Source organism: Brevibacterium sp. FME37, from assembly GCF_014897485.1.
Lineage (GTDB): Bacteria > Actinomycetota > Actinomycetes > Actinomycetales > Brevibacteriaceae > Brevibacterium.
Map to the genome: position 1 here is coordinate 172844 of NZ_JABUYE010000007.1, position 43800 is coordinate 216643.

40 protein-coding genes are annotated in these 43800 nt (G+C 63.8%); 16 read left to right on the plus strand and 24 right to left on the minus strand.

Annotated features, from left to right (window positions below):
- Window positions 1-148: 148 nt before the first annotated feature.
- The 4 genes from INT29_RS10555 to rpmB form a co-directional block, all read right to left on the minus strand.
- Entirely contained in the window at window positions 149-436 is a 288-nt protein-coding gene (locus tag INT29_RS10555; protein WP_009882243.1) for an HU family DNA-binding protein, read from the minus strand.
- Window positions 437-505: 69 nt separating this feature from the next.
- Window positions 506-811 carry a 30S ribosomal protein S14 gene (gene rpsN / locus INT29_RS10560; protein ID WP_009882241.1) on the minus strand — a complete coding sequence of 102 codons (306 nt, stop codon included), beginning with the start codon at window positions 809-811 and terminating at the stop codon, window positions 506-508.
- Between the two features lie 6 nt (window positions 812-817).
- Window positions 818-985, minus strand: a complete 168-nt coding sequence (gene rpmG / locus INT29_RS10565) for a 50S ribosomal protein L33 (protein WP_101571628.1) — start codon at window positions 983-985, stop codon at window positions 818-820.
- On the minus strand, window positions 985-1221 hold the full coding sequence (gene rpmB / locus INT29_RS10570; RefSeq protein ID WP_101571629.1) for a 50S ribosomal protein L28: 237 nt from the start codon (window positions 1219-1221) through the stop codon (window positions 985-987). The genes rpmG and rpmB overlap by 1 nt, the downstream gene beginning before the upstream one ends.
- 612 nt (window positions 1222-1833) lie before the next feature.
- Here rpmB and INT29_RS10575 point away from each other — a divergent pair.
- Complete coding sequence (locus INT29_RS10575; protein ID WP_193071585.1) at window positions 1834-2808, plus strand: protein kinase; 975 nt, start codon at window positions 1834-1836, stop codon at window positions 2806-2808.
- 192 nt (window positions 2809-3000) lie between these two features.
- Here the strand turns inward: INT29_RS10575 and INT29_RS10580 are convergent, their stop codons facing one another.
- The 6 genes from INT29_RS10580 to INT29_RS10605 form a co-directional block, all read right to left on the minus strand.
- Complete coding sequence (locus INT29_RS10580) at window positions 3001-4416, minus strand: dihydrolipoamide acetyltransferase family protein (RefSeq protein ID WP_193071586.1); 1416 nt, start codon at window positions 4414-4416, stop codon at window positions 3001-3003.
- Between the two features lie 16 nt (window positions 4417-4432).
- Window positions 4433-5410 carry an alpha-ketoacid dehydrogenase subunit beta gene (locus tag INT29_RS10585; protein WP_193071587.1) on the minus strand — a complete coding sequence of 326 codons (978 nt, stop codon included), beginning with the start codon at window positions 5408-5410 and terminating at the stop codon, window positions 4433-4435.
- Window positions 5410-6564 carry a pyruvate dehydrogenase (acetyl-transferring) E1 component subunit alpha gene (gene pdhA, locus INT29_RS10590; RefSeq protein ID WP_193071588.1) on the minus strand — a complete coding sequence of 385 codons (1155 nt, stop codon included), beginning with the start codon at window positions 6562-6564 and terminating at the stop codon, window positions 5410-5412. Before pdhA ends, INT29_RS10585 begins: the two co-directional genes overlap by 1 nt.
- A 337-nt stretch (window positions 6565-6901) precedes the next feature.
- Complete coding sequence (locus INT29_RS10595) at window positions 6902-8419, minus strand: hypothetical protein (RefSeq protein ID WP_193071589.1); 1518 nt, start codon at window positions 8417-8419, stop codon at window positions 6902-6904.
- Window positions 8416-9183, minus strand: a complete 768-nt coding sequence (locus INT29_RS10600; RefSeq protein ID WP_101571642.1) for a hypothetical protein — start codon at window positions 9181-9183, stop codon at window positions 8416-8418. Before INT29_RS10600 ends, INT29_RS10595 begins: the two co-directional genes overlap by 4 nt.
- Window positions 9180-9425, minus strand: a complete 246-nt coding sequence (locus INT29_RS10605) for a hypothetical protein (RefSeq protein WP_101571644.1) — start codon at window positions 9423-9425, stop codon at window positions 9180-9182. The genes INT29_RS10600 and INT29_RS10605 overlap by 4 nt, the downstream gene beginning before the upstream one ends.
- Window positions 9426-9660: 235 nt before the next feature.
- Between INT29_RS10605 and purB the strand changes: the two genes are divergently transcribed.
- Together purB and INT29_RS10615 are read left to right on the plus strand one after the other, a co-directional pair.
- Window positions 9661-11094, plus strand: a complete 1434-nt coding sequence (gene purB / locus INT29_RS10610; RefSeq protein WP_101571646.1) for an adenylosuccinate lyase — start codon at window positions 9661-9663, stop codon at window positions 11092-11094.
- A gap of 69 nt (window positions 11095-11163) precedes the next feature.
- Complete coding sequence (locus INT29_RS10615; RefSeq protein WP_226841849.1) at window positions 11164-12087, plus strand: serine aminopeptidase domain-containing protein; 924 nt, start codon at window positions 11164-11166, stop codon at window positions 12085-12087.
- 44 nt (window positions 12088-12131) lie between these two features.
- Here INT29_RS10615 and INT29_RS10620 read toward each other — a convergent pair whose 3' ends face one another.
- The 3 genes from INT29_RS10620 to INT29_RS10630 form a co-directional block, all read right to left on the minus strand.
- A complete protein-coding gene (locus INT29_RS10620; protein ID WP_101571648.1) occupies window positions 12132-13529 on the minus strand; it encodes an MFS transporter in 1398 nt (465 codons plus the stop codon).
- 196 nt (window positions 13530-13725) lie between these two features.
- On the minus strand, window positions 13726-15096 hold the full coding sequence (locus INT29_RS10625; protein WP_101571650.1) for a D-arabinono-1,4-lactone oxidase: 1371 nt from the start codon (window positions 15094-15096) through the stop codon (window positions 13726-13728).
- Window positions 15084-16331, minus strand: a complete 1248-nt coding sequence (locus tag INT29_RS10630) for an amino acid deaminase/aldolase (RefSeq protein ID WP_101571652.1) — start codon at window positions 16329-16331, stop codon at window positions 15084-15086. The genes INT29_RS10625 and INT29_RS10630 overlap by 13 nt, the downstream gene beginning before the upstream one ends.
- Window positions 16332-16400: 69 nt before the next feature.
- Here INT29_RS10630 and INT29_RS10635 point away from each other — a divergent pair, with 69 nt between their 5' ends.
- Window positions 16401-17993, plus strand: a complete 1593-nt coding sequence (locus INT29_RS10635) for a succinic semialdehyde dehydrogenase (protein WP_180958949.1) — start codon at window positions 16401-16403, stop codon at window positions 17991-17993.
- Window positions 17994-18013: 20 nt separating this feature from the next.
- Here the strand turns inward: INT29_RS10635 and INT29_RS10640 are convergent, their stop codons facing one another.
- The 5 genes from INT29_RS10640 to INT29_RS10660 all read right to left on the minus strand — a co-directional run bounded on the left by INT29_RS10640 (window position 18014) and on the right by INT29_RS10660 (window position 26430).
- Complete coding sequence (locus INT29_RS10640; protein WP_193071590.1) at window positions 18014-19981, minus strand: penicillin-binding transpeptidase domain-containing protein; 1968 nt, start codon at window positions 19979-19981, stop codon at window positions 18014-18016.
- Between the two features lie 142 nt (window positions 19982-20123).
- A complete protein-coding gene (locus INT29_RS10645; protein WP_193071591.1) occupies window positions 20124-20858 on the minus strand; it encodes a response regulator in 735 nt (244 codons plus the stop codon).
- Window positions 20859-21152: 294 nt separating this feature from the next.
- Entirely contained in the window at window positions 21153-22370 is a 1218-nt protein-coding gene (locus INT29_RS10650) for an acetyl-CoA C-acetyltransferase (RefSeq protein WP_193071592.1), read from the minus strand.
- A gap of 153 nt (window positions 22371-22523) precedes the next feature.
- Window positions 22524-24587: a sensor histidine kinase gene (locus INT29_RS10655; RefSeq protein WP_193071593.1), complete on the minus strand. Its 2064-nt coding sequence runs from the start codon at window positions 24585-24587 to the stop codon at window positions 22524-22526.
- 70 nt (window positions 24588-24657) lie between these two features.
- The gene (locus INT29_RS10660; protein ID WP_193071594.1) at window positions 24658-26430 is read right to left on the minus strand and encodes an MOSC domain-containing protein; all 1773 of its coding nucleotides are present in this window, start codon (window positions 26428-26430) and stop codon (window positions 24658-24660) included.
- A gap of 114 nt (window positions 26431-26544) precedes the next feature.
- Here INT29_RS10660 and INT29_RS10665 point away from each other — a divergent pair, with 114 nt between their 5' ends.
- From INT29_RS10665 to INT29_RS10675, 3 genes are read left to right on the plus strand one after another with little or no spacing between them, the layout of a single operon-like run.
- Entirely contained in the window at window positions 26545-26838 is a 294-nt protein-coding gene (locus tag INT29_RS10665; RefSeq protein WP_101571664.1) for a metal-sensitive transcriptional regulator, read from the plus strand.
- 56 nt (window positions 26839-26894) lie between these two features.
- On the plus strand, window positions 26895-27107 hold the full coding sequence (locus tag INT29_RS10670; protein ID WP_319020877.1) for a heavy-metal-associated domain-containing protein: 213 nt from the start codon (window positions 26895-26897) through the stop codon (window positions 27105-27107).
- Window positions 27107-29311, plus strand: a complete 2205-nt coding sequence (locus tag INT29_RS10675; RefSeq protein WP_193071596.1) for a heavy metal translocating P-type ATPase — start codon at window positions 27107-27109, stop codon at window positions 29309-29311. The genes INT29_RS10670 and INT29_RS10675 overlap by 1 nt, the downstream gene beginning before the upstream one ends.
- A 64-nt stretch (window positions 29312-29375) precedes the next feature.
- Here INT29_RS10675 and INT29_RS10680 read toward each other — a convergent pair whose 3' ends face one another.
- Window positions 29376-31022, minus strand: coding sequence for a long-chain-fatty-acid--CoA ligase (locus tag INT29_RS10680; RefSeq protein ID WP_193071597.1), 1647 nt, complete (start codon window positions 31020-31022; stop codon window positions 29376-29378).
- Window positions 31023-31139: 117 nt separating this feature from the next.
- On the minus strand, window positions 31140-31403 hold the full coding sequence (locus INT29_RS10685; protein WP_193071598.1) for a hypothetical protein: 264 nt from the start codon (window positions 31401-31403) through the stop codon (window positions 31140-31142).
- 250 nt (window positions 31404-31653) lie between these two features.
- On the opposite strand from INT29_RS10685, the gene INT29_RS10690 reads away from it, so the two are divergent.
- From INT29_RS10690 to INT29_RS10700, 3 genes are read left to right on the plus strand one after another with little or no spacing between them, the layout of a single operon-like run.
- Window positions 31654-32226: a hypothetical protein gene (locus INT29_RS10690; RefSeq protein ID WP_319020878.1), complete on the plus strand. Its 573-nt coding sequence runs from the start codon at window positions 31654-31656 to the stop codon at window positions 32224-32226.
- Window positions 32226-33242 (plus strand): response regulator transcription factor, encoded by a 1017-nt coding sequence (locus INT29_RS20645; protein ID WP_101571672.1) that lies wholly within the window; start codon window positions 32226-32228, stop codon window positions 33240-33242. Before INT29_RS10690 ends, INT29_RS20645 begins: the two co-directional genes overlap by 1 nt.
- Before the next feature lie 4 nt (window positions 33243-33246).
- Complete coding sequence (locus INT29_RS10700) at window positions 33247-34527, plus strand: sensor histidine kinase (RefSeq protein ID WP_193071599.1); 1281 nt, start codon at window positions 33247-33249, stop codon at window positions 34525-34527.
- Between the two features lie 5 nt (window positions 34528-34532).
- On the opposite strand, the gene INT29_RS10705 is transcribed toward INT29_RS10700, so the two are convergent.
- On the minus strand, window positions 34533-35132 hold the full coding sequence (locus INT29_RS10705) for a DUF1990 family protein (protein ID WP_193071600.1): 600 nt from the start codon (window positions 35130-35132) through the stop codon (window positions 34533-34535).
- 151 nt (window positions 35133-35283) lie between these two features.
- Here INT29_RS10705 and INT29_RS10710 point away from each other — a divergent pair, with 151 nt between their 5' ends.
- Window positions 35284-35736 (plus strand): MaoC family dehydratase, encoded by a 453-nt coding sequence (locus tag INT29_RS10710; RefSeq protein WP_193071601.1) that lies wholly within the window; start codon window positions 35284-35286, stop codon window positions 35734-35736.
- Between the two features lie 121 nt (window positions 35737-35857).
- Here the strand turns inward: INT29_RS10710 and otsB are convergent, their stop codons facing one another.
- Entirely contained in the window at window positions 35858-38503 is a 2646-nt protein-coding gene (gene otsB / locus INT29_RS10715; protein WP_193071602.1) for a trehalose-phosphatase, read from the minus strand.
- Between the two features lie 71 nt (window positions 38504-38574).
- Window positions 38575-39309: an HdeD family acid-resistance protein gene (locus tag INT29_RS10720; protein WP_193071617.1), complete on the minus strand. Its 735-nt coding sequence runs from the start codon at window positions 39307-39309 to the stop codon at window positions 38575-38577.
- Between the two features lie 103 nt (window positions 39310-39412).
- Between INT29_RS10720 and INT29_RS10725 the strand changes: the two genes are divergently transcribed.
- From INT29_RS10725 to INT29_RS10735, 3 genes are read left to right on the plus strand one after another with little or no spacing between them, the layout of a single operon-like run.
- Complete coding sequence (locus INT29_RS10725) at window positions 39413-39961, plus strand: helix-turn-helix domain-containing protein (protein ID WP_226841851.1); 549 nt, start codon at window positions 39413-39415, stop codon at window positions 39959-39961.
- Between the two features lie 32 nt (window positions 39962-39993).
- Window positions 39994-41154 carry a serine hydrolase domain-containing protein gene (locus tag INT29_RS10730; protein WP_193071603.1) on the plus strand — a complete coding sequence of 387 codons (1161 nt, stop codon included), beginning with the start codon at window positions 39994-39996 and terminating at the stop codon, window positions 41152-41154.
- A complete protein-coding gene (locus INT29_RS10735; protein ID WP_193071604.1) occupies window positions 41151-41528 on the plus strand; it encodes a hypothetical protein in 378 nt (125 codons plus the stop codon). Before INT29_RS10730 ends, INT29_RS10735 begins: the two co-directional genes overlap by 4 nt.
- Window positions 41529-41596: 68 nt before the next feature.
- Here INT29_RS10735 and INT29_RS10740 read toward each other — a convergent pair whose 3' ends face one another.
- Complete coding sequence (locus tag INT29_RS10740; protein ID WP_193071605.1) at window positions 41597-41995, minus strand: Rieske (2Fe-2S) protein; 399 nt, start codon at window positions 41993-41995, stop codon at window positions 41597-41599.
- Window positions 41996-42537: 542 nt separating this feature from the next.
- Between INT29_RS10740 and INT29_RS10745 the strand changes: the two genes are divergently transcribed.
- Together INT29_RS10745 and INT29_RS10750 are read left to right on the plus strand one after the other, a co-directional pair.
- On the plus strand, window positions 42538-43173 hold the full coding sequence (locus INT29_RS10745) for a hypothetical protein (protein ID WP_193071606.1): 636 nt from the start codon (window positions 42538-42540) through the stop codon (window positions 43171-43173).
- A gap of 131 nt (window positions 43174-43304) precedes the next feature.
- The gene (locus INT29_RS10750) at window positions 43305-43493 is read left to right on the plus strand and encodes a hypothetical protein (RefSeq protein WP_193071607.1); all 189 of its coding nucleotides are present in this window, start codon (window positions 43305-43307) and stop codon (window positions 43491-43493) included.
- Window positions 43494-43800: the final 307 nt, after the last annotated feature.

The window sequence follows — 43800 nt, forward strand, 5'->3', positions numbered from 1 at the left end:
ACCGCCGCTTCATTCATGGTTCAAGGATATCGCCGGAGTCTGAAGCCGAGCTAACTGCGGGGCCCGGACGTGGTCGAAGTCTCGGCGAGGAGACAAGAAATGACCCGAACCAGACGGTCCGGGTCATTTCACGCTGATGCGCGAAGGCTCAGTTAGGGCTGCCAGCGGCAGCTTTCAGCTTCGAACCAGCGGACAGCTTCACGGAGTAGCCGGCCTTGATCTGGATCTCTTCACCGGTCTGCGGGTTGCGTCCCTTGCGAGCGGCACGCTCGGTGCGCTCAACAGACAGCCATCCTGGGATGGTGAGCTTTTCGCCCTTGCCGACGACGTCGGAGAAGACATCGAAGACACCATCAAGAACGTCCGAAACCTGCTTCTGGGTCAATCCGGAATTCTCTGCAACTTCTGCTACGAGCTCACTGCGGTTCTTAGCCATAAAAGCGTCCTCCTTAGGACAAGTCGGTCGGTTACCGGTCCGTTTTTCCGATAACGAACTTCCTCGAGATTACCAGCTTGACTTCGTGATGCCGGGCAACTCGCCGTTGTGTGCCATTTCGCGGAAACGAACACGGGAGAGGCCGAACTTGCGGAGGTAGCCGCGTGGACGGCCATCAACCTGGTCACGGTTGCGCACACGCACTGGTGAGGCATCGCGAGGAAGCTTCTGCAGTCCGAGGCGTGCTTCTTCACGCTGCTCGTCGGTGCTGTCTGGGTGTGTCAGCTGACGCTTGAGCGTCGCACGACGCTCCGCGTAGCGCTCAACAATGACGCGACGCTGCTTGTCGCGTGCGATCTTTGACTTCTTAGCCATGTGCGCTCAGCGCTCCTCTCGGAAATCGACGTGCTTACGAACAATTGGATCGTACTTCTTGAGAACCATGCGATCCGGGTTGTTGCGGCGGTTCTTGCGGGTCACGTAAGTGAACCCCGAACCTGCTGTCGACTTGAGCTTGATGATGGGACGAATGTCCTGTGCTTTAGCCATCAGAGCTTCACTCCCTTGGCAATGAGTTCGCCGACGACCGCGTCAATTCCGCGCGCGTCGATGACCTTGATGCCCTTGGCGGACAAGGTCAGGGTGACGCTGCGGCGCAGAGACGGAACGAAGTAGCGCTTTTTCTGAATATTCGGGTTGAAACGACGCTTAGTGGTTCGTTTCGAGTGGGACACGTTATGTCCGAAACCAGGGACGGCCCCGGTTACTTGGCAGGTTGCTGCCATGACTCTCCTCCAGTTCACAAGTTACCGACTCTCGAAGCAAGCAGGTCTGCGTGGGATCCACGCTGGCTTGCGCCGATGTCGGAAGACATCAACAAATTTTCACGAATGCTGCTCAGTCGGACAAATGCCCGACCACCTACCAGACAGTCGCCCGGTATGCGGCGTTCGCAATGAAAATTGTGTACGCCAAAACAGGTTTGCCCGTTTGGGCGAGATGTCTCACCAGCGCTGAAGCCGTAGCCTGTGAGAGATTGGCCGAAGCTGGAGTGCAGCGGTGGGTGAGCACCATGTTGGCCTCAGCAGATCAATCGGTGATCGAACTCCTACGACACAACAGATAACAATCTTAGTGAGAGACAGGCCTTCAGAGCAAATTCACTGAATGTCGGTCGCGACACCCCATGGGTAGGGTCGCGCCGGAGCGGCCGAGAACGCGTTGCCTCCGTATTTGCGGGGCGAACACTGTTTCGCGCCTCGCACTCATCGCGCACCCAGGTACGCTCTCATGATCCAGCAGGCAATGCGTCCTGCTCTGGCTCGTGTTGAACACGTGCCGATGTCGTGCCAAGGTAAGAAGATGATTGCCACCACATCTGGCACTCAGGAGGACCGATGAGCGACGTTCCACCGAGGCCGCGAATCCGTCCAGCGACCAGCGATGACTGGCAGAAGGACCAAACGGATCGTGCCAGTCTGACCCTGTCGCCGGGCCAGGAGTCCACCAAGAGTGCTGCTGATTTCGACACCTCGACCTATTACGAATACCTCGAGAGGCACACTGGCGACGTACCCGTATCCAAAAATCGGACTCGCAACGTCTTCGCCCCCGTCGGCGCCTCCCCGTTCCAGGGACAGGCTCAGGCCCCCCAGGGAACGCAACCAACAGAACGCCTAGGCCACACCGCGACTCGCGGGCAGACACAAGGCCACGGACCGAGGGAAAGTCGACCCGGGCACGCAGCGCACGGGCCTGGCGGCCCGGCATCCGGACAGATCCCGCTCCAGCCGACACCCGCCCCGAAGAAGGGCAACGGAGTCAAGATCACGATTGTCATCATCGCCATCATGATGATTCTCGGCCTGCTGGCCTTCTTCGGAATCCGCTCGCTGGCCCCGTCATCGGGAACCGTGCCCGTCGACTTCGGCGGCGACGAGTCTGAATCCGCCTCCCCATCCCCTTCCGAGTCACTGGTGCAGCCGACGGCGAGCCCACAGCAGGAACTGTCCACCTACACGAAGGAAGGCACGGCGAAGGCCGATGATATCGAAGGCCAATGGGTGACGCAGGTCAGCGCGAAAGATATCGGACTCGAGGCCGACGGCAAGACATGGTCAGCACAGGACATCCTCGACGAGTTCGAGACCAACCGCGTCAAATACCCGGGTGCGATCCTCATCCACAGCGGGGACTGGGGTTCCTACAAGGACGACAACTACTGGGTCACCATCATCAATACCCCTTACAGCGATGCCGAGCCTGCGCTGGACCAGTGCCGCTCCTGGGGGCTTGATCGAGATCATTGCATCGCCAAGCGCCTCGTCAAGGACGGCAGCCCTGCCGACAACAGCGCTTACCTCGACAAATAGGTTCCGAGCTGTTCGCGGCGGTGTTCCCTCGCCGCAACATCAATAACGTGCCGAGACAACGGTAGAGCCCCACCACACAGGCGGAGCGTCGAGACACCTACGCACGCATAGATGTCTCGACGCTCCGCCGTGGTGTCGCATTCAGACTGATGATTGCGACGTGGATTTCTACGGGGGAAGTCTGAGCTCGCCTCAGGCCAGCAGCAGTGTCGGATCCTCGAGTCCACGACCGACGTCGGCAAGGAACTTCGAGATGATTTCACCATCGACGACGCGATGGTCAGCACTCACCGACAGCGTCGTGATGTCACGTGGAACGATCTCATCACCGACGACCCAGGGCTTCTTCCGGATCTGCCCGAAGGCCAGGATCGCGGCCTCGCCGGGATTGATGATCGGAGTTCCCGCGTCGACGCCGAAGACACCGACGTTTGTGATGGTGATCGTGCCCCCGGACTGGTCTGCCGGAGGTGTCTTGCCCGAACGAGCCAGTGCGGTCAGATCCTGAATGCCCTGAGCCAAATCGGTCAGGCCCATCGCGTGTGCACCCTTGATGTTAGGCACGATGAGACCACGCGGAGTGGCTGCGGCAATACCGAGGTTGAGGTACTTCTTGATGACGATCTCTTCGCCTTCGAGGCACGAGTTGATCCGCGGGTTGCGGTTAACAGCCCAGGCCACAGCCTTGGCTACGAGCAGCAAGGGAGAGACCTTGATGTCCTCGCCCAGGAACTTCGTGGACTTGAGCTTTCGCACGAAGGCCATCGTCTCGGTCACGTCGACGTCGAGGAACTCAGTGACGTGAGGCATCGTGAACGCGGACTCGACCATGGCCTTGGCCATCATCTTCGCCACGCCCTTGAACGGGATCCGCTCTTCGAGCTCGCCGGTGGAACCGACCCCCGCCGAGGCGGCCGCGGCCCCCGCGCTCGAAACTGCCGCTGCGGTGAGTCCTGCTCCAGAGCCGCTGGCTGCGGCCTTGAGGTCGTCACGAGTGACTTCGCCGCGTGAACCTGTCGCAGCGACCGTTGCCAGGTCGATGCCGAGATCCTTGGCGAGCTTGCGCACGGGAGGCTTGGCCAGCGGCTTGCCTGCCGAGGCGGCTGCCGGTGCAGCGGCTTCGGCTGGTGCAGCGGAAGGTGCCGGTGCTGCCGGAGCCGGAGCTTCCGGTACGGCCGACGCTGAGGTCGGGCTTGCTGGCGCCGGAACGCCAGCACCCTTGCGGGGACGACGTTTAGACGAGACTGCTTTGGCACCGTAGCCGACGAGGGTGGCGCCGCCTTCGGCGTCGTCTCCGCTCTCGACCGAAGCCTGTGCATCTCCTGTCGCAGGTGTCGATGCTCCCGCGGTCGTAGAGCTGCCGGTGGAATCGCCGCCGCCGAAGCGGATGATCGGTGTTCCGACCTCGATGGTCTGGCCCTCTTCGACCAGCAGAGCCTCGATCGGTCCGGCTTGGGGGCTGGGCAGTTCGACCAGAGATTTGGCTGTTTCGATCTCGACGAGGATCTGGTTGACGGTGACGGTGTCGCCGACGGCGACCTTCCACGACACGAGGTCGGCCTCTGTCAGGCCTTCACCGACGTCAGGAAGAGAAAATTCAAAAGACATATCAACTCTCCTTGAGTCAGTAGGCCAGTGCCCGGTCGACACCATCGAAGATGCGGTCCAGGTCAGGCAGGTAGTGCTCTTCCATCCGTGAGCCGGGGTACGGCGTGTGATAGCCGCCGACTCGGATGACTGGAGCCTCAAGATTGAAGAAACAGCGCTCCGACATGCGTGCCGCAATCTCAGAGCCGAGTCCGAGGAAGGTCGGCGCCTCGTGTGCGACAACCAGGCGACCGGTCTTCTGCACCGACTTCTCAATCGTTGTGAAGTCGATCGGGCTGAGACTGCGCAGGTCGATGAGTTCGACGCTCTTACCTTCGTCTGCCCCTGCTGCCACGACGTCCTTGGCCGTGGGCACCAGGGGGCCGTAGGCCACCAGGGTGACGTCGGTGCCCGTGGAGATGACACTGGCATCGTGCATTCCCAGTTCGCCGCGGTTCGCGGTATCCACGTCTCCGCGCAGCCAGTAGCGGCGTTTGGGTTCGAAGAACATCACCGGATCGTCGCTCTTGATCGCTTCCTGCATCATCCAGTAGGCGTCATGGGCATTCGAGGGTGAAACCAGGCGCAGTCCAGCGTGGTGGGCGAAGACCGTCTCCGGACTCTCCGAGTGGTGCTCGGGTGAACCGATTCCGCCGCCATAGGGCACACGGATGACGATCGGCACTCTTTCTTTGCCCAGGGTGCGGTTGTAGAGCTTGGCAACCTGAGTCACGATCTGGTCGTAGGCCGGGAAGATGAAAGCGTCGAACTGGATTTCGATGACCGGACGGTAGCCGCGCAGCGTCATGCCGATCGAGGTTCCCACAATTCCGGATTCGGCCAGTGGAGCATCGATGACCCGCTGCGGACCGAAATCCTTCTGCAGGCCCTCGGTGACACGGAAGACGCCGCCGAGCTTACCGATGTCCTCACCGATGAGGACGACCTTCGGGTCGTCCTCCATGGCTTTGCGCATTCCGGCCGTAATGGCCTTTGACAGGGGAAGTTTCTCCATCAGGCCTCACCTGCATCGGCGAACGAGGCCTGGTACGCGAGGAATTCCGCGCGTTCCTCATCGACGAGGGAGTGAGGTTCGGAGGTGACGTGGGCGAACATCTCGACAGGATCGGGATCTTCCATGGTCATGCAGTTGTGACGGATGCGAGCAGCGAGAGTGTCGGCTTCAGCGTCCACCTCGGCGAAGAACTCGTCAGCGGTCTCGGTGTGGTTGTCGAGGTAGGCCCGAAGCCGCTTCAGCGGATCGCGGTCCTCCCAGATCTCTTCCTCGGCCCGGTCACGGTACTTAGTCGGGTCGTCGGCCGTGGTGTGGGCGCCGCGACGGTAGGTGAAGGCCTCGATGAGCATCGGGCCGTTGCCGGCGCGGACCGAATCCAAGCTGGCCCTGGCCACGGCGTACATCGCGATGATGTCGTTGCCGTCTACACGCAGACCGGGTACGCCGAATCCTTCGCCGCGTTTGCACAACGGTGCCGCGGTCTGGACGTGGGTCGGTTCGGAGATGGCCCACTGGTTGTTCTGGCAGAAGAAGAGCACGGGTGCGTGGAAGGCTCCGGCGAAGGTCAGCGCTTCTGAGACGTCGCCCTGCGAGGTGGCTCCGTCGCCGAAGCAGGCGATAGCCACAGTGTCGCGTTCCAGGTCACCGGTGCCGACGTCGCCGTCCATGGACACGCCCATGGCGTAGCCGGTGGCGTGCAGCGTCTGCGAACCGATGACGATCGTGTACGTGTGGAAGCGGTGTTCCTGAGGGTCCCAGCCGCCGTGGTCCTGGCCACGGAACATCCCGAGAAGGGTTTCGGGTTCGACGCCGCGGGTGTAGGCGAGGCCGTGTTCACGATAGGTGGGGAAGACGAAGTCCTGGGGGCGTGCCGCCCGTCCCATTCCGATCTGGGCCGCTTCCTGACCGAACATCGGCGCCCAGAGGCCGAGCTGTCCTTGGCGCTGCAGGGCCGCACCCTCAGCATCGATGCGACGAACCAGGACCATGTCCCGGTAGAAGCCGCGCAGATCCTCATCGGTGAGCTCTGCCGCGAAAGCGTCATATTCACCGGATTCGACGCGATTGCCGTCTTCGGTGAGCATCTGGATCATCCGAGGTTCCGATGACTGACTGTGGGCAGTCCCGGTTCCCACTGAAATGTTGGAGGTCATTTCAGTTCTCCTTTGTTCAAGGTCCAAGCGCACCGGAGGTGACCAGTGGCGGACGGTGTCCTGCGGACGGGATCTCTGGTGTGAGTTCTCGCCCTCGAGTGATGTGATTCACAGGTGATACCACGATACCGAATCCACCGACCGCATGCCACATCGGCCATGTGCGTCGAGCGCCAGTTGTTATGGTCGGGTTCAGCCTAGGAGGCGAATTTCGCGCGTGTCGTTCACGTCCAAAGGCTTCCATGTCGAATTGTCGATGGTCGCAGAGTTGGTCCAACGTCCGACAAACGCATGTCCGACCAGTCCAGAGCCCCAGCTCGCCGAGGTTGGACTCGGGTCATGTTCGCTTGCGTTTCCCCTGGTAATCCCTCGTCTCCTTGAGATCACCGGTGAAGAATTCTGAGTTCTTCGCGGTGAACCGGTTGAGTCCGGCATGACCGCCTGCAAGCATGAGCCCGATCGAGGCGGCGTAGGCAGCTGAGGAGTGTGCGGCTCCGGCTGAGGAGAACAGTTCGTCGAGTTCGGCATCGGTCTTGCCCTGCAGGTTCGGGGCCTGGCGCAGCTGTTCGGGATCGTAGTCGACGGTGATCGTCGACCACTGGTCTGTGGCTGGATTCTCGTTGCCGTCGAGGTCGGGCACCAGGTCCTGTTCGTGCTCGATCGAGAGGACATCGATGCCCTCGTCGACCGGGAAATCTGAGATCGGTGCTCCCACTGTGACGAGTGCGGTGACATTCACATCGGCGAGGAAGGCCGGGTCGGCGGCCAAGGAACCGGCAGTGATTCCGCCCTGCGAATACCCCACCAACATGACCTCGGCATCTGTCCCGATATTCGCATCGGCGATGGCTTGGCGGACCATTTCAGCCATGACGGTGTCATTGCCGGCCATTGCCTGTACGTTCGTCGTCAGATCGGTGGTGTTCTGTCCTGACTCGGGTGACCAGTCGGTCGTCGCGGGCACGTAGACGATGTAGCGAGTAGTGCCGTCGGGGGAGGTGATCTCCTCGATCCGCACTTGTCCGGAGTCGGCACCGCGGTGGCGGTCCGCCTCTCTGCGATAGAGGTCCTCGAGGTCACGCGGCGGCTCATCATCGGCCGGAGTGAGTCCCTTCGCCTTCCAGACCTCCACGTCTGAGGGCAGGAGCAGTCCGAACATGTTCGCACCTCCCAGGACCCACGCGGTCATCGATGACGAGTCGTGTGGCCACAGCCTATGATCGCCCTCGGTGGCCAGCACCGCTGGCGGCAGCCCCATGAAACCGACGACGATTCCCGGCAGCACGTGTTCGATGATGGCCCCTGAGACATCGGAGTGCTCGAACAGGAGGGCGACGAAGGCTTCCTTGGCCGCCGCCTTCGTCTGCGCCAGGTCGATGCCGAAGTGCTTGGCGACGACATCGTCGAGACCTGTGACATCGAGGAGCTTCAGACCCAGGTAGATCGGGGCTCCGACGGCGATGCCGATCGGGATGGTCACAGGCAGGGTGATGGCAATGACGCGACCGCTGACGTATCCGAAATAGTCGAGGAGTCCGCCGAAGGTCTCGCTGACGCCTTTCTCCGCCTGCCTGTAGGCGAAGACTGCGGCTCTGACGGCCAGGACGGTGGCTTCGAGTTCGATGAGCACCCGCGTCGACTGGTGGAAGTAGACGATTCGGGCGGCATCGAGATTGATCGCTGTGAGTGGAGCAGGAACCTGCGTCAGGAGTGTGGCCAGATCGAAGTCGGCGAGCGCCCCGTCCGCAGACAGGTCACCGATCGTGGTGCAGATGCGCTGCAGTTCGTCCCCGCTGGAGTCTGCCCGGTCATCGATCTTCAGCTGTGGACCGCCGGTGGTTCGGGTCGCGATCATGGGTGGAGGACGGTCGTCGACTGGAGGCGAGTCAGAGTCGCCGCAAGGAGGACTCGCACCGCGTTGGACTCAAGGCTGTGCTCAGCTCCCATGGTGATCGTCTCACCGTCTCGTTCCAGCGTCGGCCGGGCCCAGGTTCCGCCGACTCTGTGCAGGAACTCCATCCCGGCGACTCTGGCCTCACTCAGGTAGGTCAGGGTGAGCACACAGTCTCTGTCGATCAGAGAGCTCAGCTCTTCGGTGACCTGCCCGAGCTCCTGCGGGCGGAGACGCCTGAGGAGTTCGAAGCCTGCGAACTCCTCGAAGCCCTCACCGTGGAGCACCAGGATGCCCAGGCAGATGTCATCGAGCAGGGACACCTCGAGGTGGGCGGTCTCGGCCCCGGAACTGATGACGATGGTGATCCGCGAGCGGGTGAGATTGAGCTCGGCGGTGAAACCGGTCAGCCAGGCGGTGAGCACATCCAGCCCGCGCTTGGATTCCCTGCCGGTGGGTTCCCCCAGCATCACCGTTTCCGTGATCCCCTGCCCCCCGGTCCGCGTTCCGCTGGACTCCTTTTCCGCTGCCCCAGTCACCCCTGATGCCGGATCCCCCGCCGAGGTGGTCACGGCAGCGTCTGCACGTGGCATCAGTTCGTGGGGCCACAGCGACCTCAGCCGTTCAGGGAGCCCCATGATTCGTGCGCTGTCTACGGCGAACCATTTGCTGCCCGGCACAGCCGCAGCTTTCCCCGCCCCCACTGCCGACCTCGTTCCCTCGTTCATATCTGGATCCGGCCTCCCACCGAGACGACCTGCAGATGCAGGTCGTAGGCCTCGGCGAGCTTGTCTGCTCTCTCTGCCAGGGTGGTGATCGAGTCCGAACAGGTCAGCAGACGATCGCCGAGCATCCGTCCTGCCGGGGAGTCCCATCCTTCGACCTGCCGGCAGGTCTGAGCCAGGCTGCGCAGCTCATCTGCTCGCCGCCTCCACCCATCCCGGTTGAGTGCCAGCTCATCGGTGATCACTGTCGTCCTCCCTTCGACTCGGCGTCAGCCTTCACCGTACGAAGCGGCCCGCTCCCTTGGAAGGTCTCCGGTTCGTCCTGTGGAAATCGGTCGACGCTCCACAGGGTTCCGACGCCGAAGTCGCGGCCCAATCCACAGGAGGTGGAGCATAAGAGACAGCCCGGACCTCGGGTCTCGGCCCGACCGCCTGATGGTCGGTTCCCCGTCTGCACGCGGCTCATGAGAAAATGACATCATGCCGACTGTTTCGCTTGCTGACATCTCACCCGCCATTGCTCTCGGACCACTCGATGGCCGTTACCGCAAAGACACCGCTGACCTCGTCGATCACCTCTCCGAGGCGGCCCTGAACCGCAATCGGATCATCGTCGAGGTCGAGTGGTTCATCCACCTCGCTCAGAACTCCGTGATCGAGGGAGTCCGTCGCCTCACCGAGGACGAGGTCACCGGGCTGCGTGACTTCGCCGAGAACTTCGATGCGGAGACGATCGCCACCCTGGCCGCCCATGAGGCCGTCACGGTTCATGACGTCAAAGCCGTTGAGTACACAATCAAAGAAGCGCTAGTCGAACTCGGTGCCGACGATCTCAGCGAGCTCGTCCACTTCTGCTGCACGTCTGAGGACATCAACAATCTGTCCTGGGCTCTCGGGATCAAGGGCGCCACCGTTGATGTGTGGCTGCCCCGTGCGAAGGCACTCATCGACTCACTGGCCGACACCGCCTCGGCGCTGGCCACGGTGCCGATGCTCTCCCACACCCATGGTCAACCGGCAACGCCGACGACGATGGGCAAGGAGCTCGCAGTGTTCGTCCACCGTCTGCGCCGCCAGTATGAGCGGATCAAGGCAAGCGAATTCCTCGGCAAGATCAACGGTGCGACCGGGACCTACTCCGCCCACCTGGCCGCCGTGCCCACCGCGGACTGGCCGAAACTGGCCAAGACCTTCGTCGAAGGCAGCCTCGACCTGACATTCAACCCGCTGACCACGCAGATCGAGTCCCATGACTGGGATGCGGAGCTCTTCGCCGACATGGCACGGTTCAACCGCATCGCCCACAATCTGGCGACGGACATGTGGACCTACATCTCGATGAACTACTTCAAGCAGATCCCCGTCGCAGGATCCACCGGGTCCTCGACGATGCCGCACAAGGTCAATCCGATCCGCTTCGAGAACGCCGAGGCGAACCTCGAGCTCTCATGCGCACTGCTCGATTCGCTCGCCTCGACCCTGGTGACCTCACGGATGCAGCGCGACCTCACGGACTCGACCTCGCAGCGCAACATCGGTGTCGCCTACGGCCATTCCGTGCTGGCGCTGAACAACTTGATCAAGGGCCTCGATCGGCTCGCGATCAACGAAGAGGCGCTGGCCGCCGACCTCGACTCCAACTGGGAGGTCCTGGGTGAGGCGATCCAGTCGGTGATGCGCGCCGCCGGCCTGCAGGGCGTGCCGGGCATGGACAGCCCCTACGAGAAGCTCAAGGAGCTCACTCACGGGAAGCGCATCGACCAGACGGACCTGCAGTCCTTCGTCTCGGGTCTCGGACTGCCCGAGGCTGAGACCGAACAGCTGACGGCACTGACTCCGGCCACCTACGTCGGCGTTGCCGCGCAGCTGGCTGAGTCAGAGGTCTCCGATTGGAAAGCCCGTACACAGGGCTGATCTCGGCGCACGGAACTCACTGTTACCGACCGGTAGATAATACGGTCGATCTTCACTAACCTTGTGCTCATGACGAGCACAATGATGAGTTCCGTGCGCATTCCGGTCACCGGCGGCACGCACACCGATGCCGCTGGTTCCAGACACACCGACTCCGAGCGGGCGAGCCACATCGTCGGCACCGCGCTGATGCCGCCGGAGACGCCGGTCGGGTTCCTCACGATCCACCCCGCCACCGCCACACCGGCCCGGTTCTATACGTACTTCGCCGAATACGCGGTCGAACGCGGCCTGGCTGTGCTCACCTACGATGTACGAGGCGTTGCCGCCTCCGGCCCGGCCCGGGAGCACTCACAGCTGCGGATGCGCGATTGGATGCAGCAGGATGCGAATGCCGTCGCTGCCTGGGCCAACACTGAATTTCCCGAGCTGCCGAAACTCGCACTCGGGCACAGCCTCGGTGGTCATGCTCTGTTGTTGGGCAACGCCACAGAGGACCTGCGCGGCTTCGTCACCGTGGGCACGGCACGAGCGGCGCTGCGCGACATCAATCCCCGCGGCGAACGTCTGCGAGTCGGTCTCATCCTCAGAACACTCGGCCCTCTGATCAGTCCCCTCGTCGGCTATGCGCCCGGCAGACGCCTCGGACTCGGCGAGGATATCCCGACTGCGGCCATGCTCGAATGGGGCCGCTGGGTCTGTATGTCCGAGTACTTCTTCGACGATCCGAGCCTGGGAGCCGCGGCCCGGATGGCACGTTTGCGCACGCCCGTGCTCGCGATCGGTGCCAGCGACGACAACTGGGCCTCACCAGCGCAGATCGACGCACTCGTCGACCATGTCCGCCTCGCCGAGGTGAAACGACGAACCTTCACGCCGCGAGAACTCGGGGTCGCCCAGATCGGCCATCACGGTCTGCTGCGGCGCTCGATCTCCGAGAGCGCTTGGCCCGAGATCGTCTCGTGGCTTCTGGGACGCCTCCCCCGACACTGACCCCAGGGGACCGGCGCTGATCCCAGAACGGAGCAGAACTCGCCTCAGGCGGGGACAAGATCCTTGTCACGGTCGACTTCCGCCAGGGGCCTGCCCGCCATATTGCGCGCCAGGAACAACGTCGGAACACCTGCGACGACGACGATGACGGTCGCATAGATCGCCGGTGCCAGCGTGAGGCCGGTGGAGCTCATCAGTGCGGTCGCGATCAGCGGTGAGAGTCCGCCGAAGAGGACCGTGGCCACGTTGTAGCCGATGGCCATTCCGGAGAAGCGGCTGGTGCCGGTGAACTGCTCAGGCACCATGGCCGCTGCCACAGCACTCCATCCGGCGGCCGGCACAGCAAGGAATGCGACGCCGAAGATCGCGACCCCGGAGTTCCCATCGGCCAGCAGTGCGTAGGCGGGAATGGTGGTGAGGATGAAGACGGCCATCAGCACTGCCAGCGTCCTCTTCCGCCCGAAGCGGTCCGAGGCGAGGCCGAACAGGGGCGTGATGACGATCGCGACGACGGCGGCGATGGTGCCCAGCGCCAGAGACCCGGAGTTCTTCACGTGAGAGACCTCTTCGATATAGGTCGGCACATAGGTGATGTTGAGGAAGTAGCTGACCGAACCGATCGAGGAGATGAGGAACGCGACCAGGATCGCGCGGGGCTGCTGCAGGAAGGCGATGAGCAGCGGGGAGCGACCGCGTGAGACCACAGGCTTGTCACTCTTCGCGTTCTGCGCCCGCTTCGTCTTCTCCGCCGCCTGCAGGCGTTTGAAGGTGTCCGTCTCCTCCATCATTCGACGCAGCGGGATCATCAGCGCAGCGAGGAGAGCTCCGAAGATGAACAGGACGCGCCATCCCCAGGAGCTCATCGCCTCGGCGGACAGTGTGCTGGCCAGGAATGCTCCCGACCCGACTGCCAGGAGCGCTCCGACCTCGCTGTTGGCCGCCGCCCAGCTGGCCGCGAGTCCGCGCCGTTTACTGCCGGCCGACTCCATCAGGAAGACCATGATTCCGGTGTACTCTGCGCCGACGGAGAATCCGGACAGGCAACGGAAGAAGACCATGCCGACACCTGCCCAGATGCCGATCGTCTCGTATCCGGGCATGATAGCGATTCCGAGCATCGCGACGGCCATGAGCACGGCAGAGACGACCAGCGCGGACTTGCGGCCGACCCGATCGCCGAGGTGACCGAAGACCATGGCACCGAGCGGGCGGAACAGGAAGCCGGCGGCTCCCACACCCAAGGTGAGTAAGAGCGAGTCCGGCCGATCGCCGAAGAACTCCTTGGTCAGGATGGTCGCGACGTAGAAGAAGATAGAGAAGTCGTACCACTCAACTATGGTGCCGAAGGCGGCGACCATCATCGATCGACGTCGTCCCTTCTCCTTCTCCGGACTGTTGGAGACCGCGGGGTCCGACTGGGCCTGCGCTTCGAAATCTGACATCGAGGATTCCATTTCTTAGGGAATGCTGCGGCCGTATCTCCCAACGACAACGGATATGGCCGATCATCGAGACTATCCTGACCACCCTACTGCTGGTGGGAGCCCGTGGGCAGGTCAGCTGGAAATTCTCAGTTCACTCGCCAGTTCAGCCCGCACCCGATTTCAGCCCGCACGTGTGCTCAGCCCACGCACCAGTTCAGCTCACGCGCGAACCCAGCCCGAACAGGGAGTCGGTGAATCGGTTGCCGAACACCGCCTGCGGGTCCAACTGGTTCCGCAGCGCACAGAAGTCCTCGAAACGCGGATAGAGTTCACGCAGTTCACCGGCGCCCAGGCTGTGGATCTTGCCCCAGTGCGGGCGGCCCCCGTGACGTCGACAGATCTGTTCGACGACACGGAAATATTCGGCGAAGTCGTCCTTCACGTACCGGTGCACCGCGATGTACATCGTGTCGCGTTCGTAGGCGGTCGAGAGCGGAACATCGTCGGCGGCCGCAGATCGGACTTCGATCGGGAATGAGATCGTCCATCCTCTCGACTCGATGGCTGCGCGGATCTCAGCAATCACCTCGGCGCCGGATGCGAAGGGAACCGCGTACTCCATCTCGTTGAACCGCACCCGCCGAGGTGTCACGAAGACGTCGTGGCCCGGTGCCCGATACGTCCTGTCCGAAACGGCGGACTGGGCGATCCGATTGATGTGGGGCACGAGACTGGGCACTGCTGAACCGAGTTCGACGGCGAGGCGCAGGGCACCGTTTTCAACCACTTCCTTGTCGAGCAGGTTCAGTATCCGGTTGCGCACCCCTGCCTCGGCGAGGTGGCCCGGGCCGATCTCGCCAGGGCCGACACGGGTGTTCGTCTTGGTCAGAGCGGTATCTGTGTGCGGGAACCAGTAGAACTCGAAATGATCGGCGGCTCGCATCCGCGGTTCGAGGTCGTCCAGCAGATCGTCGAGGTCCGTCACAACCTCCTCGGCGATGAGGTCGAAGGAGGACACACACTGCAGCTCGATCTCCGTGACGATGCCCAGCACGCCGAGGCTGACGCGGGCCAGGTCGAAGATCTCCGGGTCACGTGTCGCTGACAGCTGGACTGCAGTGCCGTCGGGGCCCATGAGCGACAGTCCGGTGAGGGTTCCGGCGAATCCGGTGAAGCCGAGCCCGGTCCCGTGGGTGCTCGTCGAGATCGCTCCGGCGAGCGCCTGCGGGTTGACGTCGCCCTGGTTGGCCAGGGCCAGCCCGAAGGGGGCGAGTAGGGCCGGGATGTCGCGGAGCCGGGTGCCGGCGTGGAAGCGCACCCGCTGGCTCGCCTCGTCGACGCTGATGATTCCGCTGAGGTGGTCGAGGTTGACCATGACCTCGTCACCTGCGGCGACCGGGGTGAACGAGTGGCCGGCACCGACGGGCCGGACCCGTTGACCGGCTTCGGCTGCAGACGTCAGAACCTCGCTCAATTCCCCCGCCGAGGTGGGCCTGCGGAAGGTGTGCGGATACGCGTGGACATGACCGGACCAGTTCCGAAACCGCATCCGCGTCGTTTCCTCGTGCCGTCTCACAGCACCCATCCTTGTCCGCGGTAGGTCGTCCAGGTGTCGACGACTTGCGACCCCGAGACGACGAGGAATTCGTTGAAGTGTTCGGCGAGTTCACCGGCCTTCGCGTGCCGAAACCAGACCAGATCGCCGATGCGCAGGTCTTCGGCTCCGGGCCCGGTGAGGGGAGTTTGGACTTCACCCGCACCTTCGAGGCCCGCGTACTCGAGGCTCTGGGGCCAGGCGATCGTGGGAACTCGGTCCGGGCCGGGGACGCCGGAGGCGATGAAGCCGCCCTTGAAGACCGTGACCCAGCCGGGTCCTGGCCGGCGCACCACGGGAGTGGCGAAGTAGGCGGCCGGCTCGTGCTGGAAGTGGGTGTAGCCGTCGAAGAGTCCCGGGCAGAAGAGCCCGGATCCGGCGGCCACTTCGGTCAGCGTGCCCTCGGCGACGCTGGATTCGAAGGACCCGGTGCCGCCGCCGTTGACGAATTCGAGGTCGGCGAGTTCACGCACCGCGTCGATGACGCTGCGGCGCCGCACCTTCAGCTCTGCGATCGAGCGCTTCTGCATGGCACGCACCACCGCCTGTTTGGCTGTGGCCCCAGCATCGGCGGTGCCAGCGATCTGTCCTTCATAGGACATCAGCCCGACGAGCTTGACCTCGGGGCGAGCGATGACATGTGCGGCCAGCTCGACGGCGGAGGCCGCGTCTCGGATCGGCGAGCGCCGGGCTCCGATATGGACTCGGCTGCCCAGCACCCCTTCGCCCAGGCGGTAGGAGGCATCGATGTCGAGGCACACACGCACGGTCTGTGCGGTACCGCCAGCCGTTGCGTCAACAGCAGCCGAGTCACCTGCAGCCGTACCACCAGCAGCCGCCTCGCTGCGGGCACTGTCGATGATGTCGAGGTGGGTGGGGCAATCGATCATCAGGGTGATGTTCTGAGTGGCCCCCGCCTCGGCGAACATCTGGGTGAGGCTGCGCCGGTCAACGGTGGGATAGCCGACGAGGATGTCGCGGACTCCTCGGGCGTGCAGGGCCAGCGCCTCCGGCAGAGAATAGGCGAGGACACCGGAATAGGCCGGGTGGGCGAGCGCTCGGTCGATTGCAGCGGGAGTGCGCAGCGACTTCGAAGCGACGCGGATCGGCAGACCCTGGGCGCGCTCGGCCAAGGCGGTGACGTTCGCGTCGAACGCCTCCAGATCAAGCACAGCAGCGGGAGCCTCGACCCCGCGGACTGCGTGACGCAGTTCACGTGAGACCATGAGAATACTGTAGCGTAGGTTAGCGGCCTCCCGGGCCTGAACCCACCCATTCTCTGACGACACGGAGGCATGATGCACACGGACGTCACCAGCACCGGCACCCACGCAGACCGACTCACCCATGTCACCGATCGGCTCCGCGATTTCCTCGACACCGACCCCTATGCCGAGGCCTCGGGCAGCGGCGATCGCATGGTCAGCCCCGAGCCGTTCACCGGTGTAGAACTCCCCCGCTTCGCCTCGAACACCACGGCCGATATCGAGGACGCCTATGCCACCGCACGCATCGCCGCCGATGCCTGGTCGCAGCGGTCTCCCGAGCACCGCGCCCGGGTGCTGCTGCGCCTGCATTCGGCATTGCGCCAGCACGAGGACCTTCTCCTCGACATCATTCAGTACGAGACGGGCAAGGCCCGCATCCACGCCTATGACGAGATTCTCGACACCTACAACGTGTGCCGTCATTATGGGGTCACCACCCCGGCCCGTCTGCGCCCGCAGCGTCGCCGCGGTGCCGTTCCCGTCCTGACCCGCACCGAGGTCACCCGCACCCCGCTGGGCGTCGTCGGGTTCATCACCCCCTGGAACTATCCGCTGACTTTGGGCGCGACCGACCTGCTTGCGGCTCTGGCCGCCGGCAATGCCGTGGTCCACAAGCCCGACAGCCAGACGACTCTGACGGCGATCATCATGCGCCGCCTGGCCATTGCCTGCGGCCTGCCCGCGGAGGTCTGGCAGCTGGTGCCCGGACCCAGCAAGGAGGTCGGGCCTGCGCTGATGGCCGGTGCCGATGGGATCTCCTTCACCGGTTCGACCGCCGCAGGGCGTTCCATTGCCGCCGAGGCTGCTCGACGTCTGCTGCCGACCGCTCTTGAACTCGGTGGAAAGAATCCGATGCTCATCCTCTCCGATGCCGATCTTGGGTCGGCCGTAGACGGCGCGGTTCGTGGGTGCTTCTCCTCGGCTGGTCAGCTGTGTCTGTCCATCGAGCGCATCTATGTCCATGAGGATCTCTACCCAGAGTTCTGCGCCCATTTCGCCGAGGCGACCCGGAACCTCGAACTCAGCCCCGACTACTCATACGGCCCCGGAATGGGGTCCTTGGCAGGGCCGAAGCAGCTGGCCCGAGTCAGCGAGCACGTCGAACAGGCACGGGCCAGCGGAGCTCAGGTCATCGCGGGAGGCCGCCCGGTCCCGGAGATGGGGCCCTACTTCTATCTGCCGACCGTGCTCACCGATGTCACCGAGGAGGCCGAGCTGTTCGCTGAGGAGACCTTCGGCCCGGTCGTCGCCGTGTACCCGGTGGCAAGTGACGCGGAGGCGATCAAGCGGGCCAACGCATCCGAATACGGTCTCAACGCCAGCGTCTTCTCTCAGTCCCGCGGGCTCGAAACAGCCCGGCAGCTCGAATCCGGGATGGTCAATGTCAATGAGGCCTACGTGGCTGCCTGGGGTTCGATCGATTCTCCGGCCGGCGGGGTCAAGGCTTCAGGTATGGGTCATCGGCACGGCGTTGAGGGCCTCTACCAGTTCATGCACTCCCACAGCATTGCGGAGCAGAAGCTGGTTCCCATCGCCCCCTTCGGTCCGCTCGACCAGTCGCGATTCGCCCGCACACTGACCACAGCCTTCGACGTCATGCGGTCCCTACGCATGAAGTGAGGCATTGGTGAGGTTCTGCCTCAGTTGAGCGATTCGAAGAATTTCTTCGCCACCGGCACAGCCGCCTCGGCGCCGAACCCGCCGTCCTCGACGAGGACGGCCACGGCCACGTCGCCCTGATAGCCGGCGAACCAGGAGTGGGTGCGCGGTGGGGTCTCGTCACCGTATTCGGCGGTGCCGGTCTTGCCATGGACCGGTTCGCCGGGGACGTCCTGCAACGCGCCGGCAGTCCCATCGGTCACGGCACGGCGCATGAGCTTCTGCATCGCGGCGACCGCATCGGCATCGATCGCCTGCTCGCTTCTGCCCTTGTCTTCGCTCGTGTCCTTCTCCTTGTTCTTGCCTTTGCCGTCCTCGGAGACCACGAGAAGCGGGTTGACCGTGTCGCCCTCGGCCACCGACGCGGCCATCACCGCCACTGCCAGCGGGCTGGAGACGACTTTGCCCTGACCGATCATCTGCGCCGCATGCGTCACCGCGTCATCATCGCTGGGAACGATCGCCATCTTCGCCCCGGTTCCGAGATCAGCATCGTCCATTCCCAGGCTCGACGCCGCTTTCGCCACGTCCTCACCCGAGACCTTCTCTGCGGAGTTGACGAACGCGGTGTTGCAGGATTCGGCGAAGTTGTCTTCGAAGGCCACTTTGCCCAGGACATGGTCTTCGGCGTTTTTGAAGCTCTTTCCGTCGACCGTTGTCGTCTTCGGGCAGTCGAGAGTCGTCTTCGCATCGACTCCTGATTCGAGCAGAGCCAGGCCCGAGACGACCTTGAACACCGACCCGGGCGCGTACTGTCCGGTCAGCGCCCGGTCCCAGCCGGCACCTTCCGGATCTTGGTTGGCCGCAGCGATGATGTGACCGTCGCTGGGCCGGATCGCAACGAGGGCCGTCGGCTTCTTACCCGTCGCGGCGGCCTTGTCCGCGGCTTCCTGCACCTTGACGTTGAGCGTCGTGGTGATGTTCTCGCCGTCTTTTTCGGGGAACTCGTGGACGCGGACAGGATCGGCGGCATCGCCGTCGTCGGTGGCTTTGCTCTCGTCGGCGCCTTCGTCGTTCCCGTCATCGCGGTCCGCAATGTAGATCGCTTCGCTGCCCGGTCCGGTCAGCTGCTCATCGAAGGCCTTCTGCAGTCCGCTTTTGCCTACAACGGATTCACCGGTGAGTTTTCCATCAGAGGCCTCGACCTCCTCGGCGCTTGCGGCACCGGCCGTTCCCAGCGTCGGGCCGGCGAAGCCCTTCTTTCGGCTCAGCGGCTGAGTGTGCGTTTTGAACACGGTGCCGGGCAGGGAGTGGATCGATTCCTTGACCTTCTTGTAGTCGCCCTCACGCAAAGTGATGACAGGAACGAACTGATCGGGCTCAGCCTTGTCGACGCGTTCCTTCAGCGATTTCAGGTCGATGTCGAGTTCGTCCCTGAGAGCAGTGAGGGTGTCATCGTCGTCCTCAGCTTCGTCGAGTTTGGCGGGGTGGATGCCGATGTCGACGACGGGACCCTCGGCCATCAGCTCTTCGTCGTCCTCGCCGAGGATTGCCCCGCGCTGCCCGGGGGTCTTCTGCGAGACGAGGACCTGGCCGTCTTCGAGGTCAGGGTGCAGCACCGCGGGGGTGAGTTCCGCGGACCAGAGCAGACCCTTCTTGTGCAGGGGAAGTTCGGAGGTGTACTCCCAAGGTTCATCGTCCTGGTTCGTCCAGGTCCACTTCAGTTTCGCGACCATGCCATCACCGTGTGCCTCTGTGCCTGCGAACTTCACCGAGCGTTTCTTCATGCTCTGGTCGAGAGTCGCGAGGATCAGATCATGCAGCTTCTTCGCCGTCTTCTTGTCTGACCAGGCGTTCGATTCGATGGTTCCGCTGTTCAGATCGGCGGCGGCATCTTCCGCCGCTGTCTCCGCCTGGAGCGGCAACGTGAAGAAGGCGAAGGCGCCGGCACCGGCCAGCAGCACGACGACGAGGGCGATGGCCAGCCATGTCTTGGACTTCTTTGTCATAGGTCAATCATCAATGCAGTCAGCAGGGAAGTCCACTTGTCGACTGAGTTCGCTGATGAGGGGAAGGAGGCCGGGGATTCGTCAGTCGCGGCTTGGAACCGCCGGGCGTTGTGGGGATGGAGCCCGGGTATCGAGGGGTGGTTCAGACGTCGTCGGTGACGACGGTGTATTCGAGCACCGGACGCCCGGCTGCCCCATACCGGGGGCGGCGAGCGAGCATGCCGGCGTCGGCCATGGCCTCTAAGTACCGTCGTGCGGTCACTCGCGAGACTCCGAGACCAACGGCGACCTCGGCGGCGGACTGTCCGGGTTGGTCGCCGAGGACGGACTTCACTTCGGTCTGCACCGCATCCGGGACACCCTTGGCGGTCGCGGCCACCGTGTGGGTGCGCAGTGCAGCGATCGCGGTGTCGACGTCGGTCTGCGTGACCTCGCCTTCGCTGCTGTCCCCGCCGAGGCTGTCGCGGAAGGAGGAGTAAGCCTCGAGTTTGGATTTGAACACGGGGAAGGTGAACGGTTTGATGATGTATTGGGCGACGCCGTAGGACAGCGCCTCCTGCACGATCTGCATGTCCCGGGCGGCTGTGACTGCGATGATGTCGACATCAACGCGGTGACCGCGGATGGCTCGGCAGACCTGCAGTCCGTGGCCGTCGGGAAGGTTCATGTCGAGGAGGACGAGGTTGATGCAGTCCGCGTCGAGACCATAGATCTTTCCGGTCAGAGCAGCCATCGCCTGAGTGGCATTCTTCGCTACACCGGCCAGGTGATAGCCGTCGATGCGGTCGATGTACTTTGCGTGGGCCCGGGCAGCGACTGCCTCGTCCTCAACCACGAGCACACCGATGCTCGACTCAGGGGTAGTTGTATCTGACATGCCGCCAGTCTAGCGTTCGTCGTTGCGGGCCTGCCGTGGTTCGTGTTACAGCCTCGGCACATCCATGACACAGGATTGGAACGCCGGGGCGCTGCTGGGCCGGTCAGCAACCGACAGCCTGGCCTGCCGGCGGGCTTTCCCATCTTCCTGGTCAGCAGAGCATGCGCGTTTACGGGGATTCGGCGGGAACAGAACCTTGATTTTCGTGCGTAAGATCGGGGTTCTGTTCCCGCCAAATCATGCGCGGCGTTCAGGCGCGCGGCGTTCAGGCGCGCGGCGTTCAGGCGCGAGGCCTCAGGCGCGCTCGAAGATTGCGGCGATGCCCTGCCCTCCGCCGATGCACATGGTCTCGAGTCCGTAGCGAGCGTTGCGGCGGTCCATTTCGCGCAGCAGGGTTGCCAGGATCCGACCACCAGTGGCGCCGACCGGGTGACCCAGGGAGATTCCAGAGCCGTTGACGTTGAGGCGATCGAAGTCGTCTTTGCCGAAGCCCCATTCGCGGGTCACGGACAGCGCCTGAGCGGCGAAGGCCTCGTTGAGTTCGATGAGGTCGATGTCAGCCAGGCTCAGCCCGGCCTTTTCGAGGGCCTTCGCGGTGGCCGGGACAGGGCCGATGCCCATGGTCTTCGGCGGTACTCCGGCCACGGCCCAGCTGACCAGGCGGCCCAGCGGCTTCATCCCCTGCGCCTCGGCCGCTGCGCGGGTGGTGACGATGCTTGCGGCAGCTCCGTCGTTCTGGCCCGAAGCATTGCCTGCGGTCACGGTTGCCTGGTCATCGTCCTTGCCCAGGATGGGGCGCAGTTTGGCAAGCTTGTCGATGCTGGTGCCGGGACGGATGTGCTCATCGGCGTCGATCTGGTGTTCGGCGACCTTCCGAGTGGCGGGAATCGTCACCGGCACGATCTCTTCGGCGAAGCGTCCATCCTCAGCGGCCGCGGCAGCACGCTGGTGTGAGTTGAAGGCGAGTTCGTCCTGCTCGTCGCGGCCGATCGAGTATTCGCGGCGCAGGTTCTCAGCGGTCTCGAGCATTCCACCGGGAACTGGGTAGTTCTTACCGCCCGGAGTGACGCGGCCACGGCCCAGCGAGTCGGTGAATTCGGCGCTGCCGCCGCGCACTCCCCAGCGAATGGTGTCGTTGTAGAAGGGTGCGTGGGACATCGATTCGACACCACCGGCGATGACGAAGTCTCCGTTGCCGGAGCCGACGACCATTGCTGCGTCGATGACTGCCTGCAGTCCGGAGCCGCAGCGGCGGTCGACCTGCTTGCCGGGCACCGTCACGGGCAGGCCCGCGTCGAGCGCGGTGACACGGCCGATGCAGGGTGCCTCGGAGGTGGAGTAGCCCTGGCCCATGACGACGTCGGCGACGAGTTCCGGGTTGAGTCCGGTCCTGGCGATGAGCTCACGGACGACGGTGGCGGAGAGTTCGTGGGCGGGGATGTCGCGGAACTGTCCTCCGAAACCTCCAATCGCAGTACGCAGCGGTTCACAAACGACGATGTCCTGATCCATGGTTCCTCCACTCGATTTCGCTTCGGCCGATGGCCCTTGTCCACCAGACCGGCATTCCTGTTCAGCCTAGGCCGGATCCACGAGATGGGGCGGAGAAGTTTCATTCATTGGGACGTCGCGCAGCCGAATCAGTCGCCCGCCTGGGCAGCCGGGTCAGTCGCGGTCGTCGCCAACGATCCGGATCGGCCCGGCGGGTGGGTTCCCAGATGGCTGGTTCGATGACGATGTTCCTGCTGAGGCGCGCCCGGAAGTCTGGCCGAGCGCACCGGGGTCGACGTATTGGTTGTCGGGCAGCCACACCGTGAGCACAGCGCCCTGGAATTCATCGCAGTCCTCACCGCGGCCCTGCACGTCGACGGCCCCGCCGAGGCGACGGATCGCCTGGACGACCAGAGACAGCCCGACCCCTCGGGTGCCGGTCTCCTGCCGGCCGAGTCCCTTGTCGATCTCAACGCCGTCGTGCTTGGTCGACCATCCCCGTTCGAAGATCGCGTCGACATAATCCTCGTCGATGCCCGGGCCGTCGTCGCTGACCTCGATAGTGAAGCCGCCGGCACCGCCCGCTCCGCTCAGGACCACATGCACCCGCTTGTTCTCCGGCAGCACGTCCCGTCTGCTCAGGGCATCGAAGGCGTTGTCGATGAGGTTACCGAGGATGGTCGCCAGGTCACGATCATCCCCGGCGAGGCGGCCCGAGAGTCCCGCCGTATCGACCGTCATGTCGATGCCCGCCTCGGCGGCCTGGGCGATCTTCGACAGCAGCAGTGCAGAGAGCACGGGGTGGTCGAAGCTCATCTGACCGTCGCCGGTGACCCGGTTGAGGTCATCGAGATCCTTAGCCGCGAAGTCGATCGCCTCGTCGACATGCCCGGTCTCCAGCAGGGACACGACCATGTGGAGTCGGTTGGCGTATTCATGGGTCTGTGCGCGCAGCGAGTCTGAGAATGACCGTACGGAGACGAGCTCACCGGAGAGTTCGGCGAGCTCGGTGTGGTCGCGCATCGTCACGACCCAGGTGTCGCTGGCGGCATCGGTGGGCTGCTGGTTGACGACGAGCACCCGGTCGTCGGTGTAGTGGATCTCGTCGCGGGCCCAGCGGCCGGACGAGAGCAGATCGATGAGGGCGTCGGGCAGATCGAGGTCGTGCAGTGCGATGCCACCGACCGGTGAGGTCGCTCGGACGGGATCGTCATCGGCGGCGATCTGCTCGTCCGCCGAGGCTCTGCCAGCTGACCCTTCGTCAGCTGGCCCTTCGCCCGCGGTGCCTTCCCCCGTGGAACCTCCGCCTGCGGCGGGCAGGCCGAGGAGTTCGCGCGCATCGGCATTGATGAGGACGATGCCCGTCGACCGGTCGACAAGCAGAAGCCCCTCCGAAACTGCTTTGAGCACCGAGGAATAGAACTCGAGCATGCTGCGCAGTTCGGTGGCGCCGTAGTCGCCGGTGACTCGGCGCAGGCCTCTGGAGGTCGCCCAGGAGGCGGCGATGCCCAGGACCAATGTGGTGATGGCGATGCCGATGAGCCAATTGCTCTGCGCCAAGAAGCCTTCTCGCACGGAGTCCGCTGAGTTGCCGACGATGACCGCCCCAACGACGGTGTTGGGACCGACATCATCGACGCCGAGGTGTTTCGCGAAGACCGGACTGATGACGTACATCGTGCCCCCGCCGGGGCCGCCGTCGTCGAGGAAGCGGACTATGGACTGCCCCTCAGAGACTCGCGAACCGTCGACGGCCATCGAGAGCTGATCGATCGAGTCTTCGGGCACATCCCCCGAGTTCGCGGACACGATCTTCTCTTCGTTGCGATCCTGCCGATTCGACGAACCCAACGACGGCGGGGTGACCAGGTAGTCAATGGGGACGACGGCTGCCACATCGAAGTCATATTCGCTCACGACATTGTCGAGCATCTTCCTGACGTTGTCATGCGATTCCTCGTCGATGAAGTCGGCCGGACTTGTCTTACCGGTCCCGACGAGGCTCAGCGAGATCGACATGTTGTCCGCGGCGGAGCGCAGCAGATCCTGTTCCCGCTTCTGGTTCAGCTGGGAGAGCTGGATGTAGAGGAGGCTCGTGGTCAGCACCATGATGCCCACGAGCATGATCGAGTTCGCGAACATGATGCGCCCGGCCACACCGAACTTTATGCGTCGGCTCACACGTGCCACCGGTCTCGTCAGTCCTCCTGACTTTTTGGCACGCTGGTCCTTGGGCATGGGTCCATTCTGCCACCCGCCGTGTCCGGTCCCGGGTCTGCCTGGCGCGAGATTCCCAGACGCGGTTCGGTCAGATTCCGAGGCTGATGGGCCCGGCAGGGACGGCGGAGCACACGAGCACCTCGTCGGCGGCGATCCGCGCGGCCGGTTCGACCGGGTAGATGACCGACCCGGCAGCCAAGGACACGGCGCAGGTCCCACAGGAGCCGCCTCGGCAGGAGTTATCAGCCTGCAGCCCACGGGCCTCCAAGGCCTCGAGCAGAGTTCCCTGCTGCGGTTCCCAGACGAAGCTCGTGCCCGAATTCTCCAGGGTCACCTCGGCGGGCGGGCATGCGGCGATGGCCTCGCTCATGCCGGTGTTCGGAGACGCGAAGATCTCCTGGTGCACGGCCGGAACTCCGGCCTCGGCGCTGGCGTCGAGCACCGCTCGGGTGAAGTCGACCGGCCCGCAGACCATGACGTTGTCGCATCCTGCCAGCCAGTCGACGAGCTCGGCGTGGCCTGGCCTGCCGTGGCTTGCGGTGTCGCGGTGGTGGGCCTCGACCGGGATCTGCCGTGATTGGGCACGCTTCTGCAGGCGGTCCCAGAGGCAGGCCGTCCGGTGGTCGCGGTCGACGTGGAAGAGTTTGATCTTCTCGGTGCCCGACAGCTCGGCCCCGCGCATCAGTCCGAGGCTCGGTGTGATGCCGATGCCCGCTGTGACCAGCGCGGTCGTGCCCCCGAAGACGCGGCTCGCGGTCATCGTTCCGTGCGGCCCGGAGGCCAGGATGGATTGCCCGGCGGAGAGTTCGGCGACCGCGCGAGAGCCCTTGCCCTGGGTGCGCACCGCGATCGACACGACGTCATCGGAGACGTCCGTGATCGTATAGGTTCGCCAGAACGGCTCGCCGAGTTCGAGGTGAACGCGAAGGTTGGTGCCGGGTTCGTCGAATTCGCGGATCCACCCCTGGTCATCGCGCAGGGAGACCTCGACGATGTCATTGCAGATCTGCTGGCTGCCCAGCACGGTCATGAAGCGCGGAGTGCGTGCGGTCTTGACGAGTTCACGTGGAGCGTCACCCTCGATCTCGATCTGATCACCGGTGCTGACCAGGCCTGATTCGAGGATTCTTCCGTAGACTCCGCAGTGCAGATGCCCGCATGCCGAGGCCATAACCCGGGGGACATTGACATCGACGGCGGTGGTGGCCGGGTTGACGGTGGTCGCCGGGCAGCGTTCGATCGCCTGGGTGATGGCCAAGCGCACCCCGCCGAGACGCACGATCTTGCCGATGAGTGCGAACTCCTCGAAGGGGGCGAGTCCGTCGAGGAGCACATTGCCGCGGAAGCGCAACGGGTCCAGTTCGGTTTCATCAGGCCCCAGGGCAGCCTGTCCGTCGGCGGTGTGGGAGATTGCCGTGACCGTGGCCGGGTTGATGATCGAGACGCCGGAAGCCTGCGAGTCGAACATGCCCTGGTTCGCGACCCTCAGTGCGCGCGGGAAGCCACCCTGAGGGGGTATGCGTGCAGAGAGGAATTCCGCCGAGGTGGCCCTTGAGTCCCGGTCACCCGTGCGGAACCTCGTGGACTCGTTCGTCGGTGACGTCAGTGTCACCGTCGCGGACTCAGCAGCCGCCTCGGCGAGGTCGATGGCCACCTGCCACTTCTGCAGATCGGTGTCGTTCTTCAGAACTGTGAACGCTGAGTACCGGTGCCAGCTGTCGTCGGGAACGTCGAGGCTGCCGTTGGTGAACGCTGCGACGCGGTCACCGAGGATGCCGCGGCCGGTGCGCACATCCGCTTCGGAGATCTCCTCGGCCGGGAATCCCTTGACCGGGAATCGGAATAGTCTGGCAACGCGCATGATTCGATTGTAAGAGCTTGGTAACACGGGATGCCCACGGTGAGACCAATCGCACACTCACGGGAGCAGCACTCACCACTTGACCTATACCCTAAGGGGGTATACAGTATCGTCATGACTGAGCAACATGGATACACCCCGCAGAAGGACGCCCTTGCGAAGCGGATGAAACGGATCGAAGGTCAGGTCCGTGGGATCGGAAGGATGATCGATGACGACAAGTACTGCATCGACATCCTGACCCAAGTCTCCGCAGCAACGGCCGCGCTGCACGCGGTCTCCATCAACCTCTTAGAAGAGCACATCGCTCACTGCGTGGTCGACGCCGCCTCCTCTGGAGATGACGACGCCGCCCGCAAGAAGATCGAAGAGGCTTCAGCCGCTATTGCCCGGCTCATCAAGAGCTGAGTGCAACATCACCGGCACACCTGCAGGTGATGACACGCGAAGACAGGAGACACATCGTGACTACCACCACCATCATCGTCAACGGAATGACCTGCAGCCACTGCGTGAGCTCCGTGGAGGAAGAGCTCGGGGCACTGCCCGGAGTCACCGAGGTCAACGTCGAGCTCAATGCCGGCGGAGACTCCCCCGTGACCATCACCTCCGAAAGGGAACTCGACGACGCTGCGATCGGTGCGGCCGTCGACAAAGCCGGCTACGAGGTGAAGTGATGTCACGCGAGGTTGATCTCGACATCACGGGAATGACCTGCGCATCATGCTCGGCGCGCATCGAGAAGAAACTCGCCCGCCTCGACGGAGTCAGCGCCGAGGTCAACCTCCCGCTGAACACAGCCCACGTGGTCGTCGGCTCAGAACTGAGTGACGATGACCTGATGACCGCCGTCGAAAGGGCCGGTTACGGTGCCACCGTGAAGACCGCTTCGGCGAGTGGACCCGAGATCGTCGACTACGACCCCAGGCATCTGCGGCCCCGGTTCATCGGATCCTTGATTCTGGCGGCGCCGATCGTGGCCGTCTCCATGGTCATGAGCTGGCACTTCACCGGCTGGCAGTGGATCGTCGCGATCCTCGCCCTGCCGGTAGTGACCTGGGGTGCGTGGCCCTTCCACGCGGCGGCATCCAAGGCTGCACGGGGCAGGTCCACGACCATGGACACCCTGGTCAGCGTCGGAATCATCGTCGCCAGCCTCTACTCGTACATCACCCTGGGTCGGGCCGTCGCCGCGGGCTACGGCTGGCAGATCCCCGAGTCCTACCATGTGTGGTTCGAGGCCGCGGCCGCGATCACCGTGTTCCTGCTCATCGGCAAGCTCACCGAGGAACGTGCGAAGAACCGCGCCACGGCCGCACTCAAGGAGCTGCTGGGCCTGGGCGCACGGTCCGCGAACGTGCTGCGCGACTCGGCCGAGGCCGCCCAGACAGAGGTCCAGGTCCCGATCGACGAACTCACCGTCGGGGATGTCTTCATCGTGCGTCCGGGTGAGAAGATCGCCACCGACGGCGAGGTGATCTCCGGTCACTCCGCGATCGACGAAGCGATGCTCACCGGCGAATCCGTTCCCGTCGAGGTCGGAGTCGGCGACAGCGTCACCGGTGCCACGATCAACGCCTCCGGTGTGCTCGAGGTCCGGGCCGCACGGGTCGGGTCCGATACGACCTTGGCGGCCATGGCCGACCTGGTCAGCCGCGCGCAGACGGGCAAACCGGCCGTGCAGCGACTGGCCGACCGGATCTCTGCCGTGTTCGTGCCGATCGTCTTCGGCATCGCCCTCCTGACGCTCCTCGCCTGGGGGCTGATCACCGGCGACTGGTCGATGGGCCTACACGCCGCGCTCACCGTGCTCATCATCGCCTGCCCCTGTGCCCTCGGCCTGGCCACGCCGACCGCCCTGGCCGTCTCGTCCGGGCGCGGTTCCCAGCTGGGCATCCTCGTCTCCGGGCCCGAGGCGCTCGAGTCGACGCGTTCGATCGACACGGTCGTCCTCGACAAGACGGGCACCCTGACCACGGGGATCATGACCCTCCTGGACACGCAGCTGACCGATACGGACTTCGAGGTTCTGGCTCGCTTGGAGTCACAGAGCGAGCATCCCGTGGCCCGCGCGATCGTCGAGGCCCGGGCCGCGAGGATGAACGCGGGTGCCGAGGCTGAAGGCAGCAGCATCGCCACCATCGATCGCTCCGGCGTCGAAGACTTCGACAACATTCCCGGTGGTGGTCTGCGGGCGACGATCGACGGCGACGAGGTGCTCGCCGGTCGTCCGGATCTGCTCCGGGAGCACGGGATCGACGTCTCGTTCCCCGCGGATTCGGTGCCCACCGGAGCCACGATCGTCGCCCTGGCGATCGACTCACAGTTCCGTGGCCTGACCTTCGTCGCCGACGAGATCAAGACCGGAGCCGCCGAGGCGATCGACGAGCTGCATACGCTCGGCATCAGCACCGTCCTCCTCACCGGGGACAATGCCCAAGCCGCCGAGGTGGTCGCGGGCAAGCTCGAAATCGCCGAGGTCCGCGCCGATGTCCGGCCCGAGGGCAAGATCGCTGTGGTCAATGAGCTGCAGGCTCAGGGACTGGCGGTGGCCATGGTCGGTGACGGCATCAATGATGCTGCGGCTTTGGCCGGTGCCGATCTGGGCATTGCGATGGGTTCGGGTACAGATGCGGCGATGGCAGCCTCCGACATCACCATGGTGCGCTCGGATCCGCGGCAGATCCCGCAGGCCATCCGCCTGTCCCGGAAGGCTCTGGGGCTGATCAAGGGCAACCTGTTCTGGGCCTTCGCCTACAACACGGCGGCCGTGCCGATCGCCGCGTTCGGCCTGCTCAGCCCGATGATCGCCGGGGCCGCAATGGCGTTCTCCTCGGTGTTCGTCGTCCTCAACAGTCTCCGACTGCTGCGGTTCCGCTAGACCGGCGCACCCACAGAACGCACTTGGCCCACAGCGGTTGCAACCGCTGTGGGCCAAGTGCGTGTCAGCCCTGGATTCGCGACTCCCTGTCGCCCCATTCCTGATTGCGCAGTTCGAACTTCTGGATCTTGCCTGTCGAGGTCTTGGGCAGGGCCTCGACGATCTCGACCTCGCGCGGCGCCTTGTACTTCGCGATCTGAGTGCGCACGTGGTCAACGATCTCGGTCTCGGTGACCGGCTGCCCCTCACGGACGATGACGAATGCCTTCGGCCGCTCGCCCCATTTGTCGTCGGGGACTCCGATGACGGCGACTTCGAGGACGGCCGGGTGCGAGGAGATCGCCTGTTCGATCTCGACGGTCGAGATATTCTCTCCGCCGGAGACGATGATGTCCTTCGAGCGATCTCGCAGTTCGATGTAGCCGTCCTCGTGCATCACGCCGAGGTCACCGGTGTGGTACCAGCCGCCCTGGAACGCCTTTTCGGTCGCCTCGGGGTCCCGGAAATACCCCTTCATCACGTTGTTTCCGCGCATCACGATCTCTCCGATCGTCTGCCCGTCGGCTGCAACGTCGACAAGCTCGTCTCCCGAGTCGAGGGTGACGATGCGGGTCTGATCGGCTTGGACCATGCCCACACCCTGCCGCGCCCGAAGCCGGGCTCGGGACTTGTCATCGAGTGAATCCCAGGAATCCTGCCATTCGCACACCGTGTAGGGACCGTAGGACTCGGTGAGCCCGTACACGTGCACGATCTCGAAGTTCAGCGCCTCCATCTGCCAGATCAGGGTCGGGCTCGGCGCGGCACCTGCCATCGTCGCGGTCACTGCCTGATCGAGGGAATGTGCCTGTTCGGCGTTGATCACCGTGCTCATCACCGTCGGGGCACCGTTGAGGTGAGTGACCGTGTGACGAACGATAAGATCCCAGATCACGTCTCCGCGCACCTCGCGCAGGCACACCTGTGTGCCGCCTGCGGCAGTCAGCGCCCAGCCGGTGCACCAGCCGTTGCAGTGGAACATGGGCAGCGTCCACAGATACACGCTCTTCTTATCGTGGCCCGAATGGATGATCTCGCCGAGCGCATTGAGGTAGGCGCCGCGGTGTGAATACATCACACCTTTGGGGCGTCCTGTCGTGCCGGAGGTGTAGTTGATGGACAGCGTCGCCCGCTCGTCCTCGACGCGCCAGGTGAACTCCTCGGTGTCAGCCTCGGCGCCGGCCAGGAACTCGTCCAGGCTGGTCACGGTCGGTGCTGCGGGTTCCGGACGGACCGCCTCGGCGGAGGTGGCGATCGTCGTGTCCTCGACGTCGATGATGGTCTCAACGGTGTCGAAGCCATCGATGACAGGGGCGACGCTAGGCCACAGCTGCGTGTCCACGACCAGCAGCTTCGCCTGGCTGTGGTTGCAGATGTAGCGGACCTCTTCGGGGGCCAGCCTGGTGTTGATCGGCACGAGGACAGCTCCGGCCAAGGGCACGGCGAATTGGGCCATGAGCGCTTCGGGGAGGTTGGGCATGAGGTAGGCGACTCGGTCGCCGGGCCCGACGCCGGCGGCACGCAGAGCATGCGCCCGGGTCTCCACCGCTGCGGCGAACTCGGCGTAGGTCATCTCCTGGTCGTTGTAGACCACGGCGCGTGTGCCGGGAAAGACGTCCGCGGAGCGGCGCAGAAAGGACAGCGGCGTGAGTTCTGTGTTCCATGTCTCCATGGAAAAAGCCTACTTCACCGAGGTGGAACCGGGCCGACAGGGGCCATCGCCCTAGACCCGGATGAAGACCGCCGAATTCAGGCGGGTACCGAAGGAATCAGGACAGCGTCGCTGGGATCACTTGAGGATCGGGTAGGTCTGATCATCGTTCTGAGTGTCATTGCGCAGCACCCAATTGAGAATGCTGGCGAACACGGTGACCACGACGAATGCGACACCTGCATAGACGAAGGCGAACCCGAACGCGGTCCCGTCCTGCCAGGCGCGGGTGACGATGATCGACAGGATCAGAACGGCGATACCGCAGACGAGCCCCACTTTGAGCGCGTCCTTGTACGACACGGTGCTGGTGGACTTCTTCTCAGACTTCGATGTTGCCATGCCCCCAGCGTACCGACCTCACCTGAGAATCGGCGCACCGAGGTGGCCGTGCAGCTCAGAGGCGAAGCGTGGAAACCACCGTTCCCGGCTCGACGGAATCGGAGCGCGGGTGGACTACCCGGCCAGAACACGCAAAAATGTCTATGTGCACATCCCCATTCGGCGCCCCTCTGACGAGGTGTCGCGCGCGCTCAGCTCGAACCAGGTCGTCCCTGGTCAGAAGTCGCGCCCGCGCACAGTTCTGCGAACAGTGATCGCAACCGCCCTTGCAACGATCACGCTGGCGGGCTTGAGCGCTTGCGGTCCGGACAAGGGCTTGCGGGTGGAACCTGAAGGTGAGACATCTCCCACTCAGTTCGAACCCGCGAATTCGGACTCCGGTCCGCCCAACAAACCGTTCTCGCTCAAGGAGATCCGCAAGACCATTGTGGACTCCTCGGGGATCGCGGTGACCGGGAAGGCAACGGAATCGGCGAAGGTCGTCGCCGACTGCAAAGAATGCCTCAAATTCGCGACACCTTTCCTTAGCGGCGACAAGAAGTTTCAGCTCGTCACCGTGGCCAACCCGAAGCAGAAGAGCGAGATCGTGGCGGGGGCTGTCATCAGTGAGAAGGACAGCAGACCACGCCTTGAATTGATCGCCACTGGCAACCAGCTCAAACTCAGCCCAGGTAAGAATGGGACACTGGTGGTGCAGGAGGCGATGTATGCCGACGGCGACGAGGCCTGCTGCCCTTCGGGGTGGTCAGTGCAGGTATTCCGCCTGCATGAAGGTAGGTTTGAACCGGGTCAACGCTTCACGCGGCTTAATGGAGAAACGTAATGCATATTGTTCTGGTTGAGGATGACGAGGTCATCCGGGAGACAACCCAGATCGGCCTGGAACGGTTCGATTACACGGTGTCGGCATTCGCCGACGGTCGTGAGGGGTACGAGTTCGTCGCTGCACACGGTGCCGACGTTCTGCTTCTCGACCTCATGCTGCCCACCATGAACGGCGCTTCGATCTGCAGAGCCGTGCGTGAGCGCTCCACCATTCCCATCATCATCATCTCCGCCCGCTCGGATGCGATCGACATCGTCCAGGCGCTCGAGGCCGGAGCCGACGACTACCTCACCAAGCCCTTCGACATGCAGGTGCTCAACGCTCGCATCCGCGCCGTCGTCCGCCGCTTCATCACCACCGGCACCGACAAGCTCGGCTACTCCCCGTCCGCCGAGCTGGACGAGGAGCACGAAACCGTGATTGGCCCCGGCGGCATGATCACCGGAGACGGCATCCCTGAGGTACTTGGGGCCAGCCCCGGCATGGACACCCGTGAACGCCTCAAGGCCCAACTCGAGTCCGACGACACGTACCTGGGTGCGGGCGGAAAATTCACCTCGGCGGACATGCGCGACGGTTCAGACGAGCAGATGATCGGCGACGACGTCACCGTTCCGCCTCGCCCGGACGGTTCACCGGCCATGCAGGCGAGTTCCGGCCAGGGCGGCTACCCGGGTGCGGGCGAGAACCGCAACGGCAGCGCCGGCTCCGATGATGAGCTGGGCCCGTTCCGAACACGCTTGGGCTCGCTGGTCCTCGACACCGGTCGCCTGACCGTGGAGATCGACGGCGAGGAAGTCCACCTCACCCCCACGGAGCTGCGCGTCCTTCTGCTTCTGACCGAGCAGCCCGAACACGTCTACTCGCGAGAGAAGATCGCCTTCACGGTATGGGGCTACGAGTGGGCCGGCGACTCCCGTGTCGTCGACGTCCACATTCAGCGCCTGCGGAAGAAGATCGGCGCCAACATGATCGAAACCGTCCGCGGATTCGGATACCGCTTCGCGGGCTGATCGCATGTCACTGCGCTGGAAGATCTCCCTTCTCATCGTTGCCTCGGTCATCATCGCTGTGCTCTCCTGCTCCATCGTGCTGCGTCAGTCCGCGGCGCGGGCTGAGGATGACCGGATGCGTTCGACCGTGACCGAGCAGCTCGCGAACTCAGTCGCCATCTTCTCCGAGACCGGAGTGCTCACCCTCAACGCCCGCATCGACGACCCCGCACTGCCCAAGGATGCACGCGCCCAGGCGCTCAAGGGCCAGAGCGTGACGATGCGCTCCGAGGTCGACGGTGAAGAGATCGTATGGGCCGCTGCCCCGATCGAGGTCGGCTCCTACACCGAGGTGATCTCGGTGCGTGCCTCGACCAAGGACAGTCAGGAACTCATCGGCCGCATCGACCAGGCTCTGCTGGTGGGAATGATCGGCTCCGCTCTGGTCGTCGGCGGTGTCGGCTCCATCGTGGCCGGTCGCATCTCACGCAGGCTGACCCTGGGGGCTCAAGCCGCACGGAAGATCGCGGCCGGAGACACCAGCATCAGGATCGCCGACGTCGTCGACGATACGGACCAAGAGGTCGCGGCCTTCGCCTCGGCGGTCGACACAGCCGTGACACGACTGACCGAACGCATCGATTCCGAACAGCGTTTCACCGCGGACCTGGCGCACGAGATGCGGACCCCGTTGACCGGCCTCGTCAACGCCGCCAACCTGCTCGAGGAAGATTCGCGTCCCGCCGAGCTCGTCAAGGATCGGGTGCAGCGCATGCAGGTCCTCGTCGAAGACCTCCTCGAAGTCTCACGCCTCGATGCGGGCCGCGCGAACCCCGAGTTCACCCGTGTCAACATCGACCAAGCGATCCGCTCGCTGCTGGGTACGATGACCGCTTCCGGCGCCTTGTCCGGTCACACCATCGACACTCATCTGGCGGCCCTGAACTCGACGCTGGTCACCGATGTCCGCCGCTTCGAGCGCATTATCTCCAACCTGCTGGTCAACGCGATCAAGCACGGCGCGGACCCGATCCGCCTGGAGACGAGCACCCGCAGCATCACCATCACCGATTCCGGCTCCGGCTACCCGCCCGACATCGTCAACACCGGCCCGACCCGCTTCGTCTCCGCCGGTGGCGGCGGCATGGGCCTGGGCCTCGTGATCGCACAGGGACAGGCCCGCCTGCTCGGCATACGCCTGAACTTCAGCAACGATCCAATCACAGGCGGTGCCCGCACCGAAGCGGTCTTCCCAGATCCTGAAGCCCAAAACGAGGCACTCAAGCAGTACCTGGAATCCGCCTAGGACGGTCAGCTGCGCAGGGCGCGGGAGTAGCGCCTGCGGTAGACGATCTGGGCGAGGCGGACGAGGGGTTCGCCGAGGCGCCAGATCCCCAGTCCTGCTCGTGAGAGCGAGCGCAGCACGAGGAAGACTCGGTCATCGGGGGTGTGAATGAGGATGAATGACTCCTCACCGGTGATCGGGTGCCCGGGCTTCGTCCCATAGGTGAATCCGCGACGTGCCTCCGACTCGAAGACCTCGATGACGCGGGCCGGTTCGGGCAGACGGAACGGTCCGAGCCGCACGAAGATCGTGGGTTCCTGTCCGACTTCGACCCGCGGGCGGCCAGAACCTGTCCGCGAAGCGTCCCCGCCGTTGTCCCAGCCATTGTCCCGGCCGTCGCCTTGCGTCTGCGGGCCGCTTTTCGGACTCTCGACATCGATGTCGAACCCGCTGCGGATCTTCACTTGCCAGTGCAAGAGTTCTTCCGCGCAGCGGTCGAAGGTGGCACGACCATGACCGATGAAGAAGGCCGCTTCGAAATCCCGGTACCCTGCCGGTCGGTCGACCCACCTGGGTGAGAGCGGCTGAGTCAAAGGTTCGTCGAGGAATCGTGACGGAGTGGCCATGCCTCCAACCTAACCGAATCCCGGACACACCGATGCCAAGTCCGATGCGAACAAGTAAGGTGCCAAGTACCGGCATTCTCTCAATCGAATGTCCGCTAAGAACACGCCTGACACGGCACGTACAACAGTCACGGATCAAAGGAGAACCAGAATGCGCACACTCAATGGAATCGATGAGATCACTTCGCTCGTCGGCACCAAGTTGGGATCGTCCGAGTGGACGACGATCGACCAGGAGGCGATCAACACCTTCGCCGATGTCACCGACGATCACCAGTGGATACACATCGACGAGCAGCGCGCCGCAGACGGCCCCTACGGCTCGACGATCGTCCACGGCTTCTTCACCCTGTCCTTGATCCCGAAGTTCTCGAGCGAGATCTTCACCATCGAAGGCGTGTCCATCCGCGTCAACTACGGGCTGAACAAGGTCCGCTTCGCCCAGCCGGTGCCGGTGGGCTCTCGCCTGCGCGGCACGGTCAGCGTCAACGAGGTCATCCCCGGAGACAAGGGCACCCAGGTCATCCTCAAGCACGTCATCGAGATCGAAGGCGAAGACCGCCCGGCCTGCATCGCCGAGGTGGTCACCCTCCTCGTTGAGTGAGGCTGTGCCACTTTCTCCGGGCCACGGGTTGCGTGTCGAGAAACGCACGCGCGCCTCGTCTTTTGACACTCGACCCGTTTCTCGTTGCCGTGTGCCGTGTGCCGAATGCTGTGTGCTGTGCTCAGCTCGGACGGAACTCGTCGAGCATCTGTGCGACGCGGATGTAGCCCAGGTGCGAGTAGGCCTGCGGGTGGTTGCCCAGGTGCATCTCCGCGACCGGGTCATATTCCTCGGCCAGCAGGCCGGTGGGCCCGAGTAGATTGTCCAACTGCCGGAAAAGGTCCCAGGCGTCGTCGATGCGCCCGACCTTGATGAAGGCTTCGATGAGCCAGGTCGTGCAGATGTGGAACCCGCCCTCCAGGCCGGGCAGCCCATCGTCGTAGGTGTAGCGGAAGACCGTCGGCCCGACTCGCAGCTCGCGTTCGATCGCATCCACGGTCGAGACGAAGCGCGGGTCGTCGGCCGGCAGCAGACCGGAGAGTCCCACGAACAAGCACGCCGAGTCGAGGTCGGTCTCTCCGTAGGCAACCGTGAAGGCCCCGACCTCTTGGTTGTACCCGTTCTCAAGCACATCGTGGGCGATCTCCTCACGCAGCTGCCGCCAGGCACCGGGAAGTTCACGATCGAAGCGCTCGGCGATCTGCAGCGCCCGGTCAACCGTGACCCAGCACATCACACGCGTGTAGACGTTGTGCTTCGGTGGCCGCCTGGCCTCCCAGATGCCATGGTCGGCTTCGAACCACCGCTTGCTGACGGCTTCGACCATTTGGCAGGTCAACCTCCAATATGAGTCCGGAAGATCGCCGAGGTGCTCGCTGAGTTCGTTGAGGAGCTCGGTGACCGGACCGAAGACGTCGAGCTGGACCTGGTGTTCGGCCGCGTTTCCAACCCGCACCGGGCGAGATCCCGCATATCCGGGCAGGTGGGCCAGCACAGCCTCGGTGGTCAGTGCCGAGCCGTCGACGGCGTAAAGGGGGTGGAGTTGTTCGGGAGAGACTGTCCGCGCCAGGATTCCCGTCAGCCAGGACAGGAAGCCTTCGGCTTCACCGGTGGATCCGAGCGAGAGCAGCGCGCGCACGGTCATCGATCCGTCGCGCAGCCAGGTGTAGCGGTAGTCCCAGTTGCGCACGCCGCCGATGCCCTCAGGCAGGGAGGTCGTCGGTGCGGCGAGCACCCCTCCCGTCGGTTCGTGGCACAGGGCGCGCAGAGTCACCGCCGAGCGGATGACCTCCTCACGATGGTGGCTGGGGATGTTGAGGGTGTCGACCCAGTTGGTCCAGAAGTTCAGGGCGCGCTCGCGCACATGGTGCTCACCACCTGTGGCCATGTAGCGGGCATCGCCGGTTCCGGTGCCGCAGGCCAGCACAAGCACGACGACTCCCCCGGGCTGCTCTGAGGGCACGACGACCGCCTCGGCAGTATGGGACTGTCCGGTCTCACTGATCTCGAAGTCGACGCCGGGTGCGATCAGTGAGATGGGTTCGGAGGTGCCTAGGACCTGTACACCGTCATGGGTGCGCACCATCAGCGTCGGCACGGTGGCGTAGTCCAGACGTGGGGCGAAGCGGATACGGGCAGCAGTGTCGCCGGTGAGCACCCGCACGACGATGGTGTCGTCGCTGTTGGCGTCGACAGGAGCGAGGTAGTCGATGCAATTGAGGCCCGGCCACCGGGTTTCCAACAGCGTCGAGTGGGTGATGTAGCGCTGTGTCAGCGGGGCGGTTCCGGCTTCGGTGTCGACGGCGAAGAATCCGGCGGCTTCGGCGCCGAGGATTTCGGAGAACATCGACGAGGAGTGCGGCAGTGGGTGCGGCATCCAGCAGATGCTGCCGAATGGGTCGACCAGTGCCGTGGATTGTCCGTTGCCCAACAGACTGTGCCTGTGGATCGGGGTCGCGCGCCTGCCGAATAGCCAGGATTTGCGCAGCTCGTAGATGGCGGCGAGGACGACGGAGACCTCGGCAGGAGTACTGATGCGGTAGTCCGCGTGTGTATCTGCGGGTTCGCGGCCGACCTTCAGCCCGAGGTCGGCCTCGCCCAATGTTTCGAGGGCAAACTCATCGGCGGTGTCATCGCCGATGAAGACGACGACTTCTGCCCCGGTCTGCTCCCGCAGGCGCTGCAGAGCCGCGGCCTTCGAGGAGGGGACGACCGAGAGGTCGATGACCTGCTTGCCCCGAGTCGGGAAGATCGCGTGAGTCTCGACGAGTTCGCTCACCGCGGCTTCGACCCTCTTGCGCTCGGCCTCATCGAGTCCGCGCAGGTGAACAGCGGCCCCGGTGGTCTTGTGCTCGATGATCGACGTCGGCAACGTCTGGAAGAGGTCTCGACGGAGGCCGTCGAGAGCTGTGCGCTGCCCCGGGTCGAGGGTGTCGATGGCGACCGTGTCGGTCTCTCCCCCGTGGGATCCGAAGAGGTGGACCTCCCGTGGCAGCCGTGACATCGCTGCGAGGTCACGGAGGCTGCGACCGGAGATCACCCCCGCCGAGGTGGAGGGAAGCAGAGCGAGAGCCCGCAGTGAGTCCACCGAGGAATCCAGTGGAAAGGCCTGACCGGGGAGGTCGACGATCGGCGCAATGGTGCCGTCGTAGTCTGTGGCGATGAGGAGTGAGGGCGAGCGTGAGACTTCGAAGAGACGCCGGAAGAGATCCGGGGAGAGTTTGCGGCTGGCCTCAGCCAAGTCACCCAGGAGTCCTGAGGAGCTGACGGAGGCGGCGATCGGAGTCAGTGGGGACAGACTATCGTAGTCATGCTCGACGGTACTCATCTCACCTCGGTCTTCTCGAGTTCGGCTGGGGGCTTCGGGTGACGCAGGTCGTGCCGGCTGGAGGGCCGGGGTCAATTCTTGTCGTCAGGACTCTCAGGTGCGCCGAGAGCGTCAGATTCGTCGGGGACGTCTTGATGATCAGCGTCGGAACCGGCCCCGGAGCTTCCATCGACGTATGGTTCTGTGCCGGCCGCGATCTGCTTGGCCTTGCTGATACGTGAGTAGCCACCGATGATGAAGATGACTCCGGCGATGAGCGTAGCCACGCCGGTGAAGCCGAGGATCCACAGCGCACCGAAGTCGTCGCCGAAGATGAGGATCACACCAAGCAGCAAATGACAGCCCGCCGCGATGAGGAAGTCCGAGGGCATCGGGTGGGACTTGAGCTGTCGGTAATTCCACAGCTCGATAAGGCCGTGGAGCAGTGCCCAGATGCTGATGGCCGCGCGCAGTTCCGCAGGCTGGTCCGCGAGGAACAGGAACACGATCGCGGGAATTGTGACGATCGCCTGGCCAAAGACCGCCGTGCGCACATTCAGCGGCGAACGCAGTCCCTGGTAGACAAGCGCGAGTGCGAACAGGACCAGATAGCTGATGGACAGAATGTCGACGATATCGACACCCATCGACAGATGCTTGGGGCTGGCGGCTTCGCGTGGCCAGAACACCGTCGCGATGCCGAAGGCGACACCGAGGATGCCGCGGACGACCATCGGAGCGCCGAGTGCTTTCGACTCGGAGGTGGCCTGGGGCAGTGCCTCGGGATGCGGTTGCGTGGGCTCGGTGCGCGGTTCGTCGGTACTCATCACACCACCAGTTTAGGTCTCTCGCCTGAGTCTGTCTGGTACCGGGCACCCGGTCGATTTCTCACGTCTTTACGTAATTACGTATTATGTGTATTGTCAAGGCATGAGCACCTCATCGCAGAATGAATCCGGGAGCACAGTCGATGCCCGTCTGGCGGAGCTCGAGCGCAAGGTCGCGAGCCTGGAGGGCGCCGCTGTCGACCCCGCCTCTCCGACGACTGACGATTCCGGCACCCATGCCGATGACGACACTTTCTGGGCCCTCAACGGCCTCCTCGATCATGCTGGACACGAGGGCGGTGTCGTCTACACCGGGCACACCATTCCCCCGGGCGCCGAGGCACCGGTGTCCTGGCAGATGGGCCTGCCATCGGCAGCGATCAACGACCTCAACTTCGCCGAGGCGGCTCCGGCGCTGGCCGCCCTGGGACATCCCGTCCGACTTGAGCTCCTGCAGGCGATCTACGAAGGCACGACCACAGTGGCTCGGCTCGGCGACGACGACCGATTCGGAACGACCGGTCAGATCTACCACCACATCCATGCCCTCGCCGGAGCCGGCTGGCTCGAGAATTCTCGGCGCGGCCACTGGCGGGTTCCAGGCCAGAAGATCATCCCTCTGCTCACACTCATCCTCATCGGCACGCACTGACACAGACTCTGATACTGCACTAGGACGGAATCATGGACATCGGAACCGACGCCCTGCACGCGAGCGCTTCTCCCTCGCACCCAAGGAGTGCCACACCTCGGAGAGGGATCATCGCCATCATCGCCGCGGTGGTCGCAGCTGCACTGCTCCTGCTCATCACACCGCTTCCGCGCGGATTCCAGGGCGAGCCCACCGGCGACGCGACTCTTGTGAGCGAGGTCGAGAACGTCCTCGGCAGCAAGCACTGGCACCACGTCTCAGCTGCAAAGATCGACGGCGATGACGTTACCTGGGGAGGGGTCGGTGCGGACGAAAACACCGAGTTCGAGATTGGGTCGATCACGAAGACCTTCACCGCCGCGCTCTTCGCCGACGCGATCAATCGTGGAGAAATCGACAAGGACATCCGCCTCGGCGATGTCTGGCCCGACCTCGACGGGGATGTCGCCGAGGTGACGCTGGCCTCAATCGCGATGCAGCGTTCGGGTCTGCCCAGGCTGGGACCGGTGGTGAGCTTCCGTGACGGCCTCGCGAACCTTCTGTCGGGATACCTCCACACCGATCCGTATCGCGGAACTGCGGCAGACCTCATCGACTCACTTCAGGACGTCGACGTGGGTGAGAAGGAGCCGCAGTACTCGAACTTCGCGTTCGGGCTCCTCGGCCAGGCACTCGCGACGGTTACCGGATCCACCTACGGGGATCTCGTCCGCGACCGGATCACCGAGCCATTGGGAATGGCCAGCACCTACGTTCCCGAATCGCCTGAGGGACTGTCACACGGCTACACGGCCTCTGGGCTATCGGCCGCTCCGTGGACGATGGGTGGAATGTCCCCCGCGGGTGCCATCCGGTCGACGACACACGATTTGAGCATTTGGCTGAAGGCAACGGCGGATGGAACGGCTCCAGGGGCGAAGGCGGCCGCCCCTCGTGAGAACTTTGACGAATCGGAGCGCATCGGCTGGGCTTGGCTCACCACGACAGATCGCAGCCCGAATCTCACCTGGCACAACGGCGGTACCGGCGGCTATGGGTCTTACCTCGGCTTTGATGCGAAGACGAGGCAGGGGGTCATCGTCCTCGCCGACTCGGCAATCGGGGTCGACGATGCCGCTGATCTGATTTCCTCCGACAGTCCGGAGGCATACCGGGCACAGTATCCCGGGGCGAGGGCTGGAGACGGGCTATGAATCTGGAGCTCATCAGTCAGCTTGCCAGCGCTGTCGTCATGGTCTGGGGAGCGCTCGCCGCCATTCGGGCATCCCGATCAGCAACCCGCACGGCTCTCCTGAGCAATCTTCTTCGCAGTGTCGCCTTGCTGCTGCTCGTCCGCCTCATCGCCGACTTCGGCGGATGGTCGTCCTGGTTCATCTACCTCTGGATGTTCTTTGCCAGCGGCTACGTCGTCGCAGGATATCTGGCAACAACAGTTTGGGTGGGCCTTCCCCTGCGTGCAGAGAGCACAAAGGGCAGTCGGACGGAGATGGTCAACCTTGGAGTCTCCGGCGTATTGACACTCGCCGTTTCCGGGGCTCTTGTGATTCCCGGACTCATGCTGAGTTGAGACTCTCGCGCGGAAACGGTGGGCGTACATAACGCACCGAGTGCGTTCAGGTTTGAGGTTCGAGAGAGTCAAGACCCGCTGGCGATCGTCAGCTTCCCGTCAGCTTCCGACACCGCATATTCCGCGAGCGGCTCGGTGGCGGGGCCGCCGAGCACCTCACCCGTCGTGGTTGAGAACTTCGAGGAGTGGCACGGGCACACGATCTCCTTCTCGGTGACGTTGCGAACCTGGCATCCCTGATGGGTGCACACGGAGGAAAACGCGTAGAACTTACCCTCCTTCGGCTGAGTCACCACGTAGGTTTCGTCGACCACGGTTCCGGATCCGACAGGGACGTCGCTGCCGGAAATGCTGGCCGCCGGCGTCTTCGAGTCGCCTGACTCTTCTGAGGTGCACGCCGAAGTCAGGGCTGCCGACGAGCCGACGACCGCGACGGTTCCGGCCACGCCTGCCGATTTGATGATCATGCGCCTGTTCGCTTCCATTGTGCCTCTCGGTGTTCTCCTCATGGGTCAATCACTGCTCTGCAGCAGCGCTGCCCGATGTCGGTTCAGTTGCTCCGCACCCAGAGTAGCGTGGGGACCTGAGCGAGAACCGAGCCAGGGTAGAGCTCGCCTTGACCTCATGTGCGCGCCATGTGTGCGCCTACGCCCTCAGACCCCGGGGGACCCGGGAACTGTCTGGCCCGTATCACCCGTGAATGCAAATACGGCCATCCGTCAGTCACGAGACAGCCGCGCGAGAAACAATGCATCATGACCATGAATGGGAGAAAGGGGGTCAATGATCAGAATGTGTGTACAGGATAGGTCTTCAGCTCAGTCAGCAGCGGGCGAAGACCCCGACTGCTGCTTGACAGTGAATGTGACGGGTCCCAGCGTTTCTCCTCCCGGCAGCAGTACCTCCCCACATGGCTCCCCAGCCCGGGTCGCGCCTGCAGAGTCGAAAGCAACCCCTGCAGCCGTTGACTCACAGTCCGTGGACTAAGAGTCACTGTTATCGTCGTGGGATGGGAAAATTGAAGAAGGCCGATCTGCCCGATGCTCCTTCGGTGCCCTTCACCGTCTCAGCAGACCTCACGAGGTATCGACAGCGGTTCGGGATCTTGCGGTTCCTCGTGCTGGTCGGTGTCATCGCCTTCGGATTCTTCTGGCTCGGCGTCGGGACAGCGCTGATATGTATCGTCGTTGCCTCCGCGCTTTTGGCTGCCGGCTTCATCGGTATAAAAAGCAGCCGGATCGTGTTCACCGGGTCAGGTGTCGAGTACCGCAACTGGTATGGCCGAACCGTCAAGCTTGGACGCGACGACATCGAAGGTGTCATCGTGTTCGCGGACTTCTACGATGTGAGTTTCGGACTGATCCCGCGAATCTCGATCGCACGCCTGACATCGAAGTCATCGATCAGCCTGAACGGGCTGTACTGGCCCGCCGACCAACTCATGAGCGGCATCTCCGTCATGGACGACAACGGGATCAGTGTGAAACAGTGCAACGAGCGGTTGAGCTTTGTCGACGTCGCAAAGAAATTCCCAAAGCATTCCACGTTCCTCGAACGCAATTGGGTGAAGGTCGGGTTCATGATCGGGTTCTTCGGCGTCATAGTGCCGGTTGCCATCGCCTTGATCCACGACGCAATCGTCTAGAGATCCTACTATGTATGCCAGATTAGCGCCGAGGCTCAGATAAAAAGCCCGGACACCACCCTCGGTGCCTCATCTACTGTTGCCCGCGAAAAGGTGAACCCTCGGCCAGTTTGCGGAGTGAACTGTCGATAGTGACTCGAACCGAGGTCACCGCGAAATACGGCAGGCGAGACAAGAAGGCCTCGCAGAAGAACAAAAGAGCCGTTCTCAACGAGGTCGTCACAGTAACTGGTTGGACCCGCGACAACTCCCGACGGCGCTTGACTCAAGCTGCGAACACCCGCCAGGGCCCGGGCGACAGGTCGTTCAGGGCCTCGTAAGCCGCGGGCCAGGAAATACTCCTAAGACACGGCCAAGGTCGTACAGCGTGTATGGGCTATCTCGGGCGGCCAATGCGGCAAGTACCTAGATGCGACGATGCGGATCCTGATTGACCTCCTCAAAGATCACGACGAGTTCGCCCCCGGCCAGGACCGCTACGTCAAGCGCGTGCGTAAGTAGTACCTGGCGAAGAATCCTTTTCTGGCCAGGCACTTGAATCCAGCGGTGCTACTTCCACATCAAGCAAGCCGGACGTTGATACTGGAAAGGTCGGGAATCCCGGTGTGACCCAAAGCCTGACTGACC

What these genes read in the sequence shown, in the direction of transcription:
- INT29_RS10575 (WP_193071585.1), top strand. Translation starts at nt 1,834, where the DNA reads ATGAGCGACGTTCCACCGAGGCCGCGAATCCGTCCAGCGACCAGCGAT.
- INT29_RS10580 (WP_193071586.1), bottom strand. Translation starts at nt 4,416, where the DNA reads ATGTCTTTTGAATTTTCTCTTCCTGACGTCGGTGAAGGCCTGACAGAG.
- INT29_RS10745 (WP_193071606.1), top strand. Translation starts at nt 42,538, where the DNA reads ATGGGAAAATTGAAGAAGGCCGATCTGCCCGATGCTCCTTCGGTGCCC.
- INT29_RS10730 (WP_193071603.1), top strand. Translation starts at nt 39,994, where the DNA reads ATGGACATCGGAACCGACGCCCTGCACGCGAGCGCTTCTCCCTCGCAC.
- INT29_RS10625 (WP_101571650.1), bottom strand. Translation starts at nt 15,096, where the DNA reads ATGGGTGCTGTGAGACGGCACGAGGAAACGACGCGGATGCGGTTTCGG.
- INT29_RS10665 (WP_101571664.1), top strand. Translation starts at nt 26,545, where the DNA reads ATGACTGAGCAACATGGATACACCCCGCAGAAGGACGCCCTTGCGAAG.
- INT29_RS10675 (WP_193071596.1), top strand. Translation starts at nt 27,107, where the DNA reads ATGTCACGCGAGGTTGATCTCGACATCACGGGAATGACCTGCGCATCA.
- rpmB (WP_101571629.1), bottom strand. Translation starts at nt 1,221, where the DNA reads ATGGCAGCAACCTGCCAAGTAACCGGGGCCGTCCCTGGTTTCGGACAT.
- INT29_RS10615 (WP_226841849.1), top strand. Translation starts at nt 11,164, where the DNA reads ATGACGAGCACAATGATGAGTTCCGTGCGCATTCCGGTCACCGGCGGC.
- INT29_RS10630 (WP_101571652.1), bottom strand. Translation starts at nt 16,331, where the DNA reads ATGGTCTCACGTGAACTGCGTCACGCAGTCCGCGGGGTCGAGGCTCCC.
- INT29_RS10680 (WP_193071597.1), bottom strand. Translation starts at nt 31,022, where the DNA reads ATGGAGACATGGAACACAGAACTCACGCCGCTGTCCTTTCTGCGCCGC.
- INT29_RS10640 (WP_193071590.1), bottom strand. Translation starts at nt 19,981, where the DNA reads ATGACAAAGAAGTCCAAGACATGGCTGGCCATCGCCCTCGTCGTCGTG.
- pdhA (WP_193071588.1), bottom strand. Translation starts at nt 6,564, where the DNA reads ATGACCTCCAACATTTCAGTGGGAACCGGGACTGCCCACAGTCAGTCA.
- INT29_RS10720 (WP_193071617.1), bottom strand. Translation starts at nt 39,309, where the DNA reads ATGAGTACCGACGAACCGCGCACCGAGCCCACGCAACCGCATCCCGAG.
- INT29_RS10600 (WP_101571642.1), bottom strand. Translation starts at nt 9,183, where the DNA reads ATGAACGAGGGAACGAGGTCGGCAGTGGGGGCGGGGAAAGCTGCGGCT.
- INT29_RS10710 (WP_193071601.1), top strand. Translation starts at nt 35,284, where the DNA reads ATGCGCACACTCAATGGAATCGATGAGATCACTTCGCTCGTCGGCACC.
- INT29_RS10650 (WP_193071592.1), bottom strand. Translation starts at nt 22,370, where the DNA reads ATGGATCAGGACATCGTCGTTTGTGAACCGCTGCGTACTGCGATTGGA.
- INT29_RS10595 (WP_193071589.1), bottom strand. Translation starts at nt 8,419, where the DNA reads ATGATCGCGACCCGAACCACCGGCGGTCCACAGCTGAAGATCGATGAC.
- otsB (WP_193071602.1), bottom strand. Translation starts at nt 38,503, where the DNA reads ATGAGTACCGTCGAGCATGACTACGATAGTCTGTCCCCACTGACTCCG.
- INT29_RS10705 (WP_193071600.1), bottom strand. Translation starts at nt 35,132, where the DNA reads ATGGCCACTCCGTCACGATTCCTCGACGAACCTTTGACTCAGCCGCTC.
- INT29_RS20645 (WP_101571672.1), top strand. Translation starts at nt 32,226, where the DNA reads ATGCATATTGTTCTGGTTGAGGATGACGAGGTCATCCGGGAGACAACC.
- INT29_RS10655 (WP_193071593.1), bottom strand. Translation starts at nt 24,587, where the DNA reads ATGCCCAAGGACCAGCGTGCCAAAAAGTCAGGAGGACTGACGAGACCG.
- INT29_RS10620 (WP_101571648.1), bottom strand. Translation starts at nt 13,529, where the DNA reads ATGTCAGATTTCGAAGCGCAGGCCCAGTCGGACCCCGCGGTCTCCAAC.
- INT29_RS10685 (WP_193071598.1), bottom strand. Translation starts at nt 31,403, where the DNA reads ATGGCAACATCGAAGTCTGAGAAGAAGTCCACCAGCACCGTGTCGTAC.
- INT29_RS10585 (WP_193071587.1), bottom strand. Translation starts at nt 5,410, where the DNA reads ATGGAGAAACTTCCCCTGTCAAAGGCCATTACGGCCGGAATGCGCAAA.
- rpsN (WP_009882241.1), bottom strand. Translation starts at nt 811, where the DNA reads ATGGCTAAGAAGTCAAAGATCGCACGCGACAAGCAGCGTCGCGTCATT.
- INT29_RS10735 (WP_193071604.1), top strand. Translation starts at nt 41,151, where the DNA reads ATGAATCTGGAGCTCATCAGTCAGCTTGCCAGCGCTGTCGTCATGGTC.
- purB (WP_101571646.1), top strand. Translation starts at nt 9,661, where the DNA reads ATGCCGACTGTTTCGCTTGCTGACATCTCACCCGCCATTGCTCTCGGA.
- INT29_RS10700 (WP_193071599.1), top strand. Translation starts at nt 33,247, where the DNA reads ATGTCACTGCGCTGGAAGATCTCCCTTCTCATCGTTGCCTCGGTCATC.
- INT29_RS10645 (WP_193071591.1), bottom strand. Translation starts at nt 20,858, where the DNA reads ATGTCAGATACAACTACCCCTGAGTCGAGCATCGGTGTGCTCGTGGTT.
- INT29_RS10740 (WP_193071605.1), bottom strand. Translation starts at nt 41,995, where the DNA reads ATGATCATCAAATCGGCAGGCGTGGCCGGAACCGTCGCGGTCGTCGGC.
- rpmG (WP_101571628.1), bottom strand. Translation starts at nt 985, where the DNA reads ATGGCTAAAGCACAGGACATTCGTCCCATCATCAAGCTCAAGTCGACA.
- INT29_RS10635 (WP_180958949.1), top strand. Translation starts at nt 16,401, where the DNA reads ATGATGCACACGGACGTCACCAGCACCGGCACCCACGCAGACCGACTC.
- INT29_RS10725 (WP_226841851.1), top strand. Translation starts at nt 39,413, where the DNA reads ATGAGCACCTCATCGCAGAATGAATCCGGGAGCACAGTCGATGCCCGT.
- INT29_RS10660 (WP_193071594.1), bottom strand. Translation starts at nt 26,430, where the DNA reads ATGCGCGTTGCCAGACTATTCCGATTCCCGGTCAAGGGATTCCCGGCC.
- INT29_RS10555 (WP_009882243.1), bottom strand. Translation starts at nt 436, where the DNA reads ATGGCTAAGAACCGCAGTGAGCTCGTAGCAGAAGTTGCAGAGAATTCC.